The sequence below is a fragment of the Roseomonas alba genome, from assembly GCF_019430885.1.
GTDB classification, from domain to species: domain Bacteria; phylum Pseudomonadota; class Alphaproteobacteria; order Acetobacterales; family Acetobacteraceae; genus Neoroseomonas; species Neoroseomonas alba.
The window spans coordinates 113,266-169,718 of record NZ_JAHYBZ010000004.1; the positions used below are offsets into that span (position 1 = coordinate 113,266).

Annotated in this window: 53 protein-coding genes and 2 tRNA genes (2 of these 55 only partly in view); 46 read left to right on the forward strand and 9 right to left on the reverse strand. The window is 70.0% G+C overall.

Features of this window, described 5'->3' with window-relative positions; translation table 11 throughout:
- The 13 genes from KPL78_RS12260 to KPL78_RS12320 form a co-directional block, all read left to right on the forward strand.
- Positions 1-521, forward strand: the 3' portion of a protein-coding gene (locus tag KPL78_RS12260; RefSeq protein WP_219763253.1) for a CmpA/NrtA family ABC transporter substrate-binding protein. It extends 583 nt beyond the left edge of the window; 521 of the gene's 1,104 nt are visible here — the last part of the coding sequence; its start codon lies beyond the left edge, outside the window; its stop codon occupies positions 519-521.
- Positions 518-1,792, forward strand: coding sequence for a CmpA/NrtA family ABC transporter substrate-binding protein (locus KPL78_RS12265; protein WP_219763254.1), 1,275 nt, complete (start codon positions 518-520; stop codon positions 1,790-1,792). Before KPL78_RS12260 ends, KPL78_RS12265 begins: the two co-directional genes overlap by 4 nt.
- 13 nt (positions 1,793-1,805) lie before the next feature.
- A complete protein-coding gene (ntrB, locus tag KPL78_RS12270) occupies positions 1,806-2,678 on the forward strand; it encodes a nitrate ABC transporter permease (protein ID WP_219763255.1) in 873 nt (290 codons plus the stop codon).
- An 11-nt stretch (positions 2,679-2,689) separates the two neighbouring features.
- Positions 2,690-3,481: an ABC transporter ATP-binding protein gene (locus KPL78_RS12275; protein WP_219763256.1), complete on the forward strand. Its 792-nt coding sequence runs from the start codon at positions 2,690-2,692 to the stop codon at positions 3,479-3,481.
- A 2-nt stretch (positions 3,482-3,483) separates the two neighbouring features.
- On the forward strand, positions 3,484-4,677 hold the full coding sequence (locus tag KPL78_RS12280; protein ID WP_219763257.1) for an NAD(P)/FAD-dependent oxidoreductase: 1,194 nt from the start codon (positions 3,484-3,486) through the stop codon (positions 4,675-4,677).
- On the forward strand, positions 4,677-6,419 hold the full coding sequence (locus tag KPL78_RS12285) for a NirA family protein (protein WP_219763258.1): 1,743 nt from the start codon (positions 4,677-4,679) through the stop codon (positions 6,417-6,419). Before KPL78_RS12280 ends, KPL78_RS12285 begins: the two co-directional genes overlap by 1 nt.
- Complete coding sequence (locus tag KPL78_RS12290; protein WP_219763259.1) at positions 6,416-7,963, forward strand: sulfite reductase subunit alpha; 1,548 nt, start codon at positions 6,416-6,418, stop codon at positions 7,961-7,963. Before KPL78_RS12285 ends, KPL78_RS12290 begins: the two co-directional genes overlap by 4 nt.
- Complete coding sequence (locus KPL78_RS12295; RefSeq protein WP_219763260.1) at positions 7,963-10,590, forward strand: nitrate reductase; 2,628 nt, start codon at positions 7,963-7,965, stop codon at positions 10,588-10,590. Before KPL78_RS12290 ends, KPL78_RS12295 begins: the two co-directional genes overlap by 1 nt.
- A gap of 1 nt (position 10,591) precedes the next feature.
- Complete coding sequence (locus KPL78_RS12300) at positions 10,592-11,497, forward strand: NAD(P)-dependent oxidoreductase (RefSeq protein ID WP_219763261.1); 906 nt, start codon at positions 10,592-10,594, stop codon at positions 11,495-11,497.
- A gap of 407 nt (positions 11,498-11,904) precedes the next feature.
- Positions 11,905-13,506: an efflux transporter outer membrane subunit gene (locus tag KPL78_RS12305; RefSeq protein WP_219763262.1), complete on the forward strand. Its 1,602-nt coding sequence runs from the start codon at positions 11,905-11,907 to the stop codon at positions 13,504-13,506.
- Positions 13,507-13,511: 5 nt separating this feature from the next.
- A complete protein-coding gene (locus KPL78_RS12310) occupies positions 13,512-14,855 on the forward strand; it encodes an efflux RND transporter periplasmic adaptor subunit (protein WP_219763263.1) in 1,344 nt (447 codons plus the stop codon).
- A gap of 11 nt (positions 14,856-14,866) precedes the next feature.
- A complete protein-coding gene (locus KPL78_RS12315; RefSeq protein WP_219763264.1) occupies positions 14,867-18,025 on the forward strand; it encodes an efflux RND transporter permease subunit in 3,159 nt (1,052 codons plus the stop codon).
- Entirely contained in the window at positions 18,022-18,642 is a 621-nt protein-coding gene (locus KPL78_RS12320; protein WP_369412742.1) for a YitT family protein, read from the forward strand. The genes KPL78_RS12315 and KPL78_RS12320 overlap by 4 nt, the downstream gene beginning before the upstream one ends.
- Before the next feature lie 131 nt (positions 18,643-18,773).
- On the opposite strand, the gene KPL78_RS12325 is transcribed toward KPL78_RS12320, so the two are convergent.
- Together KPL78_RS12325 and KPL78_RS12330 are read right to left on the reverse strand one after the other, a co-directional pair.
- A complete protein-coding gene (locus KPL78_RS12325; protein WP_219763265.1) occupies positions 18,774-19,511 on the reverse strand; it encodes a PIN-like domain-containing protein in 738 nt (245 codons plus the stop codon).
- The gene (locus KPL78_RS12330) at positions 19,493-20,224 is read right to left on the reverse strand and encodes a hypothetical protein (protein WP_219763266.1); all 732 of its coding nucleotides are present in this window, start codon (positions 20,222-20,224) and stop codon (positions 19,493-19,495) included. Before KPL78_RS12330 ends, KPL78_RS12325 begins: the two co-directional genes overlap by 19 nt.
- A 258-nt stretch (positions 20,225-20,482) precedes the next feature.
- Between KPL78_RS12330 and KPL78_RS12335 the strand changes: the two genes are divergently transcribed.
- The 11 genes from KPL78_RS12335 (at position 20,483) to KPL78_RS12385 (ending at position 30,468) form a co-directional block, all read left to right on the forward strand.
- Entirely contained in the window at positions 20,483-20,737 is a 255-nt protein-coding gene (locus tag KPL78_RS12335) for a hypothetical protein (protein WP_219763267.1), read from the forward strand.
- Between the two features lie 603 nt (positions 20,738-21,340).
- Positions 21,341-22,051 carry a recombinase family protein gene (locus KPL78_RS12340; RefSeq protein WP_369412743.1) on the forward strand — a complete coding sequence of 237 codons (711 nt, stop codon included), beginning with the start codon at positions 21,341-21,343 and terminating at the stop codon, positions 22,049-22,051.
- Entirely contained in the window at positions 22,051-22,344 is a 294-nt protein-coding gene (locus KPL78_RS12345) for a hypothetical protein (RefSeq protein WP_219763268.1), read from the forward strand. Before KPL78_RS12340 ends, KPL78_RS12345 begins: the two co-directional genes overlap by 1 nt.
- Before the next feature lie 696 nt (positions 22,345-23,040).
- On the forward strand, positions 23,041-23,811 hold the full coding sequence (locus KPL78_RS12350; RefSeq protein WP_219763269.1) for a BRO-N domain-containing protein: 771 nt from the start codon (positions 23,041-23,043) through the stop codon (positions 23,809-23,811).
- Positions 23,812-23,822: 11 nt separating this feature from the next.
- Positions 23,823-24,047 carry a hypothetical protein gene (locus tag KPL78_RS12355; protein ID WP_219763270.1) on the forward strand — a complete coding sequence of 75 codons (225 nt, stop codon included), beginning with the start codon at positions 23,823-23,825 and terminating at the stop codon, positions 24,045-24,047.
- 236 nt (positions 24,048-24,283) lie between these two features.
- The gene (locus tag KPL78_RS12360) at positions 24,284-24,541 is read left to right on the forward strand and encodes a hypothetical protein (protein ID WP_219763271.1); all 258 of its coding nucleotides are present in this window, start codon (positions 24,284-24,286) and stop codon (positions 24,539-24,541) included.
- Between the two features lie 19 nt (positions 24,542-24,560).
- Positions 24,561-26,912, forward strand: coding sequence for a hypothetical protein (locus KPL78_RS12365; RefSeq protein WP_219763272.1), 2,352 nt, complete (start codon positions 24,561-24,563; stop codon positions 26,910-26,912).
- Positions 26,913-27,071: 159 nt separating this feature from the next.
- Positions 27,072-27,881, forward strand: a complete 810-nt coding sequence (locus tag KPL78_RS12370; protein ID WP_219763273.1) for a hypothetical protein — start codon at positions 27,072-27,074, stop codon at positions 27,879-27,881.
- Between the two features lie 547 nt (positions 27,882-28,428).
- Entirely contained in the window at positions 28,429-28,902 is a 474-nt protein-coding gene (locus KPL78_RS12375) for an HNH endonuclease (RefSeq protein ID WP_219763274.1), read from the forward strand.
- A gap of 68 nt (positions 28,903-28,970) precedes the next feature.
- Positions 28,971-29,390 carry a hypothetical protein gene (locus KPL78_RS12380; RefSeq protein WP_219763275.1) on the forward strand — a complete coding sequence of 140 codons (420 nt, stop codon included), beginning with the start codon at positions 28,971-28,973 and terminating at the stop codon, positions 29,388-29,390.
- Between the two features lie 211 nt (positions 29,391-29,601).
- Positions 29,602-30,468, forward strand: a complete 867-nt coding sequence (locus KPL78_RS12385) for a hypothetical protein (RefSeq protein WP_219763276.1) — start codon at positions 29,602-29,604, stop codon at positions 30,466-30,468.
- An 82-nt stretch (positions 30,469-30,550) separates the two neighbouring features.
- Here the strand turns inward: KPL78_RS12385 and KPL78_RS12390 are convergent, their stop codons facing one another.
- A complete protein-coding gene (locus tag KPL78_RS12390; RefSeq protein WP_219763277.1) occupies positions 30,551-32,095 on the reverse strand; it encodes a DUF6538 domain-containing protein in 1,545 nt (514 codons plus the stop codon).
- 77 nt (positions 32,096-32,172) lie between these two features.
- Positions 32,173-32,247: transfer RNA gene (locus KPL78_RS12395), tRNA-Thr, on the reverse strand.
- Positions 32,248-32,354: 107 nt separating this feature from the next.
- Between KPL78_RS12395 and KPL78_RS12400 the strand changes: the two genes are divergently transcribed.
- From KPL78_RS12400 to KPL78_RS12445, 10 genes are all read left to right on the forward strand, one after another.
- Positions 32,355-32,534, forward strand: coding sequence for a hypothetical protein (locus tag KPL78_RS12400; protein ID WP_219763278.1), 180 nt, complete (start codon positions 32,355-32,357; stop codon positions 32,532-32,534).
- 88 nt (positions 32,535-32,622) lie between these two features.
- On the forward strand, positions 32,623-33,177 hold the full coding sequence (gene dcd / locus KPL78_RS12405) for a dCTP deaminase (RefSeq protein WP_219763279.1): 555 nt from the start codon (positions 32,623-32,625) through the stop codon (positions 33,175-33,177).
- A gap of 5 nt (positions 33,178-33,182) precedes the next feature.
- Complete coding sequence (gene murA, locus KPL78_RS12410) at positions 33,183-34,442, forward strand: UDP-N-acetylglucosamine 1-carboxyvinyltransferase (protein ID WP_219763280.1); 1,260 nt, start codon at positions 33,183-33,185, stop codon at positions 34,440-34,442.
- Positions 34,443-34,492: 50 nt separating this feature from the next.
- Positions 34,493-35,200, forward strand: a complete 708-nt coding sequence (gene hisG, locus KPL78_RS12415; RefSeq protein WP_219763281.1) for an ATP phosphoribosyltransferase — start codon at positions 34,493-34,495, stop codon at positions 35,198-35,200.
- Positions 35,201-35,471: 271 nt separating this feature from the next.
- Positions 35,472-36,764 carry a histidinol dehydrogenase gene (gene hisD, locus KPL78_RS12420; protein ID WP_219763282.1) on the forward strand — a complete coding sequence of 431 codons (1,293 nt, stop codon included), beginning with the start codon at positions 35,472-35,474 and terminating at the stop codon, positions 36,762-36,764.
- Positions 36,765-36,878: 114 nt separating this feature from the next.
- Positions 36,879-37,097 (forward strand): translation initiation factor IF-1, encoded by a 219-nt coding sequence (gene infA / locus KPL78_RS12425; protein ID WP_026033499.1) that lies wholly within the window; start codon positions 36,879-36,881, stop codon positions 37,095-37,097.
- A 46-nt stretch (positions 37,098-37,143) separates the two neighbouring features.
- Entirely contained in the window at positions 37,144-37,722 is a 579-nt protein-coding gene (locus KPL78_RS12430; RefSeq protein WP_219763693.1) for a Maf family protein, read from the forward strand.
- Complete coding sequence (locus KPL78_RS12435; RefSeq protein ID WP_219763283.1) at positions 37,707-38,891, forward strand: ribonuclease E/G; 1,185 nt, start codon at positions 37,707-37,709, stop codon at positions 38,889-38,891. Before KPL78_RS12430 ends, KPL78_RS12435 begins: the two co-directional genes overlap by 16 nt.
- Positions 38,881-39,060: a DNA gyrase inhibitor YacG gene (yacG, locus tag KPL78_RS12440; RefSeq protein WP_369412744.1), complete on the forward strand. Its 180-nt coding sequence runs from the start codon at positions 38,881-38,883 to the stop codon at positions 39,058-39,060. Before KPL78_RS12435 ends, yacG begins: the two co-directional genes overlap by 11 nt.
- A 72-nt stretch (positions 39,061-39,132) precedes the next feature.
- A tRNA-Phe gene (locus tag KPL78_RS12445) sits at positions 39,133-39,208 on the forward strand.
- A gap of 106 nt (positions 39,209-39,314) precedes the next feature.
- Here the strand turns inward: KPL78_RS12445 and KPL78_RS12450 are convergent.
- The gene (locus tag KPL78_RS12450; protein ID WP_219763285.1) at positions 39,315-39,707 is read right to left on the reverse strand and encodes a hypothetical protein; all 393 of its coding nucleotides are present in this window, start codon (positions 39,705-39,707) and stop codon (positions 39,315-39,317) included.
- 109 nt (positions 39,708-39,816) lie between these two features.
- Positions 39,817-40,245, reverse strand: coding sequence for a hypothetical protein (locus tag KPL78_RS12455; RefSeq protein ID WP_219763286.1), 429 nt, complete (start codon positions 40,243-40,245; stop codon positions 39,817-39,819).
- A gap of 139 nt (positions 40,246-40,384) precedes the next feature.
- Between KPL78_RS12455 and KPL78_RS12460 the strand changes: the two genes are divergently transcribed.
- The 7 genes from KPL78_RS12460 (at position 40,385) to KPL78_RS12490 (ending at position 47,654) form a co-directional block, all read left to right on the forward strand.
- Entirely contained in the window at positions 40,385-41,299 is a 915-nt protein-coding gene (locus KPL78_RS12460; RefSeq protein WP_219763287.1) for an ABC transporter permease subunit, read from the forward strand.
- Positions 41,296-42,573, forward strand: coding sequence for a high-affinity branched-chain amino acid ABC transporter permease LivM (livM, locus tag KPL78_RS12465; protein WP_219763288.1), 1,278 nt, complete (start codon positions 41,296-41,298; stop codon positions 42,571-42,573). Before KPL78_RS12460 ends, livM begins: the two co-directional genes overlap by 4 nt.
- Before the next feature lie 3 nt (positions 42,574-42,576).
- Positions 42,577-43,374 (forward strand): ABC transporter ATP-binding protein, encoded by a 798-nt coding sequence (locus KPL78_RS12470; protein WP_219763289.1) that lies wholly within the window; start codon positions 42,577-42,579, stop codon positions 43,372-43,374.
- The gene (locus tag KPL78_RS12475; protein ID WP_432761280.1) at positions 43,371-44,084 is read left to right on the forward strand and encodes an ABC transporter ATP-binding protein; all 714 of its coding nucleotides are present in this window, start codon (positions 43,371-43,373) and stop codon (positions 44,082-44,084) included. The genes KPL78_RS12470 and KPL78_RS12475 overlap by 4 nt, the downstream gene beginning before the upstream one ends.
- Positions 44,085-44,424: 340 nt before the next feature.
- The gene (locus KPL78_RS12480) at positions 44,425-46,053 is read left to right on the forward strand and encodes an NAD(P)/FAD-dependent oxidoreductase (protein WP_219763290.1); all 1,629 of its coding nucleotides are present in this window, start codon (positions 44,425-44,427) and stop codon (positions 46,051-46,053) included.
- The gene (locus KPL78_RS12485) at positions 46,050-47,225 is read left to right on the forward strand and encodes a BaiN/RdsA family NAD(P)/FAD-dependent oxidoreductase (protein WP_219763291.1); all 1,176 of its coding nucleotides are present in this window, start codon (positions 46,050-46,052) and stop codon (positions 47,223-47,225) included. The genes KPL78_RS12480 and KPL78_RS12485 overlap by 4 nt, the downstream gene beginning before the upstream one ends.
- Positions 47,226-47,237: 12 nt before the next feature.
- A complete protein-coding gene (locus KPL78_RS12490) occupies positions 47,238-47,654 on the forward strand; it encodes a hypothetical protein (RefSeq protein WP_219763292.1) in 417 nt (138 codons plus the stop codon).
- A 26-nt stretch (positions 47,655-47,680) separates the two neighbouring features.
- Here KPL78_RS12490 and KPL78_RS12495 read toward each other — a convergent pair whose 3' ends face one another.
- Positions 47,681-50,767, reverse strand: coding sequence for a caspase family protein (locus KPL78_RS12495; RefSeq protein WP_219763293.1), 3,087 nt, complete (start codon positions 50,765-50,767; stop codon positions 47,681-47,683).
- A gap of 4 nt (positions 50,768-50,771) precedes the next feature.
- Positions 50,772-51,788 carry an SH3 domain-containing protein gene (locus KPL78_RS12500; RefSeq protein ID WP_219763294.1) on the reverse strand — a complete coding sequence of 339 codons (1,017 nt, stop codon included), beginning with the start codon at positions 51,786-51,788 and terminating at the stop codon, positions 50,772-50,774.
- A gap of 188 nt (positions 51,789-51,976) precedes the next feature.
- Between KPL78_RS12500 and KPL78_RS12505 the strand changes: the two genes are divergently transcribed.
- Positions 51,977-53,098 carry a branched-chain amino acid ABC transporter substrate-binding protein gene (locus tag KPL78_RS12505; protein WP_219763295.1) on the forward strand — a complete coding sequence of 374 codons (1,122 nt, stop codon included), beginning with the start codon at positions 51,977-51,979 and terminating at the stop codon, positions 53,096-53,098.
- A 63-nt stretch (positions 53,099-53,161) separates the two neighbouring features.
- Positions 53,162-53,461, forward strand: coding sequence for a DUF3303 domain-containing protein (locus tag KPL78_RS12510; protein ID WP_219763296.1), 300 nt, complete (start codon positions 53,162-53,164; stop codon positions 53,459-53,461).
- 424 nt (positions 53,462-53,885) lie between these two features.
- Here KPL78_RS12510 and KPL78_RS12515 read toward each other — a convergent pair whose 3' ends face one another.
- Entirely contained in the window at positions 53,886-54,056 is a 171-nt protein-coding gene (locus KPL78_RS12515; protein ID WP_219763297.1) for a hypothetical protein, read from the reverse strand.
- A 214-nt stretch (positions 54,057-54,270) separates the two neighbouring features.
- Here KPL78_RS12515 and KPL78_RS12520 point away from each other — a divergent pair, with 214 nt between their 5' ends.
- The 3 genes from KPL78_RS12520 to KPL78_RS12530 form a co-directional block, all read left to right on the forward strand.
- The gene (locus tag KPL78_RS12520; RefSeq protein ID WP_219763298.1) at positions 54,271-54,534 is read left to right on the forward strand and encodes a hypothetical protein; all 264 of its coding nucleotides are present in this window, start codon (positions 54,271-54,273) and stop codon (positions 54,532-54,534) included.
- A 76-nt stretch (positions 54,535-54,610) separates the two neighbouring features.
- Positions 54,611-55,594 (forward strand): TRAP transporter substrate-binding protein, encoded by a 984-nt coding sequence (locus KPL78_RS12525; RefSeq protein WP_219763299.1) that lies wholly within the window; start codon positions 54,611-54,613, stop codon positions 55,592-55,594.
- A 172-nt stretch (positions 55,595-55,766) separates the two neighbouring features.
- Positions 55,767-56,453 carry the 5' portion of a TRAP transporter substrate-binding protein gene (locus KPL78_RS12530; RefSeq protein WP_255568945.1) on the forward strand. It continues 303 nt past the right edge of the window, so 687 of the gene's 990 nt are visible here — the first part of the coding sequence; it begins with the start codon at positions 55,767-55,769; its stop codon lies beyond the right edge, outside the window.

Genomic DNA, 56,453 nt, shown 5'->3' on the forward strand with positions numbered 1-56,453 from the left:
TCGCGACCGGCGCGGGCCGCTTCGCGCTCGCCACCGCCGACATCTGGCCCGACCACCCGGAGAAAGTGCTCGCCTTCGCCGAGGGGCTGGTGGAGCAGGACGAGGCCTCGATCCTGGCCGTCACCGCCGCGGTGATCGAGGCGGCGCGCTGGCTGGACGATTCCGCCAACCGCGTCGAAGCCGGCCGCATCCTGCAGGAGCGCGTCTTCCCCGAACTGCCGCGCTCGACGATCGTCGCCGCGCTGGAAGGCCAGGTCGCCGCCGCCCAGGGCGCCCAGCCGCAGGGGCTGCGCGCGCCGTTGCGTTTCCTCGCAGCCTCCCGCCCCTGCCCCGAGGAAGCCGCCGCCTGGCTCGCCGCCATGCGCCGCTGGGGCCATGCGGCCACCGCGGATGCCAAGGCCATCGCGCCATGGCGCCCTGACCTGTGGGAGCGGGCTGCGTCGCGGCTGTCGCCCCGGCCGGAGGCCGGCCGGCCCACGCGTTCTCCCCTTCTCAACACGCCCCTGGAGTCCGACGCATGAGCCAGACACCGATCCGTCGCCGCGCCGCCCTGGCCGGCACCGCCGCATTGCTAGCCGCCGCGAGGGCCGCGTTGCCGCGCGGTGCCTTCGCGCAGGGCGCAACCACGCCGGAGGTCCGCAAGGCGGTGCTCGGCTACATCGCGCTGACTGACAGCGCGCCGCTGATCATCGCGAAGGAGCGCGGGCTCTTCGCCAAGTACGGCATGCCCGATGTCGAGGTGACCAAGCAGGCGAGCTGGGGTGCGACGCGCGACAACCTCGTGCTCGGCGGGGCGCGGGGCGGCATCGACGGCGCGCATCTGCTCACGCCCATGGCCTATCTGATCCACACCGGCCGCGTGGTGCAGAACGGCCAGCCGGTGCCGATGGCGATCCTCGCCCGGTTGAACATCAATGGCCAGGGCATCTCGGTGGCCGGCAAGCATGCCGCGCTGCGCGTCGGCCTCGATGCCGCTCCGCTGCGCGGCGTCCTGACCGCCGACAGCAAGGTCGCCATGACCTTCCGCGGCGGCACCCACGACCTGTGGCTGCGCTACTGGCTCGCCGCCGCCGGCATCGATCCCGACAAGGACGTGCAGACCATCGTGGTGCCGCCGCCGCAGATGGTGGCCAATGTGAAGGTCGGCACCATGGACGCCTTTTGCGTCGGAGAGCCGTGGAACGACCAGACCGTGCATCAGCGCGTCGGCTATTCCGCCGTCGTCACCGGCGAGTTGTGGAAGAACCATCCGGAGAAGGCGCTCGCCCTGCGCGGCGACTGGGTCGCCGGGAACCCGCGTGCCGCCGAGGCGCTGACCGCCGCGGTGATCGAGGCGCAGCGCTGGTGCGACGAGGACGGCAACAAGCCCGAGATGTGCAGCATCATCGGCCGCCGCGCCTGGTTCAACGTGCCGGTCGCCGACATCCTGCCGCGCAGCCGCGGCGAGATCGAATACGGCGATGGCCGCACGGTGCGCAATCCGGATCTGGCCATGAAGTTCTGGCGGGACCAAGCCTCCTATCCCTTCCACAGCCATGACCTTTGGTTCCTGACCGAGGACATCCGCTGGGGCGTGCTGCCGGAGGCGACCGACACCGCGAAGCTGATCCGCGAGGTGAACAGGGAAGGCATCTGGCGTGCCGCCGCCGCCCGCGCCGGCGTGCCGAACGCCGAGATGCCCTCAGGCACCTCCCGTGGCACCGAGACCTTCTTCGACGGCAAGGTCTTCGATCCCGAGAATCCCCGCGCCTACCTCGACAGCCTCGCCATCAAGAAGCTGACGACGGCCTGAACCGATGAACGCCATGACCGACACCACGATCTCCGCCTCGATCGCCGCCTCGACGCCCACGCCGCTGCGTCGAGCCCCGACGCTCGCCGATCGGATGCGCCCCCATGTGCAGCATGCGCTGGCGGTGGCGATCCCACCGCTGGTGCTGCTCGCGCTACTCGTCGGCGCCTGGGAATGGGCGGCGAGCGGACCCAATGCCAGCCTGCCCCCGCCATCCAAGGTGTGGGAGGATGCGAACGAGCTGATCCTCAACCCCTTCTACGACCGCGGCGGGCTCGACAAGGGCCTTGGCCTGCACCTGTTCGCCAGCCTTCAGCGCGTCGCGGTGGGCTTCGCGCTCTCTGCCGTCGCCGGCATCGCGCTGGGGCTGCTGGTGGGGTCCTCGACGCTCGCCATGCGGGCGCTCGATCCGCTGTTCCAGGTGCTGCGCACCGTGCCGCCGCTCGCCTGGCTGCCGCTCGCTCTCGCCGCCTTCCGCGAAGCCCAGCCCAGCGCGATCTTCGTCATCTTCATCACCGCGGTATGGCCGATCATCATCAACACCGCGGTCGGTGTGCGCAACGTGCCGCAGGACTACCGCAACGTCGCGCGGGTCATCCGCCTGTCGCATCCCGACTGGTTCCTGCGCATCGTGGTCCCCGCCGCCGCACCCTACATCTTCACCGGCCTGCGCATCGGCGTCGGCCTGTCCTGGCTCGCCATCATCGCGGCCGAGATGCTGACCGGCGGCGTGGGCATCGGCTTCTTCGTCTGGGATGCGTGGAACTCCTCCAACCTCTCCGACATCATCGTCGCCCTCGTCTATATCGGGCTGGTCGGCTTCGTGCTCGATCGGATGATGGCGCTCCTCGCCCGCGTCGTGACGCGCGGCACCAGCGTGCAGTGAGGACCGCAGCCATGGAACGCGCTTTCCTCGAGATCAGCCAGGTCGTCGTGCGCTTCGGCAAGGCGGCGGCCCCCGTGCTCAACGGTGTCGACCTCAAGGTCGCCCGCGGCGAGTACATCTCCGTCATCGGGCATTCGGGCTGCGGCAAGTCGACGCTGCTGAACGTGGTGGCCGGGCTGCTGCCCGCCAGCCTGGGCGGCGTGCTGCTGGAAGGGACCGAGGTGGACGAGCCCGGGCCCGACCGCGCCGTGGTCTTCCAGAACCATTCGCTGCTGCCCTGGCTGACTGTCTATGAGAATGTCCGCCTCGCGGTGGACCGCACCTCGGGCCGCGCCATGTCACGCGCCGAACGCGATGAATGGACGCGCGAGAACCTCGCTTTGGTGCGCATGACCGACCATCTGCAGAAGCGCCCGAACGAGATTTCGGGTGGCATGAAGCAGCGCGTCGGCATTGCGCGGGCGATCGCGATGCGCCCCAAGGTGCTGCTGCTGGACGAGCCCTTCGGTGCGCTCGACGCACTGACGCGGGCCCATCTCCAGGACCAGGTGATGGACATCCACACCAGGCTCGGCACCACGGTCATGATGATCACCCATGACGTGGACGAGGCGGTGCTGCTGTCCGACCGCATCGTGATGATGACCAACGGGCCGAATGCGACGATCGGCGAGGTCCTGGAGGTGGACCTGCCGCGCCCGCGCGACCGGCTGTCCCTCGCCTCCGATCCGCGATTCCTCTCGGCGCGCGAGGCGGTGCTGCGCTTCCTGCATGAACGCCACGCCCTGCCGAAGGTGGCCTGACCATGCGCGTGCTGGTGATCGGCGCCGGACCAGCCGGAGCCCGCTGCGCCGAACGCGCCGCGGAGGCCGGCATGGTGGTGACGCTGTGCGGCGCGGAGCCCGCCCTGCCCTATGACCGCGTCGCCCTCGGCCGCGTGCTGTCGGGCGAGGCGGAGCCGCCGGCGCTGATCACGCACGGCGCGGCGCGGCTGCGCGACCTCGGCATCACCTTCCGCCCGGCGACCCGCATCGCCGCCCTGGATGCGGCGGCGGGCCGCGCCGAGACCGCGCGCGGGGAGACGATCGGCTTCGACCGCGCCGTGATCGCGACGGGATCGGAGGCGGTGCGCCTGCCGCTGCCGGGCGCGGCACTGCCGGATGTCTTTCTCTATCGCAGCATGGCCGATGTGATCGCGATGCGGCGCCGGGTCACGCGCGGCACGCGCGTCGCCGTCATCGGCGGCGGGCTGCTGGGGCTCGAGGCCGCGGCGTCCGTCTCCCAGCTCGGCGCGCGCGTCACCGTGGTCCATGCGGTGGGCTGGCCGATGGAGCGCCAGCTCGACCCCATGGCAGGTGCGCTTCTCGCCCGCCAGCTCGGCGCGACGCGGCGCCTCGACTTCGCCATGCCAGCGCTGAGCGAGGCAATCGAGGGACAGGATCATGTCACCGGGCTCCGCCTCGCCGACGGGCGCAGCATCGCCTGCGAGATGGTCGTAATGGCCGTCGGCGTGCGGCCGTCCGTGGCGCTGGCGCGGGAGGCGGGACTCACCGTCGCGCGCGGTATCGTGGTGGACGATGCGATGCGCAGCAGCGTGCCCTCCGTGCTCGCCATCGGCGAATGCGCGGAACACCGCGGCATCGTCTGCGGGCTGGTCGCGCCGGCGTTCGCCATGGCGGAGGCCGCAGCGGCGACACTGCGCGGGGAGGCCGCGATCTATGCCCCGCGCCCCGATCCGACGGCGCTGAAGGTCTCGGGCATCGATGTCTGGTCGGCCGGCGAGATCGAGCCGGCCGATGCCGAGGCCATCACCCTGTCCGATGCCGCCATCGGTCGCTATCGCCGGCTGTGGCTGCGGGGCGGGCGGCTGGTGGGCGCGGTGCTGTATGGCGACACCGCCGATGCGCCCTTCTACCTCGGCCTGATGGCCGGGGGCCGCGACGTCACGGCGATGCGCGACCTGCTACCCTTCGGCGCCGCCTTCCAGGAGGTGGCGTGATGAACGACGCGGCCTTCAGCCCGGAACAGCAGGAATATCTCAAGGGCTTCATGGCCGGTGTCGAGGCCCGGCGCGGCGCCCTGCGGCCTGCCGGCGACGGCGGCGGCGGCGGCGGCGGCGGCGGCGGGCCACCCGACGCGCTGCGCGCGGCGCAGGATGCGACGATCGCGCGCGGCGGCAAGCTGGTGGCGCAGGAGGAAGCGAAGCGCGAGAAGCATCCGCTCGACCGCTGGTCCGAGCTGACGGCCCGCGCGGCCGAGGGGAAGTTCCCCAAGCCGATCGACGATTTCATCGGCCGCTATCACGGGCTGTTCTTCGTCGGCCCCGCGCAGAACGCCTTCATGTGCCGGCTGCGCATTCCAGGCGGCATCCTCGCCGCGCATCAGCTCGATGCCATCGCCGACATCGCCGCGGAGTGTGCGGGCGGCTATGCCGATGTGACGACGCGCGCGAACCTGCAGTTCCGGGAAATCCCGGCCGACAAGGGGCCTGTGGTGGTGATGCGCCTCGGCGACATCGGCCTGCTGCCGCGCGGCACCGGGGCGGACAACATCCGCAACCTGACCGCGAGCCCCACCGCCGGGATCGACGCGCAGGAACTGATGGACACGCGCCCCATCATCCGTGCCCTGCACCACCACATCCTACACACGCGCGACCTGTTCGCCCTGCCGCGCAAGTTCAACATCTCGGTCAGCGGCGGTGGTGCGGTCGAGGTGCTGCAGGAGACCAACGACATCGCACTGTCCGCCGTGACGACCGCGGCGGGCCTGCGCTTCCGGCTGACGCTGGGCGGCATCACCGGGCATCGCGATTTCGCGCGGCCGACCGGCGTGGTGGTGGCGGAAGCCGACATCATCCCCGTCTGCGATGCCATCCTGCGCGTCTTCATCGCCGAGGGCGACCGCACTGACCGCGCCAAGGCACGGCTGAAATACGTGCTGGACCGGATGAGCATGGACGCCTTCCTCGGCCTGGTCGAACAGCGGCTCGGCCGGCCGCTGGAGCGCATCGCGGAAGCCGACATCATCGCCCCTCCGCCGCCCGCCAAGCATGGCCATGTCGGCGTGCATGCGCAGAAGCAGCCGGGGCTGACCTATATCGGCGTGATGGGCGCGGTGGGCCGGCTGACGGTCGCGCAGCTCCGCGGCGTCGCCGACATCGCGCGGCGCTTCGGGTCCGGCACCATCCGTCTGACGGTCTGGCAGAACCTTCTGATCAGCGACGTGCCCGAGGCGCGGGTAGCGCCGGCGCTGGACGCGATTGCGGCGCTGGGGCTGACGCATCAGGCCAGCAGCATCCGCGGCGGGCTGGTGGCCTGCACCGGCAATGCCGGGTGCAAGTTTGCGGCGTCGAACACCAAGCGCCATGCCGCCGAACTGTCCGCCTTCCTGGAAGCCCACCTGGCCTTCGCCGAGCCGGTCAACATCCACCTTACCGGCTGCCACCATTCCTGTGCGCAGCACTATGTCGCCGATATCGGCCTGCTCGCCGCCAAGGTCGAGCGCGGCGAGGATCTGGTCGAAGGCTACGATCTGCATCTCGGCGGCGGCGCTGGGCCGGAGCAGAAGATCGGTCGGCTGATCCGCCCGAAGGTCGCGCATGACGAGCTCGGACCCGTCGTGCTCGGCGTGCTGCGCGGCTGGCTCGACCAGCGCGCGCCGGGCGAGAGCTTCCACGCCTTCTGCGCCGCGCGCGACGACGCCGCGCTGATCGCGCTCGCCGGGGAGACCACGCCATGATCCCGCAGGCCTTTCCCGGTCCCGCGCCGGTACCCCTCATCCCCGACAGCGCCCCCTTCACCCCGGCGCAGCGCGCCTGGCTGAACGGTTTCCTGGCCGGGCTCTATGGCGGTGCGGCCGAAGCCGGGGCGTCCGCTCCGGCGCCGGCCGAGGATTTCCCCTGGCACGACCCGGCGCTGGAGCTCGACGAGCGCCTCGCCCTCGCCGAGGGCCGCCCGCTGAACAGGCGGCTGATGGCGGCGATGGCGCAGCTCGATTGCGGGCAATGCGGCTATCTCTGCCAGACCTATTCCGAGGCGCTGGCGGCGGGCAGCGAGACCTCCACCGCGCTGTGCGTGCCCGGGGCCAAGGCGACGCAGAAGGCGCTGAAGGCGATCCTCGCCGAGGCGCCGGCGGCACCCGTCGCGGCGCCGGCGGCCCCGGTCGCCGTGGCGGCGCCGAAGGGCGTGCCGGTCCCCGTTCTGTCCGCGACGCGGCTGACCGCGGTGGGGTCGGACAAGGATGTGCGGCATGTCGTCCTCGACCTCGCCGGCAGCGGGTTGCGCTACGAGCCGGGCGACAGCCTTTCCCTGTCCTGCCCCAACGATCCGGGGCTGGTGGAGGCCGTGATGGCTGCGCTGCTCGCCGATCCCGCGACGCCGGTGCGGGTCGGCGGCGCCGAGACGACACTGCGGGATGCGCTGGCGACGCGGATCGACATCGCGCGGCCGCTCGACCGGACGATGGATCTGCTGGCCGGCGCGGCGACCGATCCGGCGCAGGCCAGGGCGTTGCGCGCGCTGTCCGATGGTGATGACGGGGCGGAACCCGCCGATGCGGACCTGCTCGACCTGCTCGTCGCCTTTCCCTCGGCGCGGCCGCCGCTGCAGGGGCTGCTCGACAGCCTGCCGAGCCTGAAGCCACGGCTCTATTCGATCGCGTCCTCGATGGCGGCGGTGGGCGATCGCGTCGAGCTCTGTGTCGGCGTGGTGCGCGACACGCGGCGGGGCCGCGCGCGGGATGGCGTGGCGTCCTGCCACCTGGCCTATCGCGCCACGCCCGAAGCCCCGCTGCGCGCCGAGATCCAGGTCAGCCATTTCCGCCTGCCCGCCGATCCCGCGACACCGGTGATCATGGTCGGGCCCGGAACCGGCATCGCGCCCTTCCGGGCGTTCCTTCAGCACCGCGCGGCGCGCGGCGACAAGGGTCGGACCTGGCTGCTCTTCGGTGACCGGCGCCGCGCCTCGGACTTCCTGTTCGAACGCGAGATCGAGGCCTGGCGGCAGGCCGGCACGCTGTCGCGCCTGTCGCTGGCCTGGAGCCGCGACGGCACGCGCAAGGACTACGTCCAGCACCGCATGGCCGAGGATTCGGCCGATCTGTGGCGCTGGCTGCAGGACGGGGCGCATTTCTACGTCTGCGGCGATGCCTCGCGCATGGCCCGCGACGTGGACAGCGCGCTGCGTGGTGTCGCGCAGACGGAAGGCGGCATGACCGCCGACCAGGCGCGCGACTGGATCGTCGCACTGGCCCGCCAGGGCCGCTATCAGCGGGATGTCTACTGATGGATGGCAGCCTTGCCCCCCGTCCGGTGCGCAGCACCTGCCCCTATTGCGGGGTGGGATGCGGCATTCGCGCGACACCCGATGGCCGCGGCGGCGCGACCATCGAAGGCGATGGCGAACACCCCGCGAATCGCGGGCGGATGTGCAGCAAGGGCAGCGCGCTCGGCGAGACCCTCTCGCTCACGGACCGGCTGCTGCATCCCGAGGTGGGGGGCAAGCGGGCCTCCTGGGATGCCGCGCTGGATGCGGTGGCGGAGGGATTCGCCCGCGCGCTCGAACGGCTGGGGCCGGAGGGCGTGGCGCTCTATGTCTCCGGCCAGTTGCTGACCGAGGACTATTACGCCGCGAACAAATTCGCGAAGGGCGTGCTCGGCACCGGCAACATCGACAGCAATTCCCGGCTATGCATGGCCAGCGCCGTCGCCGCCCACCGCCGCGCTTTCGGCGAGGACATCGTCCCGGGCGTGTATGAGGATCTGGAGCAGGCCGACCTGCTGGTGCTGGTGGGGTCGAATCTCGCCTGGTGCCATCCGGTGCTGTTCCAGCGCGTGATGGCGGCGAAGGCCACGCGGCCGGCGATGCGCATCGTCGTCATCGACCCGCGCCGCACGGCGAGCTGCGAAGGGGCCGATCTGCACCTGCCCATCGCGCCCGGCGGCGATGTGACGCTGTTCGCGGCACTGCTGACGCATCTCGAGGATCGCGGGCTCGGCGATGCGCGCTTCCTGGCCCAGCAGACGCGCGGCCTGGGCGACGCCCTGGCCGCTGCCCGCCAGGTGGCGGCGGATGCGCCGGCCCTGACCGGCCTGCCGGCGGAGGACATCGCCCGCTTCTGCGCCCTGTGGGCCGCGACGCCGCGCGTCGTCACGCTGTGGAGCCAGGGGGTCAACCAGTCGAGCGCCGGCACCGACAAGGCCAATGCCATCATCAATGCCCATCTCTTCACCGGGCGCATCGGCCGGCCCGGCATGGGGCCCTTCAGCGTCACCGGTCAGCCCAACGCCATGGGCGGGCGGGAGACGGGGGCGCTGGCCAACATGCTCGCCGGCCATCTCGACTGGGAGCGGCCGGGGGAGCATGCGGCGCTCGCCGCCTTCTGGGGCATGCCGCGCCTCGCGACCGGGCCGGGGCTGAAGGCGGTCGACCTGTTCCGCGCGCTCGGCGCCGGGCGGATCGGCGCGCTGTGGGTGATGGCGACCAACCCGGCCGTGTCGCTGCCCGAGGGCGATGCGGTGCGCGATGCGCTGGGCGGGGCGCCCTTCCTCGTCGTCTCCGAGGTCACGCGCCGTGCCGACACCGCCGACTTCGCCCATGTGCGCCTGCCGGCGCTCGGCTGGGGCGAGAAGGACGGCACGGTCACCAACAGCGAGCGCGTGATCAGTCGCCAGCGCGCCTTCCTGCCCTGGCCCGGCGAGGCGAAGCCCGATTGGTGGGCGGTGGCGCAGGTGGCGCGGCGGCTCGGGCATGGCGCGGCCTTCGCCTGGGACGGCCCGGCCGCGATCTTCCGCGAGCATGCCGCCGTGACCGGACTGGCGCGGCCGGCGGCACGGGCCTTCGACCTGTCCGGTCTCGCCGACCTGTCGGATGCCGCCTATGGCGAGATGCCACCCACGCGCTGGCCCGTCCCGGCCCGGGGCCCGCGCGCCGACCGCTTCTTCGCCGCGGGTGGTTTCCCAGCGGGGCGCGCGCGGCTGGTCGCGACACCCTTCCGCGCCCCCGAAGCCCAGCCCGATACGGCCTTCCCGCTGCGCCTGCTGACCGGGCGGATGCGCGACCAGTGGCACATGATGACGCGCACCGGCAGCGTGCCGCGCCTGATGGCGCATGCGCCGGAACCCCTGCTGACGCTGCATCCGGACGATGCGCCGGACCTTGCGGAAGGCAGCCTGGTGCGGGCGGAGACACCGGCCGGCAGCGCCGTGCTGCGCCTGGCGCGCGATCCGGGCCAGCGACGCGGCACGGGATTCGCGCCCATGCACTGGACCGCGCAATTCGCCCCGGCCGCGCGCATCAATGCCGCGCTGATCGGCGCGACCGATCCGGTCAGCGGCCAACCGGAGTTGAAGCACGCGCCGCTGCGCGTGTCGGCCTATGCGGCGGCCTGGCACGGCTTCCTGCTGGCGCCGCGGCGCTGCGCGCCGGATGTCGCCGCCTGGTGCGCCATCGCGCCGCTGGAGGGCGGCGCCTGGCGGCACGAGCTTGCCGGACCGGAGGCACCGGGCGAGGCCTTCGCACGCCTGCGCGCTCTGCTGCCGGCGGAGGATTGGGCCGTGCTCGAGGACCCGGTCGCCGGCGTGTATCGCGCCGCGGCGCTGTCGGGCGGCGCGCTGACCGGCGTCGTCGCCGTCGCGCCCGCGGCCTTGCTGCCGCCGCGCGACTGGCTGGCGGCGCTGATGACCTCGGGGCTGCTGGCACCGGAGGATCGCGCGGCGCTGCTGGTCGGCCGCCGCGCGGACGGGCCGCCGCCCTCCCCCATGGTCTGCGCCTGCCACGGCGTCACCGCGGCCGCCATCCGCGGCTGCGGCGCGCGGGACGTGGCGGGCGTCGGCGCGGCGACGCGCGCCGGGACGGGCTGCGGGTCCTGCAAGCCGGAGATCGCCGCGCTGCTCGCGCGCGAACTCGTCTGAGATGCGGCATTTCCCGGCGTTCCTCGACCTGCGGGGGCGCCACGTCCTGGTGCTCGGCGCGGGCGAGGTCGCCGAGCGCAAATCCGCCCCGCTCGCCGCCGCCGGCGCGCTGATCCGGCGCGCCGGGCGCTTCGACCCGGCGCTGCTGGATGGCGTCGTCCTGGCCGTCGGCGCCGATGCGCCGGAGGAGGACCTGCTCGCGCTGTCCGAGGCCGCCCAGGCGCGCGGCCTGCCGGTGAACGTCGTGGACCGGCCGGCGCTGTGCTCCTTCATCATGCCCGCGATCGTGGATCGCGACCCGGTGACGGTCGCGATTGCGACGGGCGGGGCGGCGCCCGTACTGGCGCGCATGGTCCGACAGAAGATCGAGGCCGTGCTGCCACCGGCCCTCGGCGCGCTGGCGGCACTGGCGGGACGGATGAACGCCGCGGTGCGGCGCGCCCTGCCCGATCTCGGCGCCAGGCGGCGCTTCCTGGAGAGAATGATGACGGGGGCGCCGGCCGATTTGGCTTTGTCGGGGCGGATCGCCGAGGCTGAGGCCGCCTTCGCCCGGGCACTCGACCAGGCTGAGACGCAGCCGGTCGGCTTCGTGCATCTGGTCGCCGCCGGGCCGGGCGATGCCGATCTGCTGACCCTGCGTGCGCTGCGCCTGCTCGGCGAGGCCGATGTGATCGTGCATGACCGACAGGTCTCCACAGCCGTGCTCGACATGGCGCGACGCGACGCGGAGCGCATCCGCATCACGGACGGGCCGGCGGGATCCGCTGCGCTGCTGATGCGCCTCGCGCGCGATGGCCGGCGCGTGGTGCGGCTGACGGCCGGCCATGAACACGACGACGATGCAGCGGCGCTGACCAGGGCCGGCATCCCGCATGCGACGGTGCCCGGCGTGGCCGGCAGCGCCTGAGAACCTGCGTCGGCGCCCCCGGGGCCATGGGTGACCCGACGAGGGTGCCGTGCCGGGCTTTGCGGGCGGTCTCGCGCAATTTTTCGCTCCCGCTGGAACGGCACCAGGCCGCACCCCTACCAGGCACCCATCCAGGGTACTGTCGTCGGGTGACCGGGTCGGAGTGCCCGCTGACGCCGTTCGATCGAACAATGCGTTCGTGCCCGATTCGCCCACGCGCGGATCGCGCGGCTGCGGTCATGACCGTCCGGTGACGCTGCACGCCATCCGGGTCCGCGCGAGAATCCGCCGCGGCGTTCATGGCCTGTACGTCACAGCGGGCGCTTGATGTCGCCCGGATCCGTAACCGGATTCGGCAGCGCAGCAACAATGTGTATTCTCGGCATCTCTTTCTGGCTTGGGGCCTCATGACACGCTCGGTCTTCCTGCGAATTCGCGCGCCCGTGCTGGCAGTGCTTCTGCCGCTCGCGGCCTGCAAGGTCGGGCCCGACTTCACGGAGCCCGGCGCGACCCTCGCCGAACGCTGGCTCCAGGCCGGTGACCGGTCCGTCGTTACCGACCGCACGACCTACGAACGGTGGTGGACGGTCTTCAACGACCCGACGCTGAACGATCTGGTCGAGATGGCGTATCGGCAGAACCTGTCGCTGCTCGCAGCCGGAACGCGCGTGCTGGAGGCCCGGGCGGCGCTCGGCGTCGCGGCGGGCGAGTTCTATCCGCAGTCGCAGTCGGTCGGCGGCGGGCTGACCTATCTCCGCCCCAGCGAGAACGACCCGAGCGGCGTGACGCAGGCGGGCCTCGGCGAATTCTGGCGCGGTGCGCTGTCGGCGAGCGCGGCCTGGGAGCTCGATTTCTGGGGGCGCTTCCGGCGGGGCGTGCAGTCGGCCGACGCGGCGTATCTGGCGTCCATCGCGACCTATGACGACGTGCTGGTCACGCTGGTCGGCGATGTGGCCTCGACCTATGTCGGCATCCGCACGTTGCAGGCGCAGATCGCGATCGCGCGGGCGAATGTGGCGCGCCAGCGCATGGCCTTGCAGATCGCGCGCGACCGCTTCCAGGGGGGCGTGTCGACCGGCCTCGACGTCGCGCAGGCCGAGAACGTGCTGGCACAGACCGAGGCGAGCGTGCCGCAGCTCACCGCCCAGCTCGAACAGGGGGAGGCGGCGCTGCGGGTGCTGCTGGGCCTCGCGCCACAGCCCATGCAGCAGTTGCTGGCGGGCCGCCCCGACATCCCGGTGCCGCCCGAGACCGTCGCGGTCGGCATCCCAGCAGACCTGGTGCGCCGGCGCCCCGACATCCGCGCGGCCGAGCTGCGCGCGGCGGCGCAGAGCGAGCAGATCGGCATGGCGCTCGCCGAGCTGTATCCGGCCTTCAAGCTGACCGGCGTCTTCGGGTCGCAGGCGAGCAATGTCGGCGGCAACCGTGTCTCCGACATGTTCACCTCGAGCGCGATCCAGTTCGCCTTCGGGGCCAGCTTCTCCTGGCCGATCCTGAATTACGGGCAGATCACCAACAATGTCCGGGTGCAGGATGCGCGGCTGCAATCGCTGCTGATCGAATACCGCAACAGCGTGCTGAACGCACAGCGCGACGTGGAGAACGGCCTGTCCGGCTATGTCCAGGGTGGGCGGCAGGTGCTGGCGCTGCAACGCAGTGTGCGCGCGGCGGAACAGGCGATGTCGATCGCCATGGACCAGTACCGCATGGGCACGCGCGACTTCACCACGGTGCTGACGGCGATGCAGAACCTGTACGCGGCGCAGAACAGCCTGGCCGTGGCGCGCGGGGCGCGGGCACGGTCGCTGACCGCGCTCTATCGCGCGCTCGGCGGTGGCTGGCAGCTCCGCCAGGGCAACGACTTCGTGAACGACGCGACGCGCGACGAGATGCGCGCCCGCACCGACTGGGGTCGCGTGCTGCCGCCCAGCGGCCAGCCGCAACCCGCCGCCCCCGGCCTGCCCGGCCCCTCCGACCGCGGGCCTGACGTCCGCGCGCCGCAATGGTGATGATCATGCATCAGGCTCTTCTTCGTGGACTCGCCCTGGCCCGCCGCGCGGCGTCGCGGCGGACGGCGTTGGCCGCCACGCTCGTCCTGCCGGCGCTGGTCGCGGCGGAACGGACCGGCGCCCAGGGGCTGATGGAACGTCTCTGGGACGACGTGACCGGGCGCGGCGGTTCAGCCCAGCAGCCCACTCCGTCAGGGCAGACCGCCGCACCGGCCACGCCCGCCCCGGCGGCCCCGGCCCCGCAACCCGCCGCGCCTGCCCCGGCACCCGCGGCGACCGCCCAGGCCGCGCCGGCGCAGCCGCCGCCCGCCATCCCGGTCGTTACCCCGCGCACCCAGTCGGTGGGCGAGACCATGACGCTGACCGGCAATGCCGCAGCCGTGAACAAGGTGAACCTGGTCGCGCGCGTCGTCGGCTATCTCGACCAGATCCACTTCCAGGATGGGCAGGTGGTGAAGCAAGGCGACCTGCTCTTCACCATCCAGCAGGACCAATACCAGGCGCAGCTCCGCCAGGCGGAGGCGCAGCTCCAGCTTCAACAGGCCGCGCTGGCGCATGCGACGACCGAAGTGAACCGCTACACCGCCCTGGTGCGCCGCAACGCCGCGACCCAGGTTGAGGTGGACAACTGGGTCTATCAGCGCGCCGCCGCCCAGGCGAATATCATCGCCGCCCAGGCGCAGATCGACCTCGCCAAGCTGACACTGAGCTACACCGAGGTCCGCGCCCCCTTCGACGGCCTGATGGGACGGCACCTGATCGATGTCGGCAACCTGGTGGGCAGCAGCAGCCAGAACGCTGTGCTGGCGGAGATCCTCCAGCTCGACCCGATCTATGTCGAGGTGAACATCGCCGCGTCCCAGGCGCAACAGGTGCGCGCCAATCTCGATCAGCGGCGGATGACGCTGGCGGACCTTCAGCGCGTGCCGGTCGACGTTCAGTTGCAGGGCGAAAGCGGCTTTCCGCATCGCGGCACGCTGAACTACGTCGCGCCGCAGATCGATGCGCAGACCGGCACGCTGTTCGTGCGCGGCCTGATGCAGAACCCGAACCGGACGCTCCTGCCGGGCATGTTCGTCAATGTGCGCATCCCGATGGGCCGGACCCTGCAATCCGCGGTGCTGATCCCACAGCGCGCCTTGCAGGAGGACCAGGGCGGGCGCTTCCTGCTCGTGGTGGACCAGAACGACACGGTGCAGAAGCGCTACGTCCAGCTCGGGCCCGTGGTCGGATCCTGGCAGGTGGCGACCAGCGGCGTGACGACCGGCGACCGGATCGTGGTGGGTGAGCTCTGGCGTGCCTCCCCCGGGCTGCGCGTCACGCCGCAGCCCACCACCCTGCCGAACTGAGGCCGCCCCGGATGTCCAAATTCTTCATCGAGCGGCCGGTCCTCGCCAACGTCCTGGCGATCGTGCTGGTCGTCATCGGCGCGGTCTCGCTGTTCCGGCTGCCGGTTTCCGAATTTCCCAACATCGTGCCGCCCACCGTGATGGTGACGGCGAACTACCCGGGCGCTTCCGCCCAGACCATCATCGACACGGTGGCCCTGCCTATCGAGAACCAGGTGAACGGCGTGGACGGCATGATCTACATGTCGTCGACCTCCGCACCCGACGGAACCTATCGCCTGACCGTCACCTTCCAGATCGGGACCAATCCCGATACGGCGCAGGTGCTGGTGCAGAACCGCGTGTCGCTGGCGCTGGCTTCGCTGCCGACGCCGGTGCAGGCGCAGGGCGTGAACGTCCAGAAGAAGAACACCGCCATCCTGCAGCTGGTGACGCTGGATTCGGCGGATAACCGCTACGACAGCGCCTTCCTGTCCAACTATGCGACGATCAACCTGGTCAATGTGCTCTCGCGCCTGCCCGGGGTGGGTTCGGTTACCGTCTTCGGCGCCGGCATCTATGCCATGCGCATCTGGATGGATCCGGAGAAGCTCCACAACCTGAACCTCGAACCCTCCGACGTCATCAACGCCATCGAGCAGCAGAACCAGGTGATCGCGGCGGGCCAGGTGGGCGCGCCCCCTGCCCCGAACACCCAGCAGTTCCAATACACGGTCAATGTCCAGTCGCGGCTGAACCAGCCCGAGCAGTTCGAGAACATCGTCATCCGCGACCAGACCGCGGCCGGCGGCCGCCTGACCTATCTGCGCGACGTGGCGCGGGTCGAGCTCGGCGCGCAGAACTACGCACAGGACTTCCATCTCGATGGCCGCCCCGCCGCGGGCATCGCCATCTACCAGACGCCCGAGGCGAACTCGCTGCAGGTCGGCCAGACCATCAAGGACACGATGACGCAGCTGTCCCGCCGGTTTCCGGAAGGGATGCGCTTCTCGGTCCCCTATGACACCACCACCTTCGTGCATGACTCGATCAGCGAGGTCTACACGACGCTGTATCAGGCCGGCCTGCTGGTGCTGGTCGTCATCCTGTTGTTCCTGCAGAATTTCCGCGCGACGCTGGTGCCGGCGACCACCGTGCCGGTGACCATCATCGGCGCCTTCGCCGGCATGGCGGCCCTCGGTTTCACGGTGAACCTGACCACGCTGTTCGGCATCGTGCTCGCCATCGGCATCGTGGTGGACGACGCCATCGTCATCGTGGAAGGCGTCACCCAGCATATCGAGAAGGGCAAGAACGGCGTCGAGGCCGCGATCGAGGCCATGCGCGAGCTGTTCGGCCCGATCATCGGCATCACCCTGGTGCTGATGAGCGTCTTCCTGCCCGCCGCCTTCGTGCCCGGGCTGACGGGGCAGATGTTCGCGCAGTTCGCGCTGGTCATCGCCGCCACCGCGCTGATCAGCGCCATCAACGCCGCGACGCTGAAACCGACCCAGTGCGCGATGTGGCTGCGCACGCCGACGCCGCCCGAGAAACGCAACTTCTTCTATCGCGGATTCAACCGCGTCTATGACGGCTTCGAACGCTGGTACACCGGCGTCATCGCCCGCATGGTGAAGATCAGCGGCGTGATGGTGGTGGCCGCACTGCTGGTCTCGAGCGGGGCGCTCTATGGCCTGACGCGCATCCCGACCGGCTTCATCCCGATCGATGACCAGGGTTACCTGCTGCTGTCGGTCACCCTGCCGGAAGGGGCAGCGCTAAACCGCACCTCGGCCTCGCTGGAACAGGCGCGGCAGATCGTCTCCCGCGTGCCGGGCGTCCAGCAGGTGATCGCGCTGGCGGGCGTCTCGCCGCTCGACAATTTCGCCGACATGTCCAATGCCGGCGTGGCCTGGGTGATGCTGAAGCCCTTCTCGGAACGCGACCCGCATCCGGAGATGGGGCTGCTGCCGCTGTATGAGCGGATCTCGCACGATCTCCAGGCCCTGTCGGATGGCCAGGCGATCGTGCTGCCGCCGCCGCCGGTGCAGGGCATCGGCAATGCGGGCGGCTTCCAGATGCAGCTCGAATTGCTGGGCGGCAGCTTCGATTATGCGAAGCTCGAAGCACTCACCAACCAGATCCTGGAGCGCGCCCGGCACGAACCGACCCTGCGCAACGTGCTGACCACTTTCCGCGCCAATTCGCCGCAGGTCAGCGTCACCGTCGATCGCGAGCGCGCCCAGCAATTGCGCGTGCCGGTCGGCGACGTCTTCGCGATGCTGACCGAATATGTCGGCTCGTCCTACGTCAACCAGTTCAACAAGTTCGGCCAGTCGCTGCAGGTCTATGTGCAGGCGGATGCGCGCTTCCGCCTGAATCCCGACGACCTGCTGAACCTGCATGTGCGCAGCCAGGACGGGCAGATGGTGCCGCTCGGAGCGCTGGCGACGCTCGGCCAGGCGTCGGGGCCGCCACTCATCACGCTCTATAACCTCTATGCCTCCTCCACGATCGTGGGCGGCCCGGCGCCGGGGTACAGCTCGGGCCAGGCGATGGCCGCGATCGAGCGCATTGCGCATGAGGTACTGCCATCCGACGTCTCCTTCGAATGGACGGCGATGTCGTACCAGGAGAATGTCACCGGCAACACGCTGATCTACGTCTTCGCGCTGTCGCTGCTGCTCGTCTATCTCTGCCTCGCCGGGCAGTATGAGAGCTGGATCCTGCCGCTGTCGGTGCTGGCGGCGGTGCCGCTTGCGCTGGTCGGGCCGGTCGTGGCGCTCTCGGCGGTGGGGGCGGCGAACAACCTCTATGTCCAGATCGGGTTGATGCTGCTGATCGCACTGTCGGCGAAGAACGGCATCCTGATCGTAGAGGTCGCGCGCGAACAGCGGCTGATCCACGGCAAGGAGATCCTGGAGGCCGCGGTCGAGGCATCCAAGACACGGTTGCGGCCGATCCTGATGACCTCCTTCGCCTTCATCCTCGGCGTGCTGCCGCTGGTGCTGGCGACGGGGGCCGGGGCGAATGCGCGGAAGTCGCTCGGCATCAGCGTCTTCTCGGGCATGCTGGCCTCGACCTGCCTCGCGGTGCTGTTCGTGCCGTCCTTCTTCGTGGTGCTGCAGCGGCTCGACGAACGGAAGAAGCGCGGCAAGGCGGCGAAGAAGACCGAACCGGCCGAGGCGTGAGCCGCCCGGCGGCGGACCCGCCGCGGCACCATGCGGTCGAGGATGCGCTCGCGATCGGGATGGGCGCGCTGCTGGTCTCGGTCGGGCTGCAATTCTATGCCCAGGCGACGCTGCTGACCGGCGGCGTCGCCGGCGCGGCGCTGCTGCTGCACTACGCGACCGGCCATGGCTTCGATGCGCTGTTCGTCCTGATCAACCTGCCCTTCTACGTGCTCGCGGTGCGCCGCATGGGCTGGAAGCCGGCGATCCGCACCTTCATCGCGGTCGCGCTCGTCTCCTGGCTGATGCGGATGGAACCGGACTGGATGGGCTTCGCGCATCTCTCGCCGGTCTTCGCCGCAGTGGCGGGCGGCGGCGCGATGGGCGTGGGCCTGCTGATCCTGTTCCGCCACCGCACGGGGCTGGGCGGGGTGAACCTGGTCGCGCTGTACATCCAGGAGAGGATCGGCTGGCGGGCGGGCTATGTGCAGCTTGGCATCGACGCGACGATCATGGCGGCGGCGCTGCTGTTCCTGCCGCCGGGGAAGGTCGCGCTGTCACTCGCGGGTACGGCGATCATGAACCTGGTGCTGGCGATCAACCACCGGCCGGGGCGGTACCTGGCGATCAGCCTGTAGGGGGGTAGGTGGTGCTGTTGGAGAGGATTGAAAGGACACCTCACCAAAGCACACATTGAAAAATCAATGACATAGAGGCGCCGCTGCGGCTCGCATTGTGCCGAGATTTTGTGCCTTGTCGAGCGGGCGGACTATGGCGCGTCTGACTGGTCCGGCCTGTCCGGCTGCGCCTGTTCACCAATCGAAGAAGGCGCCGCGCCATCATGCATCGCTTCGACATCGAGGCCCGCAGCGGCGTCCGCACCGTTCGGCCCCGCAGCCGTGCCGCCTGCATCCCCATCAGACCGTCGCGGCTTTCTTCGGGAGGCCAGCGGGAGGTTCAATTGGCCTTCTGGCGTTCGGCGCAAGACTTTGCGCGAGACCCGCTTTTTCGCGCCCAGGGTCTCATGGGGCTTATGGGCCTCGGGCGTCTTGACCTTACGCGGCTGTCGTCTGTCCACGTGTGGAACATGGAGCGGGAGACGGTCGATTTGCCGAAATGTTGGCGGCACGGCGAAGGCCGTCCGGCGAGGCTGCGCGGAAATGCTTCGCAAGATAGTCGGCCACCACCGGAGCAAAGTGGCGGCCATATCTTCCTGAACGATATTGCCGAAGTCGGAGCCGAAGATCACTACCGTGAGACCGCCGGCAATCCACGCCTTCAGTTGGCCCGTCTCTCTTAGAAGCTTGTCGTCCTTCGTTATGACAACGTGCGGCGGGTCCTCAGGGAATCGCACGAGCCAGTCGCGATCCAGCGTCCCCGGTGGGTGCAGATCGTCCATAGCCCGGAACGTGAGTGCTGGATGCTGCTCATAGAGGCCGGCCAGCATCCGCGCGAAACGGAAACTGAGGCAAGCGTCAACGACGATGACTAGCGGCTCGCGAGCCACGTCTCGAAAGCGGTCGCGTCGAACACCGCCTCCCTATCGACGCCAAACCAGAAGGCAACAGCGTCTGCGTCGCCCTTCTCCGCATGGAGCGCCTGGGCCAGCGCCGACGTCGGAACACCGCTCTTGGGGTCGATGGGCTCACCAAAGCGGCGGTGCGGATCGAGAACAACCCGCTTGTCGAGCCCAAGGGGATACCAGAGGACAGGCGCCCCATCGGGGCTGCGGACAACAATTTCTTGTCTCAACGATTGCTCTAAGACTTCCTCCATGGCGTGCTGGTACCGGAGAATATCTAGCACCACCTTGGGCTGCCGTTTCGGCTTCCGCCCTTTGCCATCCTGCCGCAGCGCCATGAATACGCGCCGTCCGTCCGTTCGGAAATTGACGCTTGCCAATGGATGCCGGACTTTGAGGATACGCCGCGCTTCAAATGCCACCCGCCGAACGACCTTCATGGGCACGCCTTGGTGGCGCATCTCCGCTACTGCCCACAATTCGAGGAGCCCTAGGAACGTCACGACCTTGTCGCTGCCGCCGAGACCAACATCGGCGATGACGATAGGTGCGGAGCGCGGCTGTCCCGCGTCCGCGGCCTCCGGACCAACGAGGTCCTCGACCGTGGCTAGCCGAAGCCGGGCAAGACGGGCCGCCTGAGGAAGCGTATAGACGCCGACCCCAACCGCATCCTCGCCTATGCGTTCAAGGAAACTCATACTGCCTTTCCGGCCGCTCCAATCCGTTCCGGAACGCTAGGCGTCCGGCCATTTTCAGTCCAGCGCCGCGCTGCGGTTTCCAAAATCGGCCGAGGATTCACGCGGGGATATTCCGAGCCGCGCGCGCGGATTTCCCCCCGTCCCCCCCGCCCTGTGCCCCCGGACGCCTCCCGCGTGACGCACACTCCGCCGCCCCTTGGCAACCCACGCGCAATGCGGCGATCATGGGTTCACAAAGCCGGGAGATCGTTGCATCGGATGCGCGCACTATCACTGCTGGCCCCGCTGCTCTGCGGGGGATGCGTCGCGGCCTGGGGACAAAGCTACAATGTCGCCCTCGCCAACAGCCGATCCGTGGTCATTGAGTTCGATCCGGCGGTGGTGAACACGCCCGCCATGCTGCGGGCGGCTCAGGCGGAGTGCGACAAGCATGGGCGCGACGCAGTGCTGGACAGCGTCACGCGGGGGAACCTCGGGATCATGGTCAACACGTATCGATGCGAGAACAGATGAGGAGCCATGGCTGACCCTATCGAGGCGTTCTTCACGGACGAGGTCGATCCCACCGTGCGCGAGTTCCTTTCCGATCTCCGCAGCGTTCGCCGTGCCCGGCTGGCCGCGATCATGCTCGTCCACACAGCCGATCACCTATGGCACGCGCGGCCAACGGCGCGAGCCGCGACGGGTAGCGAAGAAGCGTTCCGCGCGCTTCTATCCGCCGCACACGACTGCTTCCGCTTGCTTTGTGATATCGCGAACGCGAGCAAGCACGCGGTGCTTCGACCTCGTCCCGCAACAAGACCTCCCGCTTTGCTATCGCGTTCCGACCAAGTGGCGGAGGGATCACTTGGCTGGGACGAAGCACGGTATGACGAGGACAGGTGGGATAGCCCATCCCAGGTCGTCGCTTCGCTCGATGATGGTTCGTCACGCGGCGTTGAGGCGCCCATTCGTCAATGCCACGCGATGTGGTGCGCGTGTCTTGGGGTCAGTCTTCCTCCGCTTCCTAAATAGCGCACGGCGCCTTGTCATTTTCCCTCAATGAACGTTGAGGGATATTGACAATCACTACAAAGCGGAGTCGGATGCGCTCGCACCGCCCCGGAGCCTCGCACCGTGTCCATCGCCACGCCCCGCACCTTCATCTCCTACCTCCGCGTTTCGACGGCGCGGCAGGGCCGCAGCGGCCTTGGCATCGAAGCGCAGCAAGCGGCGATTGGCGCCTTCCTGCGCCCCGGCGACCACCTGCTGACGCCGCCCTATGTCGAGGTGGAAAGCGGACGGAAGGAAGACCGGCCGGAACTCGCGAAGGCTCTGGCCCGCTGCCGCGCCACTGGCGCGACCCTGCTGATCGCGAAGCTAGACCGCTTGGCCCGTGACGCGCACTTCCTGCTGGGACTTCAGAAGTCCGGCGTGGAGTTCATCGCGTGTGACCTGCCGAATGCGAACCGCCTGACCATAGGCATCCTGGCAATGGTCGCAGAGGAGGAGGCGCGGGCCATCAGCGCCCGCACGAAGGCCGCGCTCGCCGCCGCCAAGGCGCGCGGGAAGGTCCTCGGCGGCGTTCGGCCAGGTCAGCGAGTCCTGACCGCCGAGGACAGCAAGCGCGGCGCTGAGGCGGGCGTGGCGGTGCGCCAGCGGAACGCGGACCACGCAGCGCACCGCGTCCTGCCCCGTATCGAGGCCCTGCGCGCCGAGGGCGGGACCCTAGCCAGCATCGCCGCTAGCCTCGCCGCCGAGGGCATCCCCACGCCTCGCGGCGGAGCCGGATGGACCGCAACGGCTGTGCGCCGCGTCCTGCTCCGCGTGGGCACTGGGGCCGCGTGATGCGCATCGGCCTATCCGCTTCCTTCGCCCGCCGCCATCCACCTACCGCCTCCGCGGAGGTCATCCAGGCCGCTCGTGCGGCCCGCGCCGCAGCCGCCGCGTTGGCCCATGCGGAGGATCGCGAGGCGGTTCCCTGCGAGGCCGTCGTGAACGACGCGCCGACAGTCGGCGGGTTCTATCCGGAGCCCGTGCGCGATCCGCCACGCACAGCACGACGCGACCCGGTGGCGCTTGGAGTGGTCGCCCAAGCCGCCGCGGCTGTGCTGCTCGCCGCGCTCGCCTTCGTGCTCTGACGGCGGCGGTAGCGGAGGCGCCTAGCGCTCCGACAGCCACACCCTCGCCGAGCCCCGCGTCCCGCACTCCCTGCACCGAAGCAGCCGCGCCAGGTCGCGCAACCGACACGTCGCCTTCCCATAGTCGAACGGACCGAGCGCGGTGCGGTGGCCGCATCGGCAAGCCACCGCAACCCATTGCCCGGCCTCGGCGGCGGCATGGGCTGGGGCGTCAATCATGGCTGCCTCTCCCCGTCGCGGCTTCATCGGGGCCATTTTCTGGCGACCTTCCCAAAGCCCACCCGCCGCCCGACGCCGCGAGCCACCCGAGGTCGCGGCGGCGCCCCGCTTCCTTCGTGCTCCCCGAGCATGTCCGCAACGGCGCCGTCGATCATCGCTAGAGGCAGCGCCGGATGGCGGGCCAGTAGGACCGCCCGCACGTCCTCCGCCACGGCGCCGGGGCCACAGCCCCGAGCAAGTGCTGCCTCCCGCACGTGCTCTATTCGGCGAAGCGTTCCCTCATCCGGCCACGCGGGAGACGCGCGACCGGCCGGGCAGAGCGGCGGTGGGATCGACATGTCGAGAGCATGGCGGAGTGAGGGGAACGAATCAAGAACCTGCTGACCAGCGGGCCGCCTTCGCCGCCCCTCTCCGTCTCCCAATGATCTGCCCGCCGCGCGCGTGGCGATACGAACCCAGCAAGAAGGAAGCCGCCTGATGTCCACCACCCCGAACAGCCTGTTCGTGTTCCCCGAGACCGGCCAGCCGATCCGGGTCGCGATGTGCGCTGATACCCCCTGGTTCGTCGCTGCGGATGTGTGCGCAGTCCTGGGAATGGACACCATCCAGGGAACCCACAAATGGCTGGTTGGGATTGCGGCTGATGAGAAGCGGCTCGCGACCACCGCGACTGACCCACAGATATTCCGTGGGTCAAAGGCGCGGTCTGCCACTCTTCTGTCCGAGAGCGGCCTCTACAAGCTGATCATGCGCTCCGACAAGCCGGAGGCCCGCCCGTTCCAGAATTGGGTCACCCGCGACGTCCTCCCGGCGATCCGCAAGGACGGAGCCTATGTCCGGGGCGAGGAACTCCTCAAGCCGGGCGTCGTCGAGACCCTCGACCTGAACGACCTCGACGCCCTGCGGGACCGCATCGAGACCCTGCTGCAGCGGAAGGCCGAGCTGCTGGAGAAGCGGCTGGCCGAGGAACAGGCCCGGCGCGAGGCCGCCGAGGCGAAGGTCGCCGAACAGGCCCCCGCTGTGGCCGTGTTCGAGGACCACTATGAGAAGGCCGCCCGCCAGTCCGTCTCGGCGTTCGCGCGGACCCTCGACGCCCTGCGACCGGATCGAGCGCTTCCCGAAACCGAAGGCGGAGCGCCTCGTCTGCGGCGCAGCGCTTTAGTCCGACCTACCACCGAGAACCGAGGCCATGCGTTCGCCACCACGCGCGCATCTGCGAGCCCCTGTTTGTTCAGTCTGAAATTCTGAAGGACCCCTCCATGCTCCCGTTGCCCACCTATCCGACCATCTCCATCCGCTCGACGCAGGAAGATGCTGCGAACCTCGGCGCAGTCGCCGACGCACTTCGCGCGGCTACTCGCCGATCCTTCCTTCCGGCCACTGAGGCCATCCGCTCTGCGCTCCGCGCCGCCGCCATCCTGGCCCGCCGTGGGGAACTCGACGGCATCCTTCGCGCCTATCGCGCCGACCTCGCTGGAGGCTGATCGCGCGGCCTCCCTGCCGCCCCTCATGGGCCGCCGCCACGCGGTCTCAGAAGCCCGCTGACGACTCCTGGCGCTCCACTGCACGCCCACAGCGGCCCTGCCATCAATCGGCGCCCTGAGTCTCCCCAGGCCAGCCATAGGCCATTCCCTCCGCACACCGCACGCCCGGCGCCGCGGCCCTTCAACGGGCGCTGCGCGCTGTCGCGCATCCCCGCGCCGACACAAGGACCACCTCCATGCAAACCCGCCATCTCGTCGTCACCGCCCGCCCGTACTCCGAGACCACGAAGCCCGCCGAGGGCGTCCATACGCACGCCGTTGCGGCGGGCGACACGCTGTTCCTCGTGACCGCGGATGGCCCGGACGCGGCGGCCGTTCTCGACGCCCTCGATCCGCTCGACATCGAGCCCCTGCGCGACCGCATCGGCACGCTGCTTCATCGCGGCAACGCGACGCTTGCCGACATGGCGAAGCGCGACGGCGCGGCGTCCTGACGCGGCATAAGGAATCACCATGTCCGGCACTCGCCTTCAGGCCCTCCAATCCGCCTTCGCGGGCTTCGGGGGCGCCTTCACGTCCATTGGCACCATGATCCGCTCGGCCCAGGAGCAGGAGCAGATCGAGGCCCGCGTCGACCACCAGGTCGCGATGATCGGCATCCAGCGCGACAACGAACGCGCCGGCAATCAGGCCGCTGCCGATGCCAACGCCGGGCGCCCTGCGGACCCCGCTATGTCCGAACAGCGGGTCTACCGTGAGACCTTCGCCGCGGTCTCCGGGCAGCGCCAGGGCTTCGCGCTGGCCGACCGCTGGCGCAGCGAGGTCTATGACCGCACGCCCATCGGCGGGGACCTCCGCGCGGCCACCGACGAATGGCTCCGCTCGACCGTGGGCCGGGGCTCCGGCGATCCGACCTTCGACCGCCATGCGATGGACGTCCTGTCCCGCGCGGTCGACCGCGGCATGGCGTCCCACCGTGACGAAGGCGCCCGCGCCGTCACCGAGCAAGGCGCGGAGAACCTCCGGGGCCTCATCGGGCGGGCCGTCTCGTCCGGCGATTGGACCCCCGATGACATCGGCCGGTGGACCTCCACTGCGGCCGTCCTGAACCGGGGCGACAGGAACCGGGCCCAGGCGTTCGTCACGGGTGCCATCGAACAGGCCGTCCGCACGGGCGACGAGGCCGGGGCCCAGCGTCTCCTCACCGCACTTCAGCAGGAAGGCAGCGGGCGCGAGGGGCGGTCCTGGCGGGCCGACAACGAGCAAGCCTATGTGGCCCTCGAAGGCCGCCTCATGGAACGCGTGCGGCACACCCGCACCGTCGCCGGTCAGGCCGCCTACAACCAGATCGAGGACCGCATCGCCCAGGCCCGCACGCCGGGCGAGCTGGTGGCGCTACAGGAAGACATCGAGCGGGTCCACGGGCAGTACGGCGGCGTGGAAGATCGCCAGCGCGTTCAGCGCGCCTTGGCCACCCGCCTCGGCCCGCTGGTCCGCCAGCAGGAACACGTCAACCAGATCCGCGAATGGGCGGCGGGCGCCGGCTCGCCCGACCCCTCCGTCGTGCGCCAGCACATCGACGCGTTCCTGGCGACCGTCCCGACGAACCCTCAGGACCCGTCCGCGGGCCAGGGCATCGGGATCGCCAATGCGCCCGAGCGCACGGGCACTCTGGTCGCCCGCCTCGGCGCCGTCAGCGACACCATGGGTGCCCAGCTTCGCACCCTGCTGGCCGACACCGCGAACCCCGATGGACAGGCTGCGGCGATCCGCTTCCTGCGCACCGTCGAGGGCGCCCGTGGCGGGTCCCGCGACTTCGCCCTGACGCTGATCCCCGAGGAACACCGCGGGGCCTACCGCGTCATCAGCGACATGCTCACCAGCACGAACCTGCCGGTGGAGCGCGTCGTCGAGCGCATCGGCGCGCTCGGCGGGAATGACGTGGAGCGCAATCTCCACGAGACCACCTGGCAGCGGCTCTACCCGCGCGAGGACAACCAAGCGAAGGCCGAGGAGCGGATGCGGAGGCAGATCGCTCAGGGCCTCCGCGAGCACGTCGGGAACAGCGGCTCCTTCTGGTCGGGCAACACTGCCATCACGGTCGACGGCGCGCTGCAAGGTGCGCTCGAAGCCAACGCCCACACCGCCGCGGTCTATGCGCGGCAGATCGGCGCCGACGTTGACCAAGCGGTGCGCGGGTCCATCCGCGACCTCCAGGGCCGTGTGGACCTCCTGCCGCTCCCCGATGGGTCCGCTCGTGCGGTGCTCCGGCGGGACGGCGTGGGGCGCGACGGGACGGTCACGCCGGTTCATGCCGATGGGGCCCCTCGGGTCCGCGGCGGGATCAACGTGCGGAACCCGGCGACCGGGCGCGACGAGAACACGCTGGAGACGGCGCGCGAGGACATGCAGATGGGCGCGCAGGTGTTCAACGGGCTGGTCGCCGATGGCGGTCGCCTGGGCCTTGGAGACGATCCGCGAATGGCTGCCATGGGGCTTCGGCCGGTGGTCCATAGCGGGAACCGCGACCACATCTCCGGCGCCGTGGTCCTCCAGGGCGGCGACGAAGTGGACCTCGGCGGCGAGCGCGTGCGTCTCCCGACCAATCCCGAGGAAGCCGCGCGGATCATCACCGAGCGCATCCGCGCAGTCGAGGGGCGGCCCCAGGACGCGGGTGGATATGGCGGAACGATGGCTGGGACCAATGGCTCCGAGACGCGCTTCCGCATCATCCCGGAGCAGACCGCCGTGAACGGCCAGTCCGTCACCCTCTACCGCCTCGCCTACCGCTTCGGCTTCCGTGACCGGCAGATCACTGCCGAGGAGCGGGCCGCAATGCACCAGAACAGGAACGCGGCGCCGTGAAGCCTCCAGGGAGCCCATAGGCGGCTCCCTGCACCTGGCCGCTCCCCAGTCGAGGGGGCGGCCGACATCGCCTCTCCGAACTTCCCAGCCCGCCACGGGGCATCCCATCGCCACCCCGCCGTGGCGCGCGGGACGTGCGCGAAACGTCAGGACGATCACATGACCAGCACGACCACCGCGGCGACGCTGTCGCGGGGAACGCTCGCACTCGCGGTTGCGGATTGCGCAATGCGCGGCATGGACGCCGATGCGACATGTGCGGCACTGCCACGGGAAGACCCGGAGAAGGTCCGCGTGGCGCATGAGGCCGTCTCTGCGGCGCGCGAAGGTGGCTTCGTCGAGCCAGGCTGCCGCGGTGTCGCGGAACGACGTATGCGCCGGCCGAGCCGCCGCCGATCCCGCCTGACCACCGTCCCAGGGCTCACCCTTCGGGACATTGCCGGCGCGACCAGCATTCCGCGTTCCACGCTGAAGGCCGCGATGATCCATCACGGATACCTCGCGGAAGTCATGTGCGGCGGGAGACAGCGGCGGGCGCTCGTCACCGAGGCTGCGGAGCGGGAAGGCATTGGACACAACGTCGATGCGAGCGGGAAGCACAGCCCGCGCGTCAGCGGCTTCGCTCGATCCGCCGTCTTCGCAGTCTTCCATGCGGATCGCATGGAGGACGTTCTATGGACGCTCGACCTCAAGCGGATTGCGGAGCACTGCGCGCGCCTCATGGATAAGCGGCGCCGGCTCGAATGGCTCCTGCGCTGGCATCACTACCTGCCAAACGATGAACTGGCACAACTGAGCGGAATGTCGCTGCGCTCCGTCGACGCGGCTGCGGCGAAGACGCGGGCCGCGGATCAGCGGCACGAAGAGGCGGGCGGTCGAGGGTGGGACCTCTTCCGCAGATGGGCTGTAACAGAGATGGCCGAGAACGATGGCCGACTGCGCCGCCCGTCTCTGCTCCTCGGCGTATAGACCATCGGCACCGCCACAGGACGGCGCACAGGGAAGCCTCAGGCAACGCCTGTGGGAAGCCGATGACACACGACAGCCAGGCGCGGGCGCGCAAGCGCGGGTTTGGTCTTTCGACGCCGGGCTTTCCACATGACCGACCCTGCGACGCCAACGGACGCCATTGGTTGATCATGTGGCCATGCCTTGGTTCACAGAAGCGGCGCTCCCGCGCCTCTCGTAAGCGTCTGGGGATCGACGCCAGGACCATCCCTGATGACCTCCCTTCCATAACTCGCGACCGCAAGAGGACCGTCTTCCGCGTCGTCGGTGAACGCCGGGGGACGGACCAAACGGCCAGTCGTGGCGTCATCCCTCTCTATAACTTCCGCCCGCAAAATGGCGGCTTCCTGGGGCCTTTATCGAAGCCCCGCCGCTCTCCGCCATCCGCCCGGTAATCGTCGCACCGCTATCCTGCGGCAGCGACGCTCTGCACATCACCAAGCGCCTTCCCGCAGCCCCACCCGGCAGCGGGAGGGCACGGGCGGGCGCTCCATCCCCGGAGCATCTCATGCACACCGCCGACACCCACGCCACGGCGCCCGTCGCCGCCACCACGCCCCGCACCGTCAAGCGCCGTCAGAACGGCCGCGCCGCCCTTCCGAAGCAGACCGAGGCCCGTCTTGTAGACGGCGGCAAGTCGGTCATGGTCGCCCTGCACGGCACGCGCGGCCGGGGCAAATGCATGACCCTCGACGCCCGCGACTGGCACCACATCAAGACCACCATCGGCGATGTTTGGGGCATCAATGTCTCGGGGACCGGGCTGCACTTTCAGGTCCGGTGCGGCGCGGCGCGCGTCGCCGCCCTCGCGAAGCAGCCGGGCGAACGGCCCACGGCCACGCTCGCGCGCATCCTCATGAACGCGAAGCGCGGCGAAGTCGTGAAGTACCGGGACGGTAATCCGCTGAACCTGCGCCGCGAGAACCTCGAAGTCGTCTCGCGGGCGGAAGCCGCAGCACGTCGCCGCGCACCCAGCGTCTGACGCCCAGCAACACGCGGCGGGTTTCCTTGCGAGGGACCCGCCGCTCCGCCCTCATCGGAGATGCCCCCATGCCACCTCGCCTCAACTCCATGCCGAAGCCGCTCCCGCCCGAACCGACCGCCGCGGCACTCGCAGCGATGGCCCGACGCAGTCCGTTGGATTATCCCCGACGCGTCACACTGACGCTGGGCGATGCGGGGCGCGTGATGCGGCTGATTGACGCTGTCCCCGATGCGAACGGACGGCCCTTCATGACACTGCGGGATGCCGTGGCGCTGGCCTTCGACGTCGCGACGAACGTCGTTGCAGCGGGTGAGTTGGATCGCTTCCGCACCTCGCCACCCGAGCCGCTTCCGACGCCGGAGCCATCGGCCGCACTGCTGCGGTGGGTTGAGGATCACCGCGCGGAGATCGAAGCCCAGACCGCGGCGGCGGCGGAGGCGGCGAAGAAGCGGACGGCGTCGAGCGGGAAGCGACAGCGGCGATAGATCGCGGCGGGAGGCGGCGCGCATGAATCAAGAAAAAGACTGACGAGACCACCGCGCGTCGCGCCATCAGCAATGCCAAGCTGCGTGGGCATTCCGGGAAGATCAGTGCGGTATCGAAAGTACAGCAATCCGCTCACTATCCGGCGGGATTCCGCGTCCTGCATGATTCTGGCGCGCCATCCCGGCGCTGATCATGGAGACGGACCACCGCATGACCACCGCCCGCCAGGCGCAACTCGCCGCTGACCATGCCCGCTACAAGATCGAAGCCGCAGCACGCCGCGAAGCCGAACGTGCGAAGCGCGCCGCAGAGGTCGCGGAGCGCAGCGCCAAGCGTCGCGAAAGGATGGCGGCAAGTGCCGCCGTGCGGCGAGAGCGCATCGCGTTGCAGGGCCTCCGCGGGTCGATCCGCGCGACACTCGGCCAGCGGCCAGACGTCGCAGCGGAAGCGCTGGTGGCGGAGGACGGAACGCCGTTCGTGAGCATCGAAGTTGGCGCCGATGCCCCCGACGCTCGCCTGTTCGTGCTTCAGCCGGACCCGAAGGGCTCTGGAGCGGTTGTGGCAGACAGTGCGACTGGCGCGGTCGTGGCGCGGGCCAAGACCAGTGAGGCGGCACTCAGGGCCTTCGCATCAACGCTTCCACCGTGTCGCGCCGCACGCATCCCCGCGTGTGCCGCGCCGTCGGAAGACGATGCGACCGCGGCGCCCGCAGCGACCGCGGTGCGCAGCCAATCGGCCGCGCGTGCGGAGACAAAGAGGCGGCGGCGGGTGGGAGTGACATATCGGGCGATGATGCGCCGTGCCTTGCACGGGCACCGCGGCATTGCGGCCGAGGTCCTCTGGACGGACGACGGGATGGCTTACGGAAGCCTTGAGGTCGAGGGCGCATTCGGTCCCTCACTTTTCGTGCTGCAACGCGAGGGTGCGGGATGGGTCGTCGCGGAGAGCGCGCACGGCGCACGAGTGACGCAAGCGAGCGCGGGCACCACTGCCCTGCGCAGTTGGCTGCGCCTTCTGCCGGGCACGGGGCCGCGCGCATTGAAGCGTTCCATGGGACCCGTCCTATGGCCGTCGTGATGGTCCGCCGTGTTTGCCCTTCATCCCGCCGCGACGGCCTGGGGATGATTGTTGACGTCCCCGTCATCGGCGCGGCGGCGCACTAGTCGGCGGCGGAAACGCCCTGGGCCGCGTGTGCGTCCAACGGTGACGGGATGCGGCCCAGGTCCTTCAGCACTTCGTCTGGCATCCCGCGAAACCCGATGCCATAGCCCGCGCCCGCGTTCCGTGGGTTGTGCCGGCCCGTGATGGCGTCCTGCACCTCGGGCAGCGCACGGACCTTCCGCAATTCGTCTTCCATGCGGTGGCGCCAGGAGTGCGCGGGGGCCTTCTTCGGGTCCTTGATCCCCACTGTGCCGCGCATCCATCGACCGAGCTTGCTCTGCGCCGGGACGACGCGGGAGCCGAGCGGGTCGGGCGTCAGGTCAGGAAAGAGTGGGCCATCCGGCTTCGCGGGGAGTTCCTCGACATAGGCCGGGAAGCCCTCGGCGATGACCGCGGGATGCAACGGGACCATGCGTTGCATCGTCGCGTTCTTCCCAGCGCGGGCTTCCGTGGGCCGAATGTCGAGGACTAGCACGTCCCCTTCCTTCCGCACGTCGCAGCGACGGAGTTCCGCGAGCTCCCCAATGCGGGCACCCGTGAAGCACAGGAGCCACGGGAGCCAGCGGAGCGCCCCGCCCTCCTGCCGCGCAGCGGTGAGGATGCGCTTCGCCTCTGCATCGTCGTATGGGGACCGCGGCGGAGGACCGCGACGGTTCACCTTCGGCGCCATCTGCGCGAACGGATTGTCAGCGACCTTCCGGTTCTTCGTCGCCCACCGGAACACGGCTCCCGCATTCAGCACATCGTCAGCGACAGTTCCGGGGTCCCTTCCCTTCGCAAGCCGGGCCTCCTTAAAGCGAACGACCTCATCGGCCGTGATGCGCTGCACGTCGTCATACCCGAGGACTTCGACGAGCCGGCGGAACGTGCCCTGATACTTCTTTAAGGTGGCCCGTGCCGGATGCGCCTCCGCTGCCCATGCGGCGATCAGCACGTCGCCGGTCAGCGCCAGGGCCTTGGGCTTCGCTTGGACGGCCGCGGGGAACTCCGCTTCGGCAGGATCGGGCGACCACCGGCCCATAGCCCGCTGCACGGCGCGGCGGGCAAGGTCGATGCGGGCGCTTGCGATTGACCTCGCCGCCAGCCTCCGAGTTACCGCGTCTGGCGCGATCCCTCGGGCGGCGAGTAGCGCATCGGCCGCCTCTCTGTCTTCTGGCTCGGGAAGAACGTCGCCGTCCTCAGGATCGATGCGGGCGCTTTCGATCACGTCCGCCTCAATGTCACGGCGGTCAGGATCGCCAGGCGCAGCGTCGATCTTCGCCGCCTCCGCGCGATACCATTCGCCCACGATAGCGGCCACCTCGACGGGCGCGAGGGAGGCGGTAGCGCCGCGATGCTGCTCGCGCGCCGCCGCGATCCGCGCTTCGAACTCTGCGATCACGGGCAAGGCCAGTCGCCGGGCCTCCGTGTCGTCCTTCGTGCCGAGCGAGCGCTTCAATTCACGGGTGCCGAGGATGGCGCGCAGAGCTTCGGGCACGCCCTTTCGGACTTCCCAAATGCCGCTCTTTCGGTCCTTCGTCGGTCGCGTCATCACCAAGGCCATGTGCCGCCCCTTTGTGCCTGAGGGGCGCCGCAACGTCCTGATTTTCCGAGAAACTGCGGCCCGTCAAGGGCCTTAGGTGGTGCTGTTGGAGAGGATTGAACTCTCGACCTCTCCCTTACCAAGGGAGTGCTCTACCACTGAGCTACAACAGCGCCGGGCGCGAACGCGGCGCTCTCTCTAAGCGGATGGCTGGCGCTGCGCAACCCCGTCTTGCGCAACCCTCTTGCCCGGTCGCGGCGCCCCCGCCACTTTCCGCCCCATGACCCGCCCGCCCGCGAAACCCCCGAAGCCGGCCGAGGACCGCGCCGCGCGCCTCGCCGCCGCCCTGCGGGAGAACCTCAAGCGCCGCAAGGCCCAGGCCCGCGCGCGGGAGGCCGAGGCCGATGCCGAATCGGACGCCGCGCCGCCTAAGGTTGCCCCCCCACGGCCCATGGGCTAATCGGACGCCCCCGGCGCGACCCGGGGCGCCGCCCGCTTCGCGTCGCGCCCCGGGGGTCGCCCCAACGCCCCAGGCCAGGCCCGTTCCCATGTCCATCATGCCCGACCACTGGATCCGCCGCATGGCGGCCGAACACGGCATGATCGAGCCCTTCGTGGAGGCCCAGCGGCGGGAGGGCGTGATCTCCTACGGCCTGTCCTCCTACGGCTACGACGCCCGGGCGGCCGACGAGTTCAAGATTTTCACGAACGTCGACAACGCGGTGGTCGACCCCAAGGCCTTCTCGGAGGACGGATTCGTCACCCGCAAGGGCCCCGTCTGCATCATCCCGCCCAATTCCTTCGTGCTGACCCATACGGTGGAATATTTCCGCATCCCCCGCGACGTGCTGGTGATCTGCCTCGGCAAGTCGACCTATGCCCGCTGCGGGCTGATCGTGAACGTCACGCCGCTGGAACCCGAATGGGAGGGCCAGGTGACCATCGAGATCAGCAACACCACCCCCCTGCCCGCCAAGGTCTATGCCAATGAAGGCGTCTGCCAATTCCTGTTTCTGAGTGGGGAGAGCGCGCCGGAAGTCAGCTATGCCGACCGCCGCGGCAAATACATGGGCCAGCGCGGCGTCGCGCTGCCGAGGCTGTAACGCGCATGGACCGCATCCGCATCCGCGGCGGCAAGCCGCTCTCGGGCACCATCGCCATCTCCGGCGCCAAGAACGCCGCGCTGCCGCTGATGGCGACGGCCCTGCTGTCGGACGGGCCGCTGACGCTGACCAACGCGCCGGACCTCGCCGACGTCACCACCATGGCGGGGCTGCTGGCCCAGCACGGGCTGGATGTGCAGCGGGACAAGGCCGCGCGCACCATCACCATGTCCGGGGCGGCGAGCAACCTCGAAGCGCCCTATGACCTGGTGCGCAAGATGCGCGCCTCGGTGCTGGTGCTCGGGCCGCTGGTCGCACGCTTCGGCCGGGCGCGCGTGTCCCTGCCCGGCGGCTGCGCCATCGGCACGCGGCCGGTCGATCTGCACCTCAAGGCGCTCGAACAGATGGGTGCCGAGATCGAGATCACCGCGGGCTACATCGAGGCCCGCGCGCCGCAGGGCCTGAAGGGCGCGCGCATCATCTTCCCGCAGGTCTCGGTGGGCGCGACCGAGAACATCCTGATGGCCGCGACCCTCGCCGAAGGCACGACCGAGATCGTCAACGCCGCGCGCGAGCCCGAGATCACCGACCTCGCCGCCTGCCTGATGCGCATGGGCGCGCGGATCGAGGGCATCGGCACCGACCGCCTGGTGGTGGAGGGCGTGAAGACCCTCGGTTCCGCCGTCCACCCGATCATCCCCGACCGCATCGAGGCGGGCACCTATGCCTGCGCGGCCGCCATCACCGGCGGCCAGGTGCTGCTGGGTGGCGCGCGGCTGGACCATCTCGGCGCGGTCGTGCGCATCCTGCGCGATGCCGGGGTGGACGTGGCCGAGGCGCATGGCGGCCTCAAGGTCTCGCGCCTGAATGGCCTGCGCGGCACCGATGTGATGACCGAGCCCTTCCCCGGCTTCGCCACCGACATGCAGGCCCAGTTCATGGCCCTGATGTGCGTGGCCGAAGGGGCGGCGATGATCACCGAGACGATCTTCGAGAACCGCTTCATGCATGTGCCCGAACTGTCCCGCATGGGCGCGCGCATCAATTTCCACGGCGCCTCGGCCATCGTGCGCGGCGTGCCGAAGCTGTCCGGCGCGCCGGTCATGGCGACCGACCTGCGGGCCTCCGTCTCGCTGATCCTCGCCGGCCTCGCCGCCGAGGGCGAGACCATCGTCAACCGCGTCTACCACCTCGACCGCGGCTATGAGCGGGTCGAGGCGAAGCTCGCAGCGGTCGGCGCCGACATCGAACGGTTGCCGGGCTGACATGCAATGGCGATGACGCCCGCGCAGCCATTCCTGGTGTAGAGACCGCCATGGATCACGCCCTTCCCACCCCGATCACCCCCTCGACCCCCGAGGATGCCGGCCCGATCGTGCTGGCCCTGCCGAAGGGGCGCATCCTGTCGGAACTCGCGCCCGTCCTGGCCCGTGCGGGCATCACCCCCGCTGCGGACTATGCCGACGAGAGCAGCCGGCGGCTGCGCTTCCCTACGGATGATCCCTCGCTCGACGTCATCCGCGTGCGGTCCTTCGACGTCGCGACCTTCGTCGCCCATGGCGCCGCCCAGATCGGCGTCTGCGGCGCCGATGTGCTGATGGAATTCGACTACCCGGAGATCTACGCGCCGCTCGACCTCGGCATCGGCCGCTGCCGCGTATCCATCGCCGAACCGGTCGCCGCCGAGCCCGACGACCCCAGCCGCTGGTCGCGCGTCACCGTCGCGACCAAATACCCGAACATCGCCCAGCGCCACTTCGCCGCGCATGGCGTGCAGGCGGAGATCGTGCACCTGAACGGGGCGATGGAGCTCGCCCCGTCCATGGGGCTGTCACGGCTGATCGTGGACCTGGTGCAGACGGGGTCCACGCTGAAGGCGAACGGGCTGAAGGAAACCGAGGTGATCGCGCACGTCACCTCGCGCCTCGTCGTCAACCGCACGGCGCTGAAGACGCGGCCGGAGGCGATCGGGGCGTGGATCGCGCGGTTCCGCGCGGCGCTCGCCGAACGCGACGCGCGATGACGGGGCGGGGGACGCAGAGAGGGGCTTTGCCCCTCTCCGCACCTCACCCCACCAAAGGCCACAGGGCCTTTGGAAACCGATACCGGGTGCCTTGCACCGCGGGTCGGCATCTTGTTGACCGGGGCACCGGGCACGTAGCGCAACAGCGCCATGCCGGCATGCCTGCCCCGCCCAACGCCAAGTATCGGTTTCCAAAGGCCCTGTGGCCTTTGGCGGGGTGGCTTGGAGGGGCAGAGCCCCGCCACCAGCGCCCTCCCCAGGATGTTCCCGCATGAAGCGCCTGACCACCACCGACCCCGATTTCGAGCCCGCCTTCACCGCCCTGCTCGACGACGCGCGCGAGACGACCGCGCGGGTGGACGCCGCCGTGGCCGGCATCATCGCCGATGTGCGAGCGCGGGGTGATGCGGCGCTCATGGACCTCACCGCGCGATTCGATGGCTGGACGCCGAAGAGCGCCGACGCGCTCCGCGTCACGGCTGAGGAGATCGAGGCCGCCGATGCCCGCATCGACGCGGAACGCCGCGCCGCGCTGAACCTCGCCGCCGAGCGCATCGAGGCGTTCCACCGCGCGCAGTTGCCGCGCGACCTCGAGATGACGGATGCGGCCGGGCTGACGCTCGGCATGCGCTGGGGGGCGATCGACGCGGTCGGCATCTATGTCCCGGGCGGCAAGGCGGCCTATCCGTCCTCCGTGCTGATGAATGCGATCCCGGCGCGGGCGGCGGGTGTTGCGCGCATCGCCATGTGCGTGCCGACGCCGGAGGGGGAGACCAATCCCCTCGTCCTCGCCGCGGCGAAGCGGGCCGGGGTGAGCGAGATCTTCCGCATCGGCGGGGCCCAGGCGATCGCGGCCATGGCCTGGGGCACCGCCTCAATTGCGCCGGTCGATCGCATCTGCGGCCCCGGCAATGCCTATGTCGCGGAGGCAAAGCGCCAGGTCTTCGGGCGAGTGGGCATCGATTCGATCGCCGGCCCGTCCGAGGTGGTGGTGATCGCCGATGCCGCCAACGATCCGCGCCATGTGGCGGTCGACCTGTTGGCGCAGGCGGAGCACGACGAAAGCGCCCAGTCCATCCTGATCACGCCGGATGCCGGCCTGGCCGAGGCAGTGGTCGCGGCTGTCGAATCCGAACTGCGCCACCTGCCGCGCGCGGCCATCGCCGGCGAATCCTGGGCGCGGCACGGCGCGGTGATCCTGGTGCGGGACCTCGCCGAGGCAGCCGCCCTGACCAATCGGCTGGCGCCGGAGCATCTGCAACTCATGGTGGATCAGCCCCGCGCCCTGCTTGCGCAGGTCCGGCATGCGGGGGCGGCTTTCCTCGGGCGCTTCTGTCCGGAAGCGGTGGGAGACTATGTCGCGGGGCCGAATCACGTGCTGCCGACAGGGCGCACGGCGCGATTCGCCTCGGGGCTCTCGGTGTTCGATTTCCTCAAGCGCACCACCTGGGTGGAGGCGGATGAGGCCGCTCTCGCGGCCGTGGGACCGGCCGCCGTGGTGCTGGGCGAAGCCGAGGGCCTGACCGCCCATGCACGGAGCGTGGCGCTGCGTCTCGGCGGTTGAGGCCTCGCCGCGCTTGACCCGCGCGGCCCCCGAGACCATTTTCCCGCCGATTTCACGTGGCGCGCCGCGCCGCGAACCTCCATGCGCGCCCTGCGCGCCAGACAATGAGGCCCGATGTCCAAGGAAGACATGATCGAGTTCAGCGGCCAGGTCGTTGAACTTCTCCCCAACGCCATGTTCCGCGTGAAGCTGGACAATGACCACATGGTCCTCGCGCACACCTCCGGGAAGATGCGCAAGAACCGCATCCGCGTGCTCGCCGGTGACCGCGTGAATGTCGAGATGACGCCCTACGACCTGACCAAGGGCCGCATCACGTTTCGATTCAAGTGACCGGCATGCGCCGGGGCCGCTTCAAGTAACCGCGCCCGTGACCGAGATGCGCCCGCCGCTGGTGCTCGCGAGCGCCAGTCCGCGGCGCTTGGATCTCCTTGCCCGCCTCGGCATCGTGCCGGACCGGGTGGTTGCCACCGACATCGACGAGACCCCACTGAAGGGCGAGATCCCGCGGCCCCATGCCGCGCGTCTGGCGCTTGCCAAGGCGGAAGCCGGGGCTGCTGCGGCGCCTGGAGCGATTGTGCTGGCGGCCGATACCGTGGTCGGCGTGGGCCGCCGAATCCTGCCCAAGGCCGAGACCGAGGATCAGGCGCGCGAATGCCTCGATCTGCTCTCGGGGCGCCGGCATCGCGTGACGACGGCGGTGGTGCTGGCCCTGCCTGATGGGCGGCGGCTGAAACGGTCCGTGGAAAGCCAGGTGACGTTCCAGCGCCTGACGGGGCAGCAGGTAGTTGACTACCTCACCCGTGGGGAGTGGCAGGGCAAAGCGGGCGGCTACGCCATCCAGGGGCGGGCTGAGGCCTTCATCCGCTTCCTCTCTGGCAGCCATTCCAACGTGGTGGGGTTGCCGCTGTTCGAGACAGCGCAGTTGCTGCGCGGCATCGGATGGCTGCGGCCCTAGACCCCCGCGCGCCCAGTGGCGCGGCAATCCTCGTCAGCGCCTCGCCCGGCGAGCTGCGCACGGCGCTGCTGGAAGGCGGCGTGCTGACCGAGGCCTGGGTGGAGCGCCCTGCCCGCCCCGATGGCGTGGGGGACCTCCAGCGCGGCCGCGTGAGCGCGGTGGCCCCCGCCATGGCCGGGGCTTTCATCGCCCTGGCCGGTGGCGAGACCGGCTTCCTGCCGGAGAGCGAGGCCAGTGCCGAACGTCGCCCCATCGCCGCCGCGGTGCAGGAGGGACTGATCCTGCCGCTGCGCGTGACCCGCGCGGCGCAGGGCGGCAAGGGGCCGCGCGTGACCGCCCGGCTGTCCGAGGCCGAATCGGCCGCGGTCGCCGCCGCGCCGGCCGGTGCGCCGCGGCTCGTGGCGCGCGGTCCGAGCGCGGCGGCGCGGCTCGCCGCGCGCTACCCGGCGGCCGAGCTGCGGGTGGACAGCGCGGCGCTGATGGCCCGGCTGCGCGCGGGTCTGGGGGACCGCGTGCGCCTGGTGGCCTCCCCGGCCTTCGATGATGCGCTGGAGGCCGAGTTCGACGTCCTGGCCGGCCCGGAGGCCCCCCTGCCGGGCGGTGGACGGCTGCTGATCCATCCGACGCCGGCGCTGACGGCGATCGACATGGATGCCGGCAGCGCCGCCGGCGCGCGCGGCACGCAGGCCGTGGTCGCGCTGAACCGGGACGCGCTGCCGGAACTCGCCCGACAGATCCGCGCACGCAATCTGGCCGGCGCGCTCCTGGTCGATTTCGCAGGGCTGACGCCCAAACGGCGGGAGGCTCTGGCTGAGCCGCTGCGCGCCGCATTGGCGCCCGACCGCCATGCGCGGCTGCTGGGCTTTACGCATCTGGGCATGGCCGAGATCGTGCGCGACCGCATCCACCCGCCGCTGCATGAGGTGCTGGGGCGGCCGGCTTCGGCCCTGACACGGGGGCTCGCCGCACTGCGCCAGGCGGTGCGGGAGGCGGCCGCACGGCCTGGCGCGCGATTCGCGCTGCGCGCGACGCCGGCTGTCGTCGCAGCCTTGCAAGGCCTGCCTGGCGCGTTGGAAGACCATGCGGCCGAGGCCGGCGCGGCATTGGCCCTGGTGCCCGATGCCGCGGCCAGCGAGCCTGTTATCGAGGAGATGCGCCGTGGCGGATGACCGATCGCCGCCCCGCCCCCTGCCCCGCTGCCCGATCTGCCGCCGCCCGGCACAGGAGGCCGCGCGGCCCTTCTGTTCGGCGCGCTGCGCGCAGGTCGATCTGGGGCGCTGGATGACGGAGAGCTACGCCATCCCGGCCGCGCCGGCCGATGATGAAGAAGAGCGCTGACCCGGCTGGACAGGCGCGGCGTGGTCCGCTATTCCCCGCGGCCTCGCCGGGTTCCCACGGGAACCTCAATGGGCCCAGGTAGCTCAGTTGGTAGAGCATGCGACTGAAAATCGCAGTGTCGGTGGTTCGATTCCGCCCCTGGGCACCATTCCCCTTCTCTCATCGCGACATCGGCTGACCTTGTCCCATAGCCGCCCTGAGCCGTGGGCACGATTGCACCATGGCGCGGCGCGCCTCGTGCCCGCGCTGCCCGTCTATTGCAGCAACGGCCGGTAGCGATCGCGGTAGCCGAACAGCAGAAGCGCCGTCAGCGCGGCAAGCACCGCCGCCACCGGGATCCCCCCCGGGTTCAGCACCAGGTGGAACAGCACGATCACGGTGATGATCGGCAGCAGGGCCAGCAGCGCCAGCGCAGGGAAGCGGTTGAACAGCAGGCACAGCCCGGCGACGAGGTCGATTGATTTCATCAACGGCCAGATAAAGCCGCTTTCCTTCAGCGCGGCCTCGAAGCGCAGCCCGATATCGGAGGTGGGCGGGTGGATCAGGTTTCCACCGGTGAAGATCCAGAAGAAGCCATCGGCGGCACTGACCAGGAACAGCAGGCCGAGCAGGATGCGCGGCACATCGACGGTAAAACGGCGGACCATCGGAAACCTCCAGCAGGGGAACGATGTGCGCTTCCTGCCGGGCCACGCGGCGCGCGGCAAGCGCCGCACGCCACGCGGTGTGATCCGCTTCAGGGGTCTCGGCGCCGCCTCAGCCGCCGACCACCGGCGGCATCGGACCGGTCGGCGTGGCGCGGAAGGACATCGTCCCCACCGGCTGGCCGTTCAGGCTGATGCCGCAGTCGAACTGGCGATCGGCGCGCGCGAGCTCCCGGGACCGGCAGGCGGCGGCGAGCGGCATGGTGCCGGCATAGCCTTCCAGCGTCGTCACGCCATAGGTCACGAGGTTGCCCGAGATCGCCGTCTGGCCGTTCGCGCGGATGACGAGGTCGTGGCGCGGTTCCGTGCTCGACCCTCCGACCGGGATGCGGCTCGTCGTCATCTCGCCGGACAGCACGACCTGCTGGCCCGTCATGGGCATGACCACGGCGAGGTCCGCCGCGCGCGATACGCCTGGCGCAGTCTGCGCGCAGGCTGACAGCGCGAGGAGGGAAAGGCCTGCCAGGGCAGTGCGTCGCATGGGTCCTTCTCCGTCTTTGCTTGACGGAGCCATCAACGCCGCCCCCGCAACGAAGTTGCGATCGGGACCGAATCCGCTTCCGGCCGCCCCCGCCCTGCCCTAGCGTTCCCGGCAAGGGAGACTGATCGACGGGGGTTCCGTGGCCTATGCGCTGCAGCAGCTGATCAACGGGGTCAGCCTTGGCATGATCTACGGGCTGATCGCCGTGGGCTACACCATGGTCTACGGCATCATCGGGATGATCAACTTCGCCCATGGCGACATCTTCATGATCGGCGCCTTCGTCGCGCTGATCTCGGTCGTCATGTTCGTCTCGGGCGGCATCATGGAAGGACCGGCGGCGATCCTGCTCGTGCTGCTGATCTCCATGTGCATCACCGCGCTGTATGGCTGGACGGTGGAACGCGTGGCCTATCGGCCGCTGCGCGGGTCTTTCCGCCTGGCGCCGCTGATCTCGGCCATCGGCATGTCGATCGTGCTGCAGAACTACGTGCAGGTGGCGCAGGGCGCGCGCGTGAAGCCGATCGACGCGATGCTGCCGGGCGGGGTGACGATCGTCGAGCACCAATCCTTCGTCGTGCAATTCTCCTACATGCAGATGCTGATCATCACGGTGACGCTCGCCGTGCTCGCGATCTTTACCTGGCTGGTAACGCGCACGCCGCTCGGCCGCGCGATGCGCGCCTGCGAGCAGGACCGCAAGATGGCGGCACTGCTCGGCATCGACACCGACCGGACCATCAGCCTGACCTTCGTGATCGGCGCGGCGCTCGCCGCCGTGGCGGGCACGATGTTCCTGCTGCGCTATGGCGTGATCGACTTCTACATCGGCTTCCTCGCCGGGGTGAAAGCCTTCACCGCGGCCGTGCTCGGCGGCATCGGGTCGCTGCCCGGCGCGGTGCTCGGCGGCCTTCTGATCGGGCTGATCGAGACCTTCTGGTCGGCCTATTTCTCGGTGCAGTACAAGGATGTCGCGGCCTTCTCCATCCTCGCCATCACCCTGATCTTCATGCCGACCGGGCTGCTCGGCCGGGCGGAGGTCGAGAAGGTATGACCCCGGCCGTCCTGAAGGACGCCGCGCTGACCGCGCTCGTCGCCTTCGGCCTCTTCGCGCCGATGGTGGGGCTGCGCACCGATGTCGGGCCGACCGGCGAACTGGTGCTGCGCCAGCGCTGGGGCGATGTGGCGATCCTGGTCGGCATCGCCTTCGTGGGACGCATCGCGCTGATGGCCTGGCGCGCCGTCCGCGGCGAACCGAAGCCGCCTTCGGCCGCACGCACCGAGGCGATCCGCCGCGCCGGGACCTTCGTCGCGCCGGTGCTGCTCGCCTTCGCCGTCGCCCTGCCGCTCATTCCCGGCACCGGCCGCTATGAGCTCGACCTCGGCATCCTGGTGCTGACCTATGTCATGCTCGGCTGGGGGCTGAACATCGTGGTCGGGCTCGCCGGGCTGCTCGACCTCGGCTACGTCGCCTTCTACGCGGTCGGGGCCTATTCCTACGCCCTTCTGGCGACGAATTTCGGGTTGTCCTTCTGGATCTGCCTGCCGCTGGCCGGCATCCTCGCTTCATTCTGGGGCATCCTGCTCGGCTTCCCGGTGCTGCGGCTGCGCGGGGATTACCTCGCCATCGTCACCCTCGCCTTCGGCGAGATCATCCGCATCGTCCTGCTGAACTGGGTCAGCCTGACCGGCGGCCCGAACGGCGTGTCGGGCATCCCGCGCCCGACCTTCTTCGGCCTGTCCTTCTCGATGTCCGGCGAGCCCGACACCTTCGCCGGCTTCTTCGGCATCGAGCCGTCACCGAGCCATCGGGTGATCTTCCTCTACTACCTGATCCTGGGCCTCGCGCTGCTGACCAACTGGGTGTCGATCCGGCTGCGCCGCCAGCCGCTCGGCCGCGCCTGGGAAGCGTTGCGGGAGGATGAGATCGCCTGCCGTGCCCTCGGCATCAACATCACCGCGACCAAGCTGACCGCCTTCGCGCTCGGGGCGATGTTCGCCGGCTTCGCGGGGTCCTTCTTCGCCACGCGGCAGGGCTTCATCAGCCCGGAATCCTTCACCTTCATCGAAAGCGCGATCATCCTCGCCATCGTCGTCCTCGGCGGCATGGGCAGCCAGATCGGCATCGCCATCGCCGCGCTGGTGATGATCGGCGGGTTCGAGGTGTTCCGCGACCTCGACGAATGGCGGATGCTCGTCTTCGGCGGCGCGATGGTGCTGATCATGGTGGTGCGGCCGCGCGGGTTGGTGGGGCATCGCACGCCCACGGTGGCGCTCGGCGAGCGGCGGAGCATCAGCGCCGAGCACGTCGCCGAGGGGCATGGCTGAGGCATGACGGCCCCCATTCTCGAAGCCGAGAACCTGACCATGCGCTTCGGCGGCCTGGTCGCCGTCGATACCGTCACCTTCGCCGCCCTGCGCGGTGGCATCACCGCCATCATCGGCCCCAACGGCGCGGGCAAGACGACGCTGTTCAACTGCATCACGGGCTTCTACCGGCCATCCGCCGGCACGCTGCGCCTTCACCCGGATGGCGCGCCGATCGAATTGCAGCGCCTGCCCGGCCACCACATCGCCCGCGCCGGCGTCGCCCGCACCTTCCAGAACATCCGGCTGTTTCCCGGCATGACGGTGCTCGAGAACCTGCTCGTCGCGCAGCACAACACGCTGATGGCCGCGACCGGCTTCGGCATCGGCGCGCTGCTGGGCTCGCGCCGCTATCGCCGCGCCGAGAAGGCCGCCATCGAGAAGGCGAAGCACTGGCTGGAACAGACCGCGCTGATCGAACGCGCGGACGACCCCGCCGGCGCCTTGCCCTATGGCCAGCAGCGCCGCGTCGAGATCGCTCGCGCCATGTGCACCGATCCCGCGCTGCTCTGCCTGGACGAACCCGCCGCCGGCCTCAACCCGCGGGAATCCGCCGAATTGTCCGGCCTGCTCCGCCGCATCCAGGCCGGCGGCTGCTCCATCCTGCTGATCGAGCATGACATGGGCGTGGTCATGGGCATCTCCGACCGCATCGTCGTGCTGGACCACGGCCGCAAGATCGCCGACGGCACGCCCGCCGAGATCCGCGCCGATCCGCGCGTCATCGCCGCCTATCTCGGCGAGGGGGATGACGAGGCATGACCATGCTCGCCGTCGACACCGTCTCAACCGCCTATGGCGCCGTGCAGGCGCTGCGGGAGGTGTCCATCACCGTCGCGCAGGGCGAGATCGTCACGCTTGTGGGCGCCAACGGCGCGGGCAAATCCACCCTGCTGATGACGATCTGCGGCGATCCCCGCGCACGGTCCGGCCGTGTGGTCTTCGAGGATCGCGACATCACCGCCCTGCCGACGCATGAGATCATGCGCCTCGGCTTGGCACAGGTGCCGGAAGGCCGCCGCGTCTTCCCGCGCATGTCGGTGATGGAGAACCTGCTGATGGGCGCGCAGGTCGCCAGGCACGATCCCGCCCCGCTGCTGCGCCAGGTCTTCGCCCTGTTCCCCCGGCTGGAGGAACGCCAGTCCCAGCGCGGCGGCACGCTGTCGGGGGGCGAGCAGCAGATGCTCGCCATCGGCCGGGCGCTGATGTCGAAGCCGCGGCTGCTGCTGCTGGACGAGCCCTCCCTCGGCCTCGCACCCCTGATCGTGCGGCAGATCTTCGCCGCGATCCGGGAGCTGAACGAGAAGGAAGGGCTGACCGTGCTGCTGGTGGAGCAGAACGCCTACCAGGCACTGCGGCTGGCGCATCGGGGGTATGTGCTGGTGAACGGGCGGATCACCCTGGCAGGGTCGGGGCGGGAACTGCTCGCCATGCCGGAGGTGCGGGACGCGTATCTGGGCGGGGGGCACTAGACGTCCCGGAGAGGGGCTTTTCCCCTCTCCGTCCCTCTCCCCACCAAAGGCCCGGGGCCTTTGGAAACCGTCACCTGGCGCCGGGCGCCATGGGCGGGAATGGGTGCCGTAACCCGCTCCCGCGCCCGGAAGGCGCTGAGGGGGTTCCGGATGCCCGATATGCCCGGCGCCAGAAGATTGCGGTCCAGGATGCCCAGCATCCAGGGGCACCCATCGGCGTTGCGCAGCACCGTCGATGGGGCCCCGATGGTGGGGTGAGGTTTGGAGAGGGACAAAGCCCCTCTCCAATTCCTCTTCGGCCTAACCTATCTCCCATCGCCCCTATGCTATAGCCCCCCGAATGCTGCGCCTGACCGAACTGAAACTGCCGCTGGACCACCCGCCCGAGGCCCTCGAAGCCGCGGTGCGCGCCCGGCTGGGCCTGCGCGGGGCCGAGCTGCGCAGCCTGCACGTGGCCCGACGCGCCTGGGATGCACGCAAGCGGTCCGAGATCGTCCTCGTCTATTCCGTGGATATCGAGGTCTCGGATGAGACCGCCCTGCTGCGCCGCGCGGCCCGGGACCGGACGCTCGCGCGCACGCTCGGCCCGAAGCCGGATACCACCTATCGCCCCGTTGCCCGGGCGCCGGCCGCCGGCTGGAAGCGCCCCGTGGTGATCGGCACCGGCCCCTGCGGCATCTTCGCCGCGCTGATCCTCGCCGAGATGGGCTTCCGGCCGATCATCCTTGACCGCGGCAAGGTGGTGCGGGAACGCACCAAGGACACCTGGGCGCTGTGGCGCAAGCGCGAGCTGACGCCCGAAAGCAATGTCCAGTTCGGCGAGGGCGGCGCGGGCACCTTCTCCGACGGCAAGCTCTATTCCGGCATCAAGGCGCCGGAATCCCTGACGCGCAAGGTGCTGGAGGAATTCGTCGCCGCCGGCGCGCCCGAGGAAATCCTGTATGTGGCCAAGCCCCATATCGGCACCTTCCGCCTGGTGACGATGGTGGAATCCCTGCGCGAGAAGATCACCGCGCTCGGCGGCGAATACCGCTTCGGCACGCGCGTCACCGATTTCGTCATCGACCGCGGCGCGATCCGCGGCGTCATCACCGAAGCCGGCGGGACGATCGAGACCGACCATGTCGTGCTCGCCATCGGCCATTCGTCGCGCGACACCTTCCAGGCGCTGTTCGACCGCGGCGTGTTCATCGAGGCCAAGCCGTTCTCCATCGGCGTGCGCATCGAACATCCCCAGTCGATCATCGATGCCGCACGCTTCGGCGATTTCGCGAAACATCCGATCCTGGGGGCGGCCGACTACAAGCTGGTGCATCACGGCAGCACAGGGCGCGACGTCTATTCGTTCTGCATGTGCCCCGGCGGAACCGTGGTCGCGGCGACCTCCGAACCCGGCCGCGTCGTCACCAACGGCATGAGCCAGTATTCGCGCGCCGAGCGGAACGCGAATTCCGGCATCGTCGTCGGCATCACGCCGGATCGCGACTATCCGGGGCACCCGCTCGCGGGCATCGCCTTCCAGCGGCATTGGGAGGAACAGGCCTTCATCGCCGGCGGCGGCAACTACAACGCGCCGGCGCAGCGTGTCGGGGACTTCCTGGCGGGGCGGCCATCGACGGAACTCGGCAGCGTGGTGCCGTCCTACAAGCCGGGCGTCACGCCGACGGATCTCGCGCGCTGCCTGCCGGATTTCGTCGTCGCCGCCATCCGCGAGGCCCTGCCCGCCTTCGGCCGCCAGATCCGCGGCTTCGACATGGAAGATGCGGTGATGACGGGGGTGGAGACGCGCACCTCCTCCCCCATCCGCATCCGGCGCGGGGCGGATTTCCAGTCCATCAACACCCAGGGCCTGTTCCCCGCCGGCGAGGGCGCGGGCTATGCGGGCGGCATCTTCTCGGCCGGGGTGGACGGCATTCGCGTCGCCGAGGCGGTCGGCCGCGCCATGGCAGGGCTGGCGGCCGCCGCGTGACCGAATTCGATGTGGTGGTGATCGGCGCTGGCGCGGCGGGGCTGTTCGCCGCCATGCGCGCGGGGCAGCGCGGGCGGCGCGTGCTGCTGCTGGATCACGCCGACGAGGCCGGCAAGAAGATCCTGATCAGCGGCGGCGGGCGCTGCAACTTCACCAATCTCGGCGTCGTGCCGGAACGCTTCCTGTCCGCCAATCCGCATTTCGCGCGCTCGGCGCTGGCCCGCTACACGCAGCGGGACTTCATCGCGCTGGTGACGAAGCACCGTATCGCCTTTCATGAGAAGACGCTGGGGCAGTTGTTCTGCGACGGGTCAGCGCGGCAGGTCGTCGACATGCTGCTCGCGGAATGCGAGGCCGCCGGCGTCGATCTGCGGCTGCGCCATCGCGTCACGGACATCACGCGCGGCGATCGCTTCACCATCGCGACCGACCACGGTGCCGTCACCGCGGCCTCGCTGGTGCTGGCGACCGGGGGCCTGTCCATCCCGAAGATGGGCGCGACAGGTTTCGCGCATGACGTGGCGCGCCGCTTCGGCCTGCCGGTCGTCGCGCCTCGGCCAGGGCTGGTGCCGCTGACCTTCGATGATGCGGCGCTCGATCTGATGCGCCCACTGGCCGGCGTCGCGTTGCCAATCGTCGCGCGCTGTGGTCGCGCCGCCTTTCCCGAGGCCATGCTGTTCACCCATCGCGGCCTGTCCGGCCCGTCGGTGCTGCAGATCTCCTCCTACTGGCGGGACGGCGAGGCCATCACCCTCGACCTGTTGCCGGACCGCGACGCCACCGGGCTGCTGCTGGCGGCGAAGCGCGCGCGGCCGAAGGCGGAAGCGCGCACGGTGCTGGCCGATCTGCTGCCTCAGCGCCTGGCTCAGGCGCTCGCTGCGGCGCATCTGCCGCCGCGCATCATGGGCGAGATCGGCGATGCCGATCTCAAGCGCCTCGGCGCGATGCTGAAGGCCTGGCGGATCGAGCCCGCCGGCACCGAGGGCTATGCCAAGGCCGAGGTGACCCTCGGCGGCGTCGACACCGCCGCGCTGTCCTCGAAGACCATGGCCGCGAAGGATATCCCGGGCCTTTTCGTGATCGGGGAGGCGGTGGACGTGACTGGCTGGCTCGGCGGCTACAATTTCCAATGGGCCTGGTCGAGCGGCTGGGCCGCCGGCGAGGCCGCCTAGAAACCGCCCCACTTGCATCCCATTCTCAATTCCATGCGCAAGCTGATGCTCATGGCCGGGCTGCTGCTGGCGGGCTGTGCCTCCCAGGCCGGCTTCGACGCCCGGATGCAGGAACTCGTCGGCCTGCCGGTCGGCGACCTGGTGCAGCGTATCGGCGTGCCGGACAGCGACTTCAGCACGCCCGATGGCCGGCGCTTCCTTCAATACGAACGGCTCGGCACCAGCGCGCCGACACCGGCGCCGACCTTCGGCGTGGGCCTGGGCGGCTTCGGCTGGCGCGGGCCTTATGCGGGCGGCTGGGGCTGGGGGATGGGCTACCCGGCCTATGCGCCGCCGCCGCCCTGCCGGGTGACCTTCGAGATCCGGGCGGACCGCGTCGAATCCTTCACGCGGGCCGGCGGCGGCTGCGTGGCGACGGATCCAGGCTGATCGGGAACGGAGCAGCGCCCCTCCGTTCAGCCCCCGTTGCGCGGCACCACCGCCACCGGGAAGGACCGCAGATCCCGCTGTGCCGCCCGGAACACCGCATTCTGCTGGTGCCCCTTCTCCCGCGCGAGCTGCGGCACGCGCCGCATCACCCATTCGCCGAGTGCCAGCGCCGTCACCCGTCCCTCGGCATCCACCGCGGCGCGGCCGCGCAGCCCTTCCATCAGGGCATAGGCGAAGACGCCGTTGCGGTCGTCGTAGGAATCCAGCGCTTCCTGCACCGAGGACGACGCCGCCAGCAGGAAGCGCCCGGTGTCATTGCCGATGGCCGCAAGCTGGTCGATGTCCACCTGCCCCGCATAGCAGGTGTCGATCATGATGAAGGCGTCGCGCGCACGGATGCGCGACAGCGCCGCGACCAGCGTCGTGTCGTCCAGCGTTTCCTGGCGCAGCACGTCGAAGCTGCTGATGTCCCGCACATCCGACGGCAGGAACAGGAAGCGGTTGTTCGGCGAGACGATGCCATGCCCCGCGATGTAGAGGATGAAGGTATCCGCCGGCCCGGTATCCCGCGCCACCGCGGCCAGCGCATCGAGCACGCCGCGCCGCGTCGCGCGCGCGCTCGGCAGGAAGCGCAGGTCGACGTCGCGGAACAGCCCGGTCCCCGCAGCCCGTAGCGCCTCGCCGACCGAACGCGCATCGGGCTCGGCATAGCGCAGGTTCAGCTCGCGATTGGCGTATTCGTTCACGCCGATCGCCAGCACCACCAGCCGGCCGGCACCTGGCGGCGCGTCGGGCTCGCCGGGCCGGCGCAGCGTCAGGCTCGGGCCTTCGGCGAAGAGCGTCCCGTCGCTGGCGTAAAGGCGCGTCGCGATGCGGTTGCTGCCGGGGTCGAGCGGCACCTCGACGCTCGCCTCCCCCACCGCTGGTTCGGCGCGGGCCGCAAGGCGGTCATTCACCAGCACGTCGAGCGGCCCGAAACCGAGGCCGCGATCCGTCGCGCGGAAGGCCATGCGCAGGGCCGTCGCACCTTCCGGCAGCGCACGCGCATCCCAGGCAATCGCCTGGCACTCTGTCCCCACCACGGCGCAGAGCGACCCGGGCGCCAGCGTCGGCAAGCGGCCGATCCGGCTGCGCACCTCGCCAAGCTGCGTCAGCCGCTCCTGCGCCGGCGCGAAATCGCCCGCGATGCGCCCGCGGACCGCCCGCGGCGCGTAGAGCGCGCGATAGGCCTGCTGGAACGACGCCCATTCCGGGGTCTGGTTGCGGCCGGCATTGAGATGGACGCCGACCAGCTCCTGCCCGCCATTGGCGCCGTGGTCGAACAGGCCCTCTGGGGTCCAGAGTGCCCATCGCAGCGTCTCGGCATGGACGAACAGGGCTGCCTGCTCGCGCAGCGCGCCAGCCTGGAAGCGATACCAGCGGATGGTGCCGTCGCCGAGCGCGGCGACACCCATGTCGCCCGCCACCGTCAGCCCCCAGACGGCGCCCGGGGTCGGGATGGAATCGACCAGCCGCCCCTGCGCGTCGAACAGCCGGATATGCGTGTCGGTGCCGAGGAGGAACCCGTCATCCCGTACCAGGATGGCGAGGCTGCGGGCGAACTCGCCCTCGTCCAGGCGCAGCGGCACGTTGTTCAGCCGCGGCCGGTTGGAGTTGCGCCAGTCGAGCACACGGATCCGCGGCGTCTCGGTCCGCGCCGTGGCGAAGCCGGGCTCGCCCTGCCAGGCGGTCAGGCTGCCGGTCAACGGGTCGAAGATGACCGGCGCGCCGCCGGCGCGCAGGCTGAACAGGACCTGCGTGCCGTCGGCAGACAGCGCGAGCGTCACGCCGGTATTGCGGAAATCGCCGCCGGGCGGACGCGGCGCGACGGCCAGCGCCCCGTCCGGCGCGATGCGCCCCCAGCCCGGATCGGCCGCCGCATAGACCAGCCCGCCCTGCGGCAGCGGCACCATGTGGGAGATCGCATCCCGTGCCGCCGGGATGTCCGTCGCCGCGCCGAAGCCGAAATCCGCCCAGCGGCGGATAACGAATTCCCGCCGCGTATCGGGTGGCGAGACCAGCGCCGGATCCAGTACCGCCGTCATGGGCTGCTGCTGCCGCACCACCAGCCCGCGCCCCCCGGGGCTCGGCGCGGAGGAGGAGGAGGAGGAGGCCGGCTGCCGCTGCGGCGCCGTCCGCGTCGTCGCTGGCGCCGGCGTCGCCCCCTGCTGCGCCGCCGGCCGGTTGAAGCGCGCATAGCCGCCGGCATAGAGCTGCAGCCCGCCATTGGCGTCATGCGCCCAGGCGACGGCGGGCAGCCCCTCGCCCGCCAGGCCACTGGTATCGGGGACCAGCACGGTGCGCAGGTCGCTGGTGCTCAGCACCTCGACGCGCAGGCGATCCTCATAGCCGACGACCAGCAGAGCCCCTTCGGGCGAGAAGGCGACGCCATAGGGCCGCGCGCCCTGAACCGGGACGCGCTGGGCGAGCTTCCGCCCATCAGGGGCGTAGAGCCGCACCGTGCCATCGGCCGCGGCCGCCGCGACGCGCCCGTCGCGATCGAAGGCCACCATGCGGGCAGGGCCGGCGAAGCTCGCATCCTCGAAGACCAGCCGGCCGTTGCGCGCGTCCCAGACCTTGATGCCCGCGCGCCCGCCCAGGGCCGCGGCGAGGCGACCGCCATCGGCCGAGAAGGCAAGATGCTGGACCGGCGCGGTGAGCCCGGGCAGCCGCGCCGCGAGCCGCCCCGTCTGCGTGTCGAACAGGTACAGCGCAAAGGCACTGTCCCAGGATCGCGCCGTGTAGCCCGCCGCGGCGACGCGGCTGCCATCCGGCGTCAGCGCGACGGCATAGAGCTCGCCCTCCGCCTCCGGCCCCATGGGCGGGCGGATGACCAGGCGCTCCGTGCCCTCCGGCAGGTTCCACAGCCGCAGCGTCTTGTCGTCAGAGACCGTGGCGAGCGTACCGCCATCGGCCGTGGTCGCGAGACGACCGATCGGCGCGATATGCGCACCGGCCTCGATGCGCAGGAAAGGCTGCTGCGGCGGCTCGGCCGGCGCCTGCGCCTGCGCCGGCCCGCACACGGCGATCGTCGCCGCGAGGACGAGTCCGCGGAGCAGGCGGCGCACGGCCATGGCCCTAGCTGCTGGCCAGTTCGAAGCCCTGGCCCTGGGCCAGACGGTCGGCATTCTCGACACTCTCGCTGAAGCCATCGCGGCGCGCGATGTTGGTGGCGGCGAGCTGGCGGAACTGGCCGTCCTCGCCGCGCCCGCTCACGCTGGCGCTCGGGCTGCCGAGGCCGCGTACGCCTACCGCGTTGGCGGGCACGTAGCCGACCACGCCGGAGGAGGTCTCGACCCGGGCGAAATTGCCCTCGGCCGGGGTCACGGTGACCGATTCGCTGCGGTTGAGCTGGCCGACCTGCGCCGCACCGTCGTCCGGACGGATGCGAATGGGGGCGGAGACGCGCGCCGTGGTCGGCCGTGCGGCGACCGTACGGCGTGCCACCATCTGCTGCTTGGTGCCCGGGGCGATGGTCTCGATGGCGCTGTCGAATTCGGCGCCGCGGGTGCCGATCTTCTGGTTGATCTGCTGGGCGAGCGCGACGTCGCGGCGCATCAGGTCGCGCTGATAGGTCATCAACGCCATGCCCTGGTCGCGGCTGATCACGCCGGCGCGCACGTCGCTGCGGATGCGGTTCGCCGCGTTCACGCGACAGTCGACGAGTTGGTTGAAGGCGACCTGGGTCGCTTCGAGCTGGCGATTCTCGTTGGTGAGGTCGCCACCGACAGCCTGGACCAGTGCACCCTGGTTCTGTGCCTGGCGCTGGCGGGCCTGGATGTAGCCGCCGACGCCGCCGGCAACGCCGCCGGCGACCGCGCCGATCGCGGTGGCCGCGGCGAGATCCCCCCCGCGGCGCCCCGTGGCGAGGCCGATCGCGAGCCCGCCCAGCGCCCCCAGCCCGGCACCGACCGCCGCGCCGCGCAGGATGTCCTCAGCGTAGAAATCACCGGTGGAATCGAGCTGCACGACATAGGCCCGGCACACGTCCCGGCCATCATCTGGCCCGATGCGGCCCAACTGCGTGGAAACGCAGCCCGCCAGCATGGCTGCCGACATCACGCTGGCCACTGGACGGCGGATCGAGGCTCGCATCAAAAAAACTCCCGGGTCAGGATCGCGAGACAATAGTATCAGGACGTTACGGTCCATGCCAGAGCAGGTCCCGCCCCCGCCGTGCGCAAGGTCACGCTGGGCAAGGGCCTTCCGTCTCCTTAACCTCACCTCACTCAGGGCCGCCCCTCGATCCGGTGGCGGTCGGCTTCAAGCAAAGGGGACGACACATGCTCACGACACGTAGGCTGGTGCTCGGTGCGGGCCTCGGCACCCTGGCCATTGGCAGCGATGCCTTCGCGCAGGGGGCCTCGGGGCCCATCCGCATCGCGACGGCCGGCCCGATGACCGGCCAGTACGCGGCCTTCGGCACCCAGATGCGCGAAGGAGCGACGCAGGCGGTGACCGACATCAACGCCGCGGGCGGCGTGCTGGGGCGTCAGCTCGCCCTCGAGATCGGCGATGATTCCTGTGATCCGCGCCAGGCGGTCAGCGTCGCGAACCAGCTTGCCGGCCGGCGGGTTGTCTTCGTCGCGGGGCATTTCTGCTCCGGCTCCTCCATCCCCGCCCGCGACGTCTATGCCGAGGAAGGCGTGCTGCAGATGTCGCCCGCCTCGACCAATCCGCGCTTCACCGACGAAGGCAAGTGGAACACCTTCCGCACCTGCGGCCGCGACGACCAGCAGGGCCAAGTTGCCGGGCGCTACATCCTGCAGAATTTCGCGGGCAAGCGCGTGGCGATCCTTCATGACAACACCGCCTACGGAAAGGGCCTCGCCGACGAGACCAAGAAGGCGCTGAACGCCGGCGGCATGCAGGAGACGATGTACGCCGCCTATACGCCCGGCGAGCGCGACTACAGCGCCATCGTGTCCCGCATGAAGGCCGCCAACATCGACGTCATCTATCTCGGCGGCTACCACACGGAAGGCGGACTGATCATCCGCCAGGCCAAGGAGCAGGGGATGAACGTCACCCTGATCGGCGGCGACGCGCTGGTGACCAACGAGTTCTGGCAGATCTCGGGCGCGGCGGGCGAAGGCACGCTGATGACCTTCTCCTCAGACCCGCGCAAGCGTCCGACGGCGGCCGAGGTGGTGCAGCGCTTCCGCGCCCGCAACGTCGATCCGGAGGGCTATGTCCTCTATACCTATGCCGCGATCCAGATCTTCGCCGACGCTGCGAAGAAGGCAAACAGCGTCGATCCGCGGCGCCTTGCGCAGGTGCTGAAGTCGGACGGCCCATGGCAGACGGTGCTCGGCCCGATCAGCTTCGACGCCAAGGGCGACGTCACGGTGCCGGACTACGTCTTCTACATCTGGCGCAACGGCGCCTACGCCGAACTGTCGTAAGGCGATCCGGCCCGCACCGCGCATCGCCGCGCGGTGCGGGCCATCGGCCGGGGGGGCGCGGCGATGCTGTTCATGGTCATCGAGCATTTCCGCGACCGTGACGCGAAAGCGGTCTATCGGCGCCTGCGCGATGCGGGGCGCGGCGTGCCGGAGGGGCTGCGCTACGTCGACTCCTGGATCGAGACCAATTTCGACCGCTGCTTCCAGCTCATGGAATGCGACGACCCGCTCCTGCTTCAGGACTGGGTGCTGTTCTGGGGTGACCTGGTCACCTTCGAGATCGTGCCGGTGGTGCCCTCGGCGGCGACGCGGGCGCTGGTCGAACGGCATCTCGCCGCACCCGGCGCCGGCAATCCGGAGTGAAGGCGACTCCATCGAAATGCTTGCAGCCGGGTCGCCCGCAGGTGCAGCATCCTTTCTGTCGTCAACAACCGAAAGGAGGTGATCCGGTGTCTCATCGCATCAATCGGGCTGTCGTGCCCGTGGCCCGGATCACTGCCGGTCACTGACCGGCAGGTCACCAGGGTTCCGCGGGCCGGGTTCCGGCCACGCGATGGGAAGGCTCCGGGGGAAACCTCGGGGCCTTCTTCGTTTCTGGGTGAGCGGTCGAAGGCAAGGACCGCCGCGCTGCGCCATCGCCTGCGCCAGCCGGCCATAGCCACGCCGCACAGGACAGCTGCTCGACAGCCCGATCGGGCGATCGCATCGCACAACGCCGGCCGATGGCGCCGCGCACGGAACGCCACAGGATGGCCTGCGATATGCTCGAATAGGAAAGAAGGCGCGCTCAGCGCGCGATGAAGTCGTCCGGGCCCTCGCCCATCTCCTCCGGCAGGTCGGCGGCAAGATCCTGCACCACGGCAGACACCCATTCCTCGGCGGTGGTGCCCAGGGCAGCCGCCCGGCGGGCGATCTCGGCGGCCAGTTCGTCGGGCAATTCCACCTTCACTTCAGTCATTTGCTACGCGCTCCTCGGCTGCGACTCGCGGAACAATAGGGTGATTCCGGTTTGCGGCGCCTTTGCGACATCCGCATGGGTGGGATGCGATTGCGTTGCGGTGCAGCGAAGCCTCCGAAAGGTCTCGACAGGACTTGATCCGGCGCAAGGCATTCGTCGCGAAACCCTGGAAAATAATCAACATTCGCACGGTATCAGGAAAGGTCCGCAGCCCATGAACCATCGCCACCGCAAGGTGCTCCACGCCATCTTCGCCCACCCGGTCAGCGCCAATATCGACCCCAAGGCGGTGCAGGCAGTGTTCGAGGAACTCGGCGCGGAGGTGGACCACACCGGCACGGGCCGTGTCGGCGTGAAGCTGAACGGCCATGCGGCCGCCTTCCATGACACCCGACACAGCCTGTCGAAGGACGAGGTGGTGGAGATCCGCCAGTTCCTCACCCAGGCCGGGGTGGATCCCGCCGCCTACCCGGTTTGAGGGATCACGGAGTCCGGCGTAACCTCCCTGCGTTGCCGCAGCGCCCGCGCCGCGGCCGGAGATGAGGATACGCCGGATGATCACCGTGAATCGCCGTGCCCTGCTGGGCACCGCCGGGCTTGCTGCCCTCGCCCCCGTGGCCGCCCAGGCGCAGACGCGCTGGCAGATGGCCACCGCCTATGCCGACGGAAACCTGCATACCCGCAACATCAAGACCTTCCTGCAGGAGGTCGAGCAGGCCGCGAATGGCCGCCTGTCCGTGCAGCTCCATTCCAATGGCTCGCTGCTCAAGATGACCGAGATCAAGCGCGGCGTGCAGACCGGCCAGGTCCAGGCCGGCGAGATCCTGCTGACGGCCTATGCCAACGAAGACCCGATCTACGACGCCGACGCGCTGCCGCAGCTCGTCACCAGCTTCGCGCAGGCGAAGAAGCTCGCCGACCTCCAGCGCCCCTTCATCGAGGCGCGCTTCGCCCGGCAGGGCCTGACGCTGCTCTACATGGTGCCCTGGCCGCCTGCGGGTCTCTATGCGCAGAATCCGGTCACCTCGCTCGAGCAGCTCCGCGGGTCGCGCTTCCGCACCTATTCCCCGATGACCAACCGCTTCGCCCAGCTCATCGGCGCGCAGCCGACGCTGGTGCAGTCGGCGGAACTCGCCCAGGCCTTCGCGACCGGCGTGGTGCAGTCGCAGGTGACTTCGGCGGCGACCGGCGTCGACACCCAGGCTTGGGACTACGCGAAGGTCTTCATCCCGCTCGGCTTCACCCAGACGAAGAACGCTGTCTTCGTCTCCCGCCGCGCGCTGGAGGGCCTGCCCGCCGAACTGCAGCAGGCGATCCGCGCCGCCGCGGCACGCGCGGAGACGCGCGGCTATGAACTCTCCGAAGCCGCGACGCGCGAGACCGAGGCGACGCTCGCGCGCAACGGCATGCAGGTGATGCAGCCCACGCCGCAGCTCCTCGAGGATGTCGCCAAGGTCGGGGCGACCATGGCCGACGAATGGGCGCAGCGCGCCGGGCCTGACGGCCAGCGCCTGCTCCAGCAGTACCGCGCGGCCTGACCGCAGGATGCGCGCGCCGCGGGCAGCGGCGCGCCATCTCGCCCAGAGAATAGGCAGACGCCGTGGCTTTCTGCCCATTCGCCGCGCAGCCCCACTTGCACCGCACGCGGCGCGGCGACGAATATGCCGCCCGCTCAGAACCACAAGAAGGGGGCTTCACCCAATGAGCCTGATGCATCGTCGCGGCGTTCTCGCCGCCACCGCAGGACTGGCCACGGCCGGCCTCGGCCTCGGCACAGCCGCCGCGCAGACGCGCTGGCAGGTCGCCACGGCCTATCCGGACGGCAACTTCCATACGCAGAATCTGCGCAGCTTCCTCGACGCCATCCAGGCGGGGTCGAATGGCCGGCTGTCGCTGCAGCTGCATTCCAACGCCGCGCTGCTCAAGATGACCGAGATCAAGCGCGGCGTGCAGACCGGCCAGGTGCAGATGGGCGAGATCCTGCTCTCCGCCTATGGCAACGAGGATCCGTTCTTCGAGGTGGACGGCATCCCGATGCTGGTCACCACCACCGCCCAGGCGCGCAAGCTCGCCGAGCTCCAGAAGCCCTATGTCGAGGCGCGGCTGAACCGCAGCGGCCTGTCGCTGCTCTACTGGGTGCCCTGGCCGCCATCGGGCCTCTACACCAACGCTCCGGTCGAGACGGTCGAGGCGCTGCGCGGCACCAAGATGCGCACCTACAACGTGCTGACCAACCGCTTCGCGACGCTCGCCGGCGCGACGCCGACCCTGGTGCAGCAGGCCGAGGTGCCGCAGGCCTTCGCGACCGGTGTGGTGAACGTCATGGTCACCTCGGCGGCGACCGGCGTGGATGTGCAGGCCTGGGATTTCTGCAGGGTCTTCACGCCCATCGGCTTC

Coding starts and splice junctions, on each gene's coding strand:
- KPL78_RS12430 (WP_219763693.1), top strand. CDS start 37,144: ATGCGCCCGCCGCTGGTGCTCGCGAGCGCCAGTCCGCGGCGCTTGGAT.
- KPL78_RS12280 (WP_219763257.1), top strand. CDS start 3,484: ATGCGCGTGCTGGTGATCGGCGCCGGACCAGCCGGAGCCCGCTGCGCC.
- KPL78_RS12505 (WP_219763295.1), top strand. CDS start 51,977: ATGCTCACGACACGTAGGCTGGTGCTCGGTGCGGGCCTCGGCACCCTG.
- KPL78_RS12525 (WP_219763299.1), top strand. CDS start 54,611: ATGATCACCGTGAATCGCCGTGCCCTGCTGGGCACCGCCGGGCTTGCT.
- infA (WP_026033499.1), top strand. CDS start 36,879: ATGTCCAAGGAAGACATGATCGAGTTCAGCGGCCAGGTCGTTGAACTT.
- KPL78_RS12305 (WP_219763262.1), top strand. CDS start 11,905: ATGACACGCTCGGTCTTCCTGCGAATTCGCGCGCCCGTGCTGGCAGTG.
- KPL78_RS12360 (WP_219763271.1), top strand. CDS start 24,284: ATGCAAACCCGCCATCTCGTCGTCACCGCCCGCCCGTACTCCGAGACC.
- KPL78_RS12285 (WP_219763258.1), top strand. CDS start 4,677: ATGAACGACGCGGCCTTCAGCCCGGAACAGCAGGAATATCTCAAGGGC.
- KPL78_RS12345 (WP_219763268.1), top strand. CDS start 22,051: ATGCGCATCGGCCTATCCGCTTCCTTCGCCCGCCGCCATCCACCTACC.
- KPL78_RS12350 (WP_219763269.1), top strand. CDS start 23,041: ATGTCCACCACCCCGAACAGCCTGTTCGTGTTCCCCGAGACCGGCCAG.
- KPL78_RS12275 (WP_219763256.1), top strand. CDS start 2,690: ATGGAACGCGCTTTCCTCGAGATCAGCCAGGTCGTCGTGCGCTTCGGC.
- KPL78_RS12475 (WP_432761280.1), top strand. CDS start 43,371: ATGACCATGCTCGCCGTCGACACCGTCTCAACCGCCTATGGCGCCGTG.
- KPL78_RS12385 (WP_219763276.1), top strand. CDS start 29,602: ATGACCACCGCCCGCCAGGCGCAACTCGCCGCTGACCATGCCCGCTAC.
- KPL78_RS12295 (WP_219763260.1), top strand. CDS start 7,963: ATGGATGGCAGCCTTGCCCCCCGTCCGGTGCGCAGCACCTGCCCCTAT.
- KPL78_RS12335 (WP_219763267.1), top strand. CDS start 20,483: ATGCGCGCACTATCACTGCTGGCCCCGCTGCTCTGCGGGGGATGCGTC.
- KPL78_RS12390 (WP_219763277.1), bottom strand. CDS start 32,095: ATGGCCTTGGTGATGACGCGACCGACGAAGGACCGAAAGAGCGGCATT.
- KPL78_RS12290 (WP_219763259.1), top strand. CDS start 6,416: ATGATCCCGCAGGCCTTTCCCGGTCCCGCGCCGGTACCCCTCATCCCC.
- KPL78_RS12355 (WP_219763270.1), top strand. CDS start 23,823: ATGCTCCCGTTGCCCACCTATCCGACCATCTCCATCCGCTCGACGCAG.
- KPL78_RS12310 (WP_219763263.1), top strand. CDS start 13,512: ATGCATCAGGCTCTTCTTCGTGGACTCGCCCTGGCCCGCCGCGCGGCG.
- ntrB (WP_219763255.1), top strand. CDS start 1,806: ATGACCGACACCACGATCTCCGCCTCGATCGCCGCCTCGACGCCCACG.
- hisD (WP_219763282.1), top strand. CDS start 35,472: ATGAAGCGCCTGACCACCACCGACCCCGATTTCGAGCCCGCCTTCACC.
- KPL78_RS12330 (WP_219763266.1), bottom strand. CDS start 20,224: ATGAGTTTCCTTGAACGCATAGGCGAGGATGCGGTTGGGGTCGGCGTC.
- KPL78_RS12480 (WP_219763290.1), top strand. CDS start 44,425: ATGCTGCGCCTGACCGAACTGAAACTGCCGCTGGACCACCCGCCCGAG.
- KPL78_RS12450 (WP_219763285.1), bottom strand. CDS start 39,707: ATGGTCCGCCGTTTTACCGTCGATGTGCCGCGCATCCTGCTCGGCCTG.
- hisG (WP_219763281.1), top strand. CDS start 34,493: ATGGATCACGCCCTTCCCACCCCGATCACCCCCTCGACCCCCGAGGAT.
- KPL78_RS12370 (WP_219763273.1), top strand. CDS start 27,072: ATGACCAGCACGACCACCGCGGCGACGCTGTCGCGGGGAACGCTCGCA.
- KPL78_RS12315 (WP_219763264.1), top strand. CDS start 14,867: ATGTCCAAATTCTTCATCGAGCGGCCGGTCCTCGCCAACGTCCTGGCG.
- dcd (WP_219763279.1), top strand. CDS start 32,623: ATGTCCATCATGCCCGACCACTGGATCCGCCGCATGGCGGCCGAACAC.
- KPL78_RS12375 (WP_219763274.1), top strand. CDS start 28,429: ATGCACACCGCCGACACCCACGCCACGGCGCCCGTCGCCGCCACCACG.
- KPL78_RS12400 (WP_219763278.1), top strand. CDS start 32,355: ATGACCCGCCCGCCCGCGAAACCCCCGAAGCCGGCCGAGGACCGCGCC.
- KPL78_RS12510 (WP_219763296.1), top strand. CDS start 53,162: ATGCTGTTCATGGTCATCGAGCATTTCCGCGACCGTGACGCGAAAGCG.
- KPL78_RS12265 (WP_219763254.1), top strand. CDS start 518: ATGAGCCAGACACCGATCCGTCGCCGCGCCGCCCTGGCCGGCACCGCC.
- KPL78_RS12500 (WP_219763294.1), bottom strand. CDS start 51,788: ATGCGAGCCTCGATCCGCCGTCCAGTGGCCAGCGTGATGTCGGCAGCC.
- KPL78_RS12435 (WP_219763283.1), top strand. CDS start 37,707: ATGGCTGCGGCCCTAGACCCCCGCGCGCCCAGTGGCGCGGCAATCCTC.
- livM (WP_219763288.1), top strand. CDS start 41,296: ATGACCCCGGCCGTCCTGAAGGACGCCGCGCTGACCGCGCTCGTCGCC.
- KPL78_RS12380 (WP_219763275.1), top strand. CDS start 28,971: ATGCCACCTCGCCTCAACTCCATGCCGAAGCCGCTCCCGCCCGAACCG.
- KPL78_RS12495 (WP_219763293.1), bottom strand. CDS start 50,767: ATGGCCGTGCGCCGCCTGCTCCGCGGACTCGTCCTCGCGGCGACGATC.
- KPL78_RS12515 (WP_219763297.1), bottom strand. CDS start 54,056: ATGACTGAAGTGAAGGTGGAATTGCCCGACGAACTGGCCGCCGAGATC.
- KPL78_RS12455 (WP_219763286.1), bottom strand. CDS start 40,245: ATGCGACGCACTGCCCTGGCAGGCCTTTCCCTCCTCGCGCTGTCAGCC.
- KPL78_RS12365 (WP_219763272.1), top strand. CDS start 24,561: ATGTCCGGCACTCGCCTTCAGGCCCTCCAATCCGCCTTCGCGGGCTTC.
- KPL78_RS12300 (WP_219763261.1), top strand. CDS start 10,592: ATGCGGCATTTCCCGGCGTTCCTCGACCTGCGGGGGCGCCACGTCCTG.
- KPL78_RS12520 (WP_219763298.1), top strand. CDS start 54,271: ATGAACCATCGCCACCGCAAGGTGCTCCACGCCATCTTCGCCCACCCG.
- murA (WP_219763280.1), top strand. CDS start 33,183: ATGGACCGCATCCGCATCCGCGGCGGCAAGCCGCTCTCGGGCACCATC.
- KPL78_RS12470 (WP_219763289.1), top strand. CDS start 42,577: ATGACGGCCCCCATTCTCGAAGCCGAGAACCTGACCATGCGCTTCGGC.